General features: G+C 40.8%; 31 protein-coding genes. 14 read left to right on the top strand and 17 right to left on the bottom strand.

Going from position 1 to position 43,057, the window contains the following annotated elements; all coding sequences use genetic code 11:
- Window positions 1-79 precede the first annotated feature (79 nt).
- The gene (locus tag WJR50_RS30385; RefSeq protein ID WP_341297100.1) at window positions 80-1,276 is read right to left on the bottom strand and encodes a bactofilin family protein; all 1,197 of its coding nucleotides are present in this window, start codon (window positions 1,274-1,276) and stop codon (window positions 80-82) included.
- Window positions 1,277-1,493: 217 nt separating this feature from the next.
- Here WJR50_RS30385 and WJR50_RS30380 point away from each other — a divergent pair, with 217 nt between their 5' ends.
- The 4 genes from WJR50_RS30380 to WJR50_RS30365 all read left to right on the top strand — a co-directional run bounded on the left by WJR50_RS30380 (window position 1,494) and on the right by WJR50_RS30365 (window position 7,728).
- Window positions 1,494-2,501, top strand: coding sequence for a zinc-dependent alcohol dehydrogenase family protein (locus tag WJR50_RS30380; protein ID WP_341297099.1), 1,008 nt, complete (start codon window positions 1,494-1,496; stop codon window positions 2,499-2,501).
- Between the two features lie 154 nt (window positions 2,502-2,655).
- Window positions 2,656-3,108 (top strand): pyridoxamine 5'-phosphate oxidase family protein, encoded by a 453-nt coding sequence (locus WJR50_RS30375; RefSeq protein ID WP_341297098.1) that lies wholly within the window; start codon window positions 2,656-2,658, stop codon window positions 3,106-3,108.
- Between the two features lie 248 nt (window positions 3,109-3,356).
- The gene (locus tag WJR50_RS30370; RefSeq protein ID WP_341297097.1) at window positions 3,357-3,791 is read left to right on the top strand and encodes an Hsp20/alpha crystallin family protein; all 435 of its coding nucleotides are present in this window, start codon (window positions 3,357-3,359) and stop codon (window positions 3,789-3,791) included.
- A gap of 154 nt (window positions 3,792-3,945) precedes the next feature.
- Window positions 3,946-7,728, top strand: a complete 3,783-nt coding sequence (locus WJR50_RS30365) for a T9SS type A sorting domain-containing protein (RefSeq protein ID WP_341297096.1) — start codon at window positions 3,946-3,948, stop codon at window positions 7,726-7,728.
- Between the two features lie 469 nt (window positions 7,729-8,197).
- Here the strand turns inward: WJR50_RS30365 and WJR50_RS30360 are convergent, their stop codons facing one another.
- Window positions 8,198-9,058 carry a COG4315 family predicted lipoprotein gene (locus tag WJR50_RS30360; protein WP_341297095.1) on the bottom strand — a complete coding sequence of 287 codons (861 nt, stop codon included), beginning with the start codon at window positions 9,056-9,058 and terminating at the stop codon, window positions 8,198-8,200.
- 277 nt (window positions 9,059-9,335) lie between these two features.
- Here WJR50_RS30360 and WJR50_RS30355 point away from each other — a divergent pair, with 277 nt between their 5' ends.
- Window positions 9,336-10,859: a sulfatase gene (locus WJR50_RS30355; RefSeq protein WP_341297094.1), complete on the top strand. Its 1,524-nt coding sequence runs from the start codon at window positions 9,336-9,338 to the stop codon at window positions 10,857-10,859.
- Window positions 10,860-10,967: 108 nt separating this feature from the next.
- On the opposite strand, the gene WJR50_RS30350 is transcribed toward WJR50_RS30355, so the two are convergent.
- The 4 genes from WJR50_RS30350 to WJR50_RS30335 all read right to left on the bottom strand — a co-directional run bounded on the left by WJR50_RS30350 (window position 10,968) and on the right by WJR50_RS30335 (window position 18,403).
- Window positions 10,968-13,442 carry a hypothetical protein gene (locus WJR50_RS30350; RefSeq protein ID WP_341297093.1) on the bottom strand — a complete coding sequence of 825 codons (2,475 nt, stop codon included), beginning with the start codon at window positions 13,440-13,442 and terminating at the stop codon, window positions 10,968-10,970.
- 413 nt (window positions 13,443-13,855) lie between these two features.
- Complete coding sequence (locus tag WJR50_RS30345; protein WP_341297092.1) at window positions 13,856-15,505, bottom strand: DUF1501 domain-containing protein; 1,650 nt, start codon at window positions 15,503-15,505, stop codon at window positions 13,856-13,858.
- A gap of 10 nt (window positions 15,506-15,515) precedes the next feature.
- The gene (locus WJR50_RS30340; protein ID WP_341297091.1) at window positions 15,516-17,171 is read right to left on the bottom strand and encodes a DUF1800 domain-containing protein; all 1,656 of its coding nucleotides are present in this window, start codon (window positions 17,169-17,171) and stop codon (window positions 15,516-15,518) included.
- 242 nt (window positions 17,172-17,413) lie between these two features.
- Window positions 17,414-18,403 carry an aldo/keto reductase gene (locus tag WJR50_RS30335; RefSeq protein ID WP_341297090.1) on the bottom strand — a complete coding sequence of 330 codons (990 nt, stop codon included), beginning with the start codon at window positions 18,401-18,403 and terminating at the stop codon, window positions 17,414-17,416.
- Window positions 18,404-18,475: 72 nt separating this feature from the next.
- Between WJR50_RS30335 and WJR50_RS30330 the strand changes: the two genes are divergently transcribed.
- Window positions 18,476-19,645: a serine hydrolase domain-containing protein gene (locus WJR50_RS30330; RefSeq protein WP_341297089.1), complete on the top strand. Its 1,170-nt coding sequence runs from the start codon at window positions 18,476-18,478 to the stop codon at window positions 19,643-19,645.
- Here the strand turns inward: WJR50_RS30330 and rimK are convergent.
- Window positions 19,642-20,514: a 30S ribosomal protein S6--L-glutamate ligase gene (gene rimK, locus WJR50_RS30325; RefSeq protein ID WP_341297088.1), complete on the bottom strand. Its 873-nt coding sequence runs from the start codon at window positions 20,512-20,514 to the stop codon at window positions 19,642-19,644. The genes WJR50_RS30330 and rimK overlap by 4 nt on opposite strands.
- Window positions 20,515-20,590: 76 nt before the next feature.
- On the opposite strand from rimK, the gene WJR50_RS30320 reads away from it, so the two are divergent.
- Entirely contained in the window at window positions 20,591-21,055 is a 465-nt protein-coding gene (locus tag WJR50_RS30320) for an ATP-dependent zinc protease family protein (RefSeq protein WP_341297087.1), read from the top strand.
- Here WJR50_RS30320 and WJR50_RS30315 read toward each other — a convergent pair.
- A complete protein-coding gene (locus tag WJR50_RS30315; RefSeq protein WP_341297086.1) occupies window positions 21,049-22,308 on the bottom strand; it encodes a replication-associated recombination protein A in 1,260 nt (419 codons plus the stop codon). The genes WJR50_RS30320 and WJR50_RS30315 overlap by 7 nt on opposite strands.
- Before the next feature lie 97 nt (window positions 22,309-22,405).
- Here WJR50_RS30315 and WJR50_RS30310 point away from each other — a divergent pair, with 97 nt between their 5' ends.
- Window positions 22,406-22,894, top strand: a complete 489-nt coding sequence (locus WJR50_RS30310; RefSeq protein ID WP_341297085.1) for a DUF2062 domain-containing protein — start codon at window positions 22,406-22,408, stop codon at window positions 22,892-22,894.
- A 12-nt stretch (window positions 22,895-22,906) separates the two neighbouring features.
- Here the strand turns inward: WJR50_RS30310 and WJR50_RS30305 are convergent, their stop codons facing one another.
- Window positions 22,907-23,362 carry a DUF2452 domain-containing protein gene (locus WJR50_RS30305; RefSeq protein ID WP_341297084.1) on the bottom strand — a complete coding sequence of 152 codons (456 nt, stop codon included), beginning with the start codon at window positions 23,360-23,362 and terminating at the stop codon, window positions 22,907-22,909.
- Between the two features lie 236 nt (window positions 23,363-23,598).
- Here WJR50_RS30305 and dinB point away from each other — a divergent pair, with 236 nt between their 5' ends.
- From dinB to WJR50_RS30290, 3 genes are all read left to right on the top strand, one after another.
- Window positions 23,599-24,684: a DNA polymerase IV gene (gene dinB / locus WJR50_RS30300; RefSeq protein WP_341297083.1), complete on the top strand. Its 1,086-nt coding sequence runs from the start codon at window positions 23,599-23,601 to the stop codon at window positions 24,682-24,684.
- Window positions 24,685-25,065: 381 nt separating this feature from the next.
- The gene (locus WJR50_RS30295) at window positions 25,066-29,274 is read left to right on the top strand and encodes a PKD domain-containing protein (RefSeq protein ID WP_341297082.1); all 4,209 of its coding nucleotides are present in this window, start codon (window positions 25,066-25,068) and stop codon (window positions 29,272-29,274) included.
- An 11-nt stretch (window positions 29,275-29,285) separates the two neighbouring features.
- Entirely contained in the window at window positions 29,286-30,341 is a 1,056-nt protein-coding gene (locus tag WJR50_RS30290) for a PorP/SprF family type IX secretion system membrane protein (RefSeq protein WP_341297081.1), read from the top strand.
- Between the two features lie 49 nt (window positions 30,342-30,390).
- On the opposite strand, the gene WJR50_RS30285 is transcribed toward WJR50_RS30290, so the two are convergent.
- The 3 genes from WJR50_RS30285 to WJR50_RS30275 are packed head-to-tail and all read right to left on the bottom strand — an operon-like array spanning window position 30,391 to window position 32,829.
- Entirely contained in the window at window positions 30,391-31,485 is a 1,095-nt protein-coding gene (locus WJR50_RS30285; protein WP_341297080.1) for a hypothetical protein, read from the bottom strand.
- 12 nt (window positions 31,486-31,497) lie between these two features.
- The gene (locus tag WJR50_RS30280) at window positions 31,498-32,280 is read right to left on the bottom strand and encodes a hypothetical protein (protein ID WP_341297079.1); all 783 of its coding nucleotides are present in this window, start codon (window positions 32,278-32,280) and stop codon (window positions 31,498-31,500) included.
- A 6-nt stretch (window positions 32,281-32,286) separates the two neighbouring features.
- On the bottom strand, window positions 32,287-32,829 hold the full coding sequence (locus WJR50_RS30275; RefSeq protein ID WP_341297078.1) for an RNA polymerase sigma factor: 543 nt from the start codon (window positions 32,827-32,829) through the stop codon (window positions 32,287-32,289).
- Window positions 32,830-32,998: 169 nt separating this feature from the next.
- Here WJR50_RS30275 and WJR50_RS30270 point away from each other — a divergent pair, with 169 nt between their 5' ends.
- The gene (locus tag WJR50_RS30270; RefSeq protein ID WP_341297077.1) at window positions 32,999-34,024 is read left to right on the top strand and encodes a threonine aldolase family protein; all 1,026 of its coding nucleotides are present in this window, start codon (window positions 32,999-33,001) and stop codon (window positions 34,022-34,024) included.
- 95 nt (window positions 34,025-34,119) lie between these two features.
- On the opposite strand, the gene WJR50_RS30265 is transcribed toward WJR50_RS30270, so the two are convergent.
- From WJR50_RS30265 to WJR50_RS30250, 4 genes are all read right to left on the bottom strand, one after another.
- On the bottom strand, window positions 34,120-35,706 hold the full coding sequence (locus tag WJR50_RS30265; RefSeq protein ID WP_341297076.1) for a polyamine aminopropyltransferase: 1,587 nt from the start codon (window positions 35,704-35,706) through the stop codon (window positions 34,120-34,122).
- On the bottom strand, window positions 35,697-36,545 hold the full coding sequence (locus WJR50_RS30260) for a DUF350 domain-containing protein (protein WP_341297075.1): 849 nt from the start codon (window positions 36,543-36,545) through the stop codon (window positions 35,697-35,699). Before WJR50_RS30260 ends, WJR50_RS30265 begins: the two co-directional genes overlap by 10 nt.
- 36 nt (window positions 36,546-36,581) lie before the next feature.
- Entirely contained in the window at window positions 36,582-37,322 is a 741-nt protein-coding gene (locus WJR50_RS30255) for a hypothetical protein (RefSeq protein WP_341297074.1), read from the bottom strand.
- A gap of 111 nt (window positions 37,323-37,433) precedes the next feature.
- Window positions 37,434-38,330, bottom strand: a complete 897-nt coding sequence (locus WJR50_RS30250) for a cupin-like domain-containing protein (RefSeq protein WP_341297073.1) — start codon at window positions 38,328-38,330, stop codon at window positions 37,434-37,436.
- A gap of 431 nt (window positions 38,331-38,761) precedes the next feature.
- On the opposite strand from WJR50_RS30250, the gene WJR50_RS30245 reads away from it, so the two are divergent.
- Window positions 38,762-40,189, top strand: coding sequence for a BamA/TamA family outer membrane protein (locus tag WJR50_RS30245; RefSeq protein ID WP_341297072.1), 1,428 nt, complete (start codon window positions 38,762-38,764; stop codon window positions 40,187-40,189).
- Window positions 40,190-40,261: 72 nt separating this feature from the next.
- Window positions 40,262-42,328 carry a methionine--tRNA ligase gene (gene metG, locus WJR50_RS30240; RefSeq protein ID WP_445223503.1) on the top strand — a complete coding sequence of 689 codons (2,067 nt, stop codon included), beginning with the start codon at window positions 40,262-40,264 and terminating at the stop codon, window positions 42,326-42,328.
- An 82-nt stretch (window positions 42,329-42,410) separates the two neighbouring features.
- Here metG and WJR50_RS30235 read toward each other — a convergent pair whose 3' ends face one another.
- Window positions 42,411-42,941: a DinB family protein gene (locus tag WJR50_RS30235; protein WP_341297070.1), complete on the bottom strand. Its 531-nt coding sequence runs from the start codon at window positions 42,939-42,941 to the stop codon at window positions 42,411-42,413.
- Window positions 42,942-43,057 lie beyond the last annotated feature (116 nt).

The following is a 43,057-nucleotide window of genomic DNA, read 5'->3' as shown; positions in this document are numbered from 1 at the left end:
GCATAAACTTTTGAGTTTTGGTTGACCCAAAGTTTACGTCCTGACCTGCTCTTTTCAAAATTTAAACATGCTCTAAGTATTAAACAATTTGTGTATGTATTGTTTTTTCTTTCTGAAAAAAGGAAAGGATTAAAGCCCCTATAGCGGCTCCCACCATCAAGCCTACCAGCATGAACCCTAAGAAGGGAATCATAGAAAGTAATCTGAGTAATATGAATATGACAAATGATACTGCTATCATCAAACCTTTTCCCCAATCGTAGTGGTAATGCTTTTTGACTAAATAAGTAATCACAACTGAGCTGAAGGTTAGACCAAAAAGTACACTAAAGATGTAAAGAAACAAAGAAAAAAGGCCTAAAGGAATACCTATGACAGTCATTAGCATCAATACAATGATTAATGGAGCGCCTACATAATACAGCACCCCATACCCAAAGCTTCTTGCTGTATCTTCATAAAGAATGGTGCTTCCCTTTTCCATAATTTTGGGAAGAAATGTATGGATTAGAAAAATGAGCAGCAGTACAGAGCCAAGGTAAATGAGTACAAGGGGTATCCAACTCCAAGGTTGATCTGTCCAAAAAGATTCTTCTCCCGGCTTAAGCCCTACATCGTACTGAGCCTGTACACCATCCATAAGGCTTTCTCCAAAATTCACATCATCATCATCTGTCCAGTAGTGTACGGTACTGTAAAATTGAGCATTATTGCCAATGCTGATAGTTTCGGCAGCTAGTTTTGTCTCTCCTCTTACTGTTCCATTGATATCCACCTTTCCGCCCTGCACATCCAGCATTTTTTCACAGCTGCCACCGAAATACAAAGTCCCACCACGAGCAAGCACTTCTCCTTCTACCAAAGCTTGACTATGAACCTGACCACCCATCAATACCAAATCCTGCCCGATACTCACATTTTCATCAATCGTAATATCTCCTCCCATCACGATCAGGTCACCTCTCACTGACTGCATTACTTTTATTTCACCACCCATGACTAACAAATCCTCTCCTATCACCCCGTCAATACTTATCTCACCACCCGCCAATACCAGGTCATCAGCAATACTGTCCCGGATCAAAATTATTCCACCTCCAGCCATTACGTCTCCATCCACCGGTGCATTGATGGTAATTTGATTTCCAGCCAGATACAGGTCATGGGATACTCTGCTATTGATGAGTACTTCTTCGTTTGCCTGAAACTTTTCCATCAAGGGGTTGTCTGCCCAGGGAAGGACCAGCATCAAACTTGTCAGAAATAAAGCTTTCATGCTTGGAGATTTTAGTAATGGTATAAATTTCCAATATTGGCTACTCAGAACCAATGATATAGATCATCGTGAGAGATGACATTTATGGGTAATTTACTAAACTGCTTTTTCTCTATTTTGCACTTTAAGTGAAGATATAAAGTATCAATATCTGTTTGCTTAGGATGAAAGTATGTACTGCTGTGCTTTACATCATATCATATAAATTAACAGCCTTATGGACAAAATTCCTTCTCAGATGCAGGCTATGGTGCTTGAAAAAGCCGGAGAAGCACTTAGGCTCCAGACACTTCCAACTCCACATCCGCAAGCAGGCCAGCTGCTGATCAAAGTACATTCCTGTGGTGTGTGTCGTACTGACCTGCATATCCTGGACGGGGAACTAGACCAACCTAAACTACCTCTTATTCCGGGTCATGAAATTATAGGAACAGTAGTGGCAGTAGGTAAAGAAGTTGAACACTTTGCAATCGGAGATAGGGTAGGTATTCCCTGGCTGGGGTTTAGCTGTGGACATTGTCGCTATTGCCTTAGGGATAAAGAAAACCTGTGCGAAAACGCGCTGTTTACCGGTTACACTATCAACGGTGGATATGCAGAATATACGGTGGCAAACGAACAGTACTGTTTCCATATATCGGAGGTGTATGACGATTTACATGCCGCACCATTGATGTGTGCCGGCCTGATTGGTTACCGTTCCTATCGTATGTGTGGTGATCATTTTATTAGGCTTGGCATTTATGGCTTTGGTGCTGCCGCCCACCTGATCACTCAACTTGCAGTTTCACAAGGCAAAGAGGTATATGCTTTTACCCGAGCCGGTGATACTGAAGGACAGGCTTTTGCCAGAAAGCTAGGAGCAGTATGGGCAGGCTCTTCGGAGTTGCTTCCTCCCGAGCCCCTTGATGCAGCTATACTTTTTGCCCCGGTCGGTACCCTGCTGGTAGAAGCCTTGAAAGCCAGTGATAAAGGTGGAATCGTAGTGAGCGGTGGTATTCATATGAGTGATATACCATCTTTTCCTTATAAGCTGTTATGGGAAGAGCGACAAATACGTTCGGTAGCCAACTTGAGCAGAAAAGACGGGCAGGAGTATCTCCGATTAGCACCCCAGGTACCTATCCGTACAGAAATTCAAATCTATACATTGGCCCAGGCGAATGAAGCGCTCAGTGATTTACGCACCGGCAATGTACAGGGAGCGGCTGTTCTGAAAATATAGAGGATGGTGATTAACTTATTTCGCTCTGCCGTACTTCGGGAGAATAATGTATCAGGTATATTTTTCTTATGATAAAAATCATTGTATACTAAGCGCACAAATCCCATATTGAAATGCTTAAGCTTAACTTTCAATTTTGCTAAATACTTTTGCCATGACTGGACAATTAACGAACAATCAGATTGACACACTACTGATCAGCAATCTTTCCGGCAGGCTTGGCTGTTGTGCTGACGGCATACCTTATGTAGTTCCCATCGCTTATGCCTACCATCAATCTTACATTTACAGTCATACCCGGGAGGGCACCAAAGTAGAGATGATGCGCCGCAATCCTAACGTCTGCTTTGAGGTGGATCAGATTGATAACCTGGCCAACTGGCGGAGCGTAATCGTACAGGGTACTTTTGAAGAATTGCAAGGTGAAGAAGCAGAGGAAGCTATGCAGATATTAAAAAACCGCCTCACTCCTTTCCAGATAAGTGTATACAGCCTTTTTCTTTGGGATATACAGACCAAACGACTCTCTACCAAACCACAGAGCGCGGAGGTGATATTCAGGATCAAAATTACTGAGAAAAGCGGGAGATTTGAAAAAAGCGAATAGACATAAAAACATAAACGAAACCAATTGATTTAACAGTAGTACCGAGACTTTTTGTCAGCTTGAAATTTATTCTTTTGTGTGGAAAATATGCAGCTTTGGAAGCTGTAAGTAGCCCATTAAGCTTCTATTTTATCAAAATTGTCAATGATATAAGTCATCACCCAGTCTAATCTAGATCATTGAAAAGTAAAATTCAGCGAATTACTTTCGATACATATTTTTTGTTACACACAAAATCTAAAAAAGTCATGAACCTGATCACAAAACCCAAAAGAATCCTGAGCGATTTCCCTGCTTTGTTTTCCAGTTTTTTTGATGATGACTGGTTTGATGCTGATAGCCAGTGGCTTTCTCGTGTACCCGCCACCAACATTAAAGAAGAGCAGGATGCATTCTCCATTGAAATGGCTGTACCGGGAATGAGCAAAAAAGATTTTCATATCAAGGTGGAAAACGGTATGCTCACTGTAAGTTCAGAAAAAGAAGATGAAAGCAAGGAAGATAAAAAGCATTATCGCAGAAGAGAATATAACTACCGATCATTCTCTCGTTCATTTTCTTTGCCCGAAACTGTAAAAGCTGAGGATATAAAAGCGAAATACGAAGATGGGCTGCTCAAGCTTAGCATCCCTAAAAAGGAAGAAGTCAAAAAGGCACCCAAAAAGGAAATTAGCATACAGTAATCTAAAAATAAATAGCAGGTAAATTATCCTGAAGTTCATTATCTTCAGGGTGTACCTGCTTTTTATTTACTATCAACCCTTATCAGAAAAGATGAATTTGTAATGCTCACCAAATTACTTTCATCTTTTCTCTTATAAAACCGACCAACCAATCATGAAAAATCACATCTACCCCGCTTTCATTACACTCAGTCTTTTCTTGAGTTTATGCACCTTTTCAGTCTATGCCCAACTTATTCTGCAATGGGATAAAACGCTTGGTGGAGGAAGTTCCGATGAACTCAGTAGTGTAGTATCTACCGCTAATGGAGGTTATCTTCTTGCGGGCACATCTTATTCCAGTCCTAGTGGTGACAAAGATGCTGAAAGCCTGGGAGGGCCTGACTACTGGATTATCAGAGTGGATGCATCTGGCAACAAGCTTTGGGATCAGTCATATGGTCATATTCCTGCTGACTACAGGGACAGTGACTGGGATTTTTTACATACAGCAATAGCCCTGGATGATGGAGGCTTCTTATTTGGAGGCTTTAGCCAATTTAGTTTAAAGATTATTAGAACTGATGAAGCTGGCAATACCTTATGGCAGACAGGTTTTGTTTCTCAAGCTGAAGTTTTGAATAAGTTGATAGCATTATCGGATGGTAGCTTCATAGCGTTTGCAGAAACTCCTGAATACGGTAGAGTAATATTTAAATTAGATAGCGGAGGTCATATTGTATGGTATAAAACATTTGCTTCAACTAATAACGAAATGGGTAGTGCTGTGCAAACCGAGGATGGTGAATTTATGGTCGCTTTATACTCTAATGCTGATGCCTCAATATATAAAAGTGAAGACAGTAAAGGAGGCTATGACTACTGGCTCATCAAACTAGACGCTGAAGGCAATGTCCTCTGGGACAAGACCATCGGTGGTAATGGGGATGATGAACTACACAGCATCCTGCCTACTCCTGACGGTGGTTACCTCCTGGGGGGGTACTCCAACTCTGATGCCTCCAGCGATAAATCTGAGAACAGCAAAGGGGATACTGACTTCTGGATCGTCAAAACAGATGATGAGGGAAATGTGCTCTGGGACAAGACCATTGGTGGGAGTGCTAGTGATCAGCTCTACGATATGATGCCTTTCAATAGTGATAGCTACCTGCTGGGTGGTTCTTCTGATTCTGATGCTTCAGGGGATAAAAGTGAGGACAGCAAAGGAGAGATGGATTACTGGGCAGTCATTGTGGATAGTGAAGGCAATCCTACCTGGGATAAGACCATCGGCAGTGAAGGTGCTGACCTCTTTGAGAGCATGACCCAAAGTCCGGATGGTAGCTTTGTCCTGGCAGGCACCTCTAACGCCAATGCTTCAGGAGATAAAAGTGAGGATAGCCGGGGCGGTAATGACTTCTGGGCCGTCAAAGCCATTGCTGAGGATAATACTTTCATTGAACAACTGAGCTGGGTAGATGCCCAGTCAGATACTGAAGTTCAAGCCTTCAAAGAGGGTGATGTCATCAACCTGGCGGAACTTAGCACTAATGCATTCAGCATAGAAGCGCATACCCAACCTGAAACTGTGGACAGTGTGGTATTTGAACTCACTGGCCCTATCAACCATCAGCAGACCGAACGCAGATTACCTTATGCCCTCTTCGGGGATGACAATGGGAATCTCAATGGGAGGGAATGGCCAGTGGGAGAATATACCATTACTGCTACGCCCTACCTCTTGGGTAAAGCTAGTATTGCTACCACGCTTTCTTTCCAACTCATACAGAACACTGCTATCGCCCGGCCTGATGTGGAATGGGACAAAACCCTGGGTGGTATGATGGAGGATATCCCTGCCAATGCCATCCCTACCCCTGATGGAGGCTATCTGATCGCGGGGACTTCAGACTCCAACAGCTCAGCAGAGAAAAGTGAGGACAGTAAGGGAGACTCTGACTACTGGGTAGTCAAAACCGATGCCCGGGGTAATAAACTGTGGGATAAAACCTTTGGAGGGACTGAGGGAGAAACACTCATTGAAGCTTTCCTTACTGAGGATGGAGGCTTCTTACTTGCCGGTCATTCTGCTTCCGGCGCTTCAGGAAATAAAACCGCTACCCAAACCGGCAACTGGCTGGTCAAATTAGACTCCCAGGGTAATAAAATCTGGGATAAAATCATTGAAGGTGACCCCTTCCTGGTCATTAGCCCCGCTGATGATGGTGAGTTTTTACTGCTGGAAGGATATTTTACATATATACTTACCAAAATTGACAAGGATGGTGATGTGCTCTGGACTAAAGCATTAGAATTTACTGAATTCAACTCATTTATCCATATGGGGCTGGAAAGTATCATACTTACTGCTGATAGAGGTTTTGCTCTGGGAGGGTTTGTTACTAATTTTCCTGACGACTTATGGCTGGCAAAAATTGATGCCGAGGGAAATAAACTATGGAGTAATGTATATAGTGTCGGAAACTGGGATTATGGCAAGATCAATATTAGTGTCTCTTTAGATGGTAAGTACTTACTGGGAGCTGAAGAGTGGTTTTATGGCTATGATGTTCCCGTAAAGCCCTCCGCTGAATATTTTGTCATTAAGGCAGATGAGCTTGGCAATGAACTCTGGAGAAAAGAGTATGGAGGAAGAGGGCCTGATAATTTAAGCAGTACTATTGCTACTGATGATGGTGGGTTTATTTTGGCAGGACATTCCGGCTCCGCGGATGGCGATAAAACTGAGCCTAGTGTAGGTGCAAATGATTACTGGCTGATCAAGATTGATGCGGAGGGTAACATCCTGTGGGACAAAACCATAGGAGGAACTGACCATGATGAACCTCATCATATCACCATGACCCAGGATGGGGGCTTGATTATCTCAGGTTCCTCTAATTCTGATGCCTCCGGTGATAAGTCCGAAGACAGCCGTGGTGGCTCTGACTTCTGGATAGTGAAGCTGGAAGGTAACCGATCTCCTCTCTCTGTCAGTAATATTACCCTTATCAATGCTGATGCCAATCAGGAAATTCAGGTCATCAACCATGGGGATATCATCAACCTCAATGATTTGTCTACTACTCTCTTCAATTTTGAAGCCCATACCTACCCTCCCACTGTCGGTAGTGTCCAATTGGCTTTATCTGGTCCACTTTTTCATCAACAAACTGAGAACTTCGCGCCCTATGCTCTCTTCGGTGATGACCCCAGGGGAGACTATAATGGACAGGAACTGCTGCCCGGTCAGTACCAGATCACCGCTACGCCCTATTCCGATAAATTACTTAAAGGTGTTGCCGGTACACCCAAAACTGTCAGCTTTACTCTTATTGACAGTGAGCAGCCGCTCTATGCTATCAGCCTGGACCTTTATGACGCCGTCACCGATACCTGGCTGTTTACCCTGGAGAATGGCGCTACAGTTGAGCTCAACAGCATCGCCAATCACCAGCTCACTGTGCTGATGAATACCATGCCTGAAGTGGTGGGCAGTGTCAAAGTGGTTCTCAGTGGACCTATCAATTACTCCTATATTGAGAATACTGCTCCTTATGCCCTTTTCAGAAACAGTGGAGAGGACTACTTTGGCAGAAGTTTCCCTCCCGGAGCGTATATGCTTTCGGCTACTGCTTATGCTGAACCCAATGCCCAGGGAGAGGCATGGGTAACCAAAACCGTAGGTTTCTATGTCACCGATGTGGGGACTAATACGGCAAGCAGCTTAAGGGTCTTTCCTGTGCCTGCTACCTCAACACTCAACATCAGGATAGAATCTTTGCAGGGCAGGTCGGAAATCAAACTCCTTGATAAACTGGGAAATACCTTGCTTCAACAAGTGTCTGATCAGCCACTCCAACAGTTGGACCTAAGCAGCTTACCCAAAGGAATTTACTTTATTAAGATTAGTGACCACAAGGATACCCAGACCTTCAGAATCGTCAAAGAATAAATGATGTATTCACTTATGACTAATCTATAGCTTCATAACTGCTATAGATTAGTCAAATCTTAAACCATTTAAGAGATGAAAAATTTATTTCCCATATTTTTGATAAGCACCTTGCCAGCATTTGTATGCTCCATTACATCTTTTGCGCAAGAGGCACCCTTATTCCATTCAGCAGACAAAAGCGGCAATCCAACCTCAAACATTAACGCAACGCTGAATGAAGTAAGTGATAGTGAATTTACATACCCAATTGTTTGAGTCACTTATCTGATTCCATCCAAACGCAGTCCACATGGAAAGGGGGTAAAGCACTTCACAACACCCTAAGAACAGGACAGCAGTACTATAAAGATCAGTTGCAAAATTAAATGGTTTCGGTTCTAAAACATTTAAAATGGAGACCCAAGCCGATGGAGTAACGCCACTAATACATGTAGTTTCACTGGACGTAACTGATGATTAGCTTAGATCACTCTTCCGCTTCAGGAGTGTCCAGGTTAGCAATGGGCCAGATACCTGGTCTGGGGAAACTTATTCCTTTGTTTTCCCCTCTTTCTGCATCCTGACCAAAATAATACAATGGCCATCCTCTGTAGGTAAGCTGATCACGTCCAAAAACAGTGATTACACCGAAGTCAGCCTCATTCAAGCTACTGGGAAGTGCTTCAATACCCACATAGAAAATGGGCCATACAGCATCATTACTAAAGTCTTCATTGGTGAAATTATTGGTATTACGTGTATCGTTTACAAAAATGTAAAGCGTACGCCCATCGGCATCAGTTAAATATTGAGTCACTTCATCTCCTTCTGTATACTCACTGGTGTAGTTTATGCCGTCATGACCCACCAATTGTGCATTGGCCAACATCAGAGAGTAATCAGGCTTGACCACAAACCACACGTTATTGCGTCCTTCACCACTGGTTTCCCCGGCAGCTTCTATGTTTCCGTCGGAGGTAGGAGAATAGTAATATAGCGGCCATCCGTTGTAAGTGGTTTGCATACTACCATCTGTCCTGCTTAGGGTACCAAAATCAGCCTGCTCTAGGCCTGAGCCTGCTTCCAGATTTTCTGAATAATAGATAGGCCATGCGTCAAGACAACCTCCAGTGCAGGCACTTTCTCCACCGACATCCCTGGTAAAGTAATATAGTGTGTTTCCGTTTCCATCTACCAAAAATTCTCCCAGAGAAGCATTGGAACCCAGATTAATTTCTCCGGACGCATCGGGGCTAGGATCTTCCCCATCGTCATCGTCACAGACTGTCAAAAGGAATAAGGAAGACAGTAAAATAAAGAGGTTGAGTAGTTTCATTTGAGTTTTCATGGTGGTATTAGTTTAGTAAAAAATCATCTCTCTGATATTTTTGAATTGGAAACTGTTTGAATGATTTATTGAGCAACAGTATGATCAATACAGGGATACCAGCCGGAAGGGTTGCTTGAAGAACATTTCAAAAGCAAATATTTATTAGACTGCAATTAATTATGCTACAGGTATTGGAAAAATGGTCTGCATTCAGTAAAGGCTCAGCCCCTGCTTTGGAAAAAAGGTCATTTTCAGATACTTTTCCGAGGAAATATTTTTAACAACAACCTATACCATGACTTTCAAAACCGCTTGTTCACCACTATTCAAGTTATCAGAAATACGTATCACTGCTTTTTTGTTATTGATTATCAGCCTGAATGCCTACGCTCAAACTCCCAACATACTTTTTATCATTTCCGATGACTTAAACACTCGTATTGGTCCCTACCTGGATATCAATCAGCATACGCCTAATCTGGATCGTCTGGCCAGAGAGGGTGTGCGCTTTGAAAGGGCTTACTGCCAATACCCTATCTGTGGACCTTCCCGAGCATCATTAATGAGTGGTCTGTATCCAGAAACCAATGGTGTATTAGGAAATAATGACCAGCTCGGTAGCTATAGTGCGGAAACTCCTGCGCTGGCAGACCATCCTTCTATGGCAGGCTTTTTTCGTGAAAATGGTTATTATACCGCCAGGGTATCCAAAATATTTCATATGGGTGTGCCAGGTGGGATAGAGCGTGGCGACGCAGGAGGAGACGACCCGGAATCATGGGATTATGCTTACAATGTAATGGGCCCTGAAACCTTAAGCTCCGGCACACTTGAATTGCTCTCTCCTAAAAACCTTCATTACGGCTCTAACTTTGCCAGGATGATCCTGCCGGATGAACTCGCACCTACACAAACTGATTATCTCGCTACCAGCCAGGCGATAGCCATTCTGGAAAACCGTGCGACCAAACCGGCTGAAAATGGTACCAACAAACAGAAATTAAAACCAGAGTCTCCCCTTTTCCTGGCAGTGGGATTGGTACGGCCTCATGTTCCTTTAATTGCACCGGAACGCTGCTTTGAACATTACCCTGAGGGCGATGTAAAACTCCCCCCTGGCATAGTGGCTGATAATGTGCCACCTTCAGCCCTCAGAAGGCAAAATGATAAAATATGGGGAATGAATGAGACTCAACAGAAACAAACCATCAGTGCTTATATGGCGAGCGTACGTTTTATGGACGAACAGGTCGGCAGGCTACTAAATACCCTTGATCGCTTAGGAATTCGTGATGAAACTATCGTTGTCTTCATATCTGACCACGGTTATAATCTGGGCGAACATGAATGCTGGTCAAAAATAAGCCTTTGGGAAGGAAGTGTACGTGTGCCCATGATTATTTCAGCTCCGGGCTACGAAGACTATTATGGCAATACTTCTCAGTCTATTGTGGAGTTGATAGACCTGTATCCCACTCTGGCTGATCTTTGTGATTTATCTGATCAAAAACCTGATATACTCCAGGGTAAGAGTCTCTTGCCTGTACTTAGGGGTAGTGATACCCAGACTCAAGATACAACTGCTTATACGGTGAGCTACGGTGGTACTGCTGGAGCAATCACGACTGAAAGATGGAAATACACACGATGGGATAAGCAAATCAATACAGGAAATGAAGAATTGTATGATCATCAAAATGATCCTGAAGAATACCACAACCTGGCAGGTGAACCTGCATACCAAAAGATACTTGAAGCGCTAAGGATGGAGTTTGACGAACTTAGTAATTTGGCAAATACAGCCTTAGAAAATAATTGATTGCACTTTAACTTAGATTAGAAAAAACATAAGTTGATAAAAATCCATAATGGTTTTAAATCAGTAGTATCAAGCTAAATCTATAATCAAAAATTTTGTCCTTAAACGTTATCTATACTCCAACCAGGCAGTAGCTGTCACATTTTTATCACTTCTGAATCTTATCCAGCGGGATTGAAAATTATCTGGAAAAGTATGTTCAAAAGTCTCTCCCGGAGCAACACTTACCTCTTGGTAAATCATCCAAGGTCCGTGTCCAATAGGCTCTACCTCAATGGTAAAAGTCACAGCTTTATCCCCATCATGAGAAAGGGACAAAGTACGCTCATCATAAAAACCAATGAGATAGGGATCTGAAGGCTGATCGGTTTTGACAACAGTATCTTTCCAGGGACCACCTTTTCCAACAGGCTTGCCCATTTTCCACAAGTCGTCAATCACGCCTGCCCATATAGCAGCGTTACCATCAGCTGAAACTATCATATGTGGGTTGTCTTTCCCTTTATCAGGATCAATTCCACTCATGATCAGCATACCTCTGTAACTTGCATAGTCGTGAATTCTGAAATTGTGTGAGCTTACCGGACGAATCTTGGCAAATCCATCAGCATTCTCAGCAGGTAATTCATAAAAAGTACCGTGGCAGTTGAAAAGGTCACGTTCAGTAGCCACTTCCCGGGCAATCCGAAGTACTCCTGCATCAGTCAATTGTGTAAATGACTCATCTCTTTTAGGCAATCGCCATCTTCTCCCCTGATCATCTACAATCAATACTGAAGATTCTTCAACGGTGATTACATTTTGCGGAATGGCAAATTTCTCTTTGATAAAATCTTGGGTCTCAGCATCATCCTTTGCCTGCAACTCCATATTAGCATTGAGCTCATAATAGCCTGATTCAGTAGCCTTATTTCCTTCTATCCCAAATGCGCTGACACCTAATGCCCGACGATTATCCCCAAGTCCATATAGTAAACCTCCTATAGAGTTTGCCTGGTTTACTTCAGATAAGCCATCAAACATAGCATTGGCCCTAGTAGATCTATTTTCCTGATCGGCATAATAAAAGTGAACTGTGGCTGTAGTAGGTTTATCGGTTACTATACGTATCCATTCTCCAGCCTCATTAGAATCAAAATCCAGGTGGACCGTTGCTCCTGCCTCAATATTGATATTCTCTAAAGTAGACCAATCGTTATTTCCTTGCTTGTCCACTTCCAAAGTAAATTTTACACTTTGCTCTCCATCATTCTTGATCCAGGCGGAGCGATGAGGCCATCCGGCAAAAAGAAATGGCTCAGAGGGTGTATCGGCTGGTACTTCTTCACTCAGCCACACTGCTCCTTCTGCAGTAGTTGGTCCCAGTTGATCAGGAAGCTCTGCAGAGGTAAACCATAAGTTGGAATTGGACTGGCCGGGACCTTCAATATTACCTTTTACTTTGCGTTTGTTCAAAAACTCTTTCTGGGCGGAATCGTCACAACCAAAGACTAACTGATTATTCCAACGCGTAAAGTCTCCTATAACCTTCAGGTAAGCAGAGCGGGGGCGAATACCTGCGGCATTCTCTGAAGAAAAGGTTTTAGGAAAACGCCAGAACATGCCATGCATGGTCATTAAATAATCTGGGTTTTCAGAAGTACCAATATCACGAATCCGTGGCCATTCGGTATTCCAGCCATGTGCGCCATCATAAGAATGACTGGCTTTGGGTAGACGATAAAAACTCCACTTGTTATTATCTCTCACTCCCAAGATGACTGACTTATGATCCCAACCCGTAGCCCAGATAGGATCGGTCTCAGGATTAGGATTACCATAAATTCCTCCCGGACCACTTACTTCAACAAACTGATTGCGGCGCACGATTTTCCATTCCTCCCCATCCCACTCTGCCAGCGAACCTGCTTTGATGTCAAACTCTCTGAGGGCTTCCGGTACATCTTCACCATTATTAGAATACACCAAAACGCCCTGACCTGAATAGAGGCCTTTCCCGTGAGCACCCGGCAAGAGTGGACCGTACTGGGCAGCGTTTGCTTCCTTTCTTACTACATTTCCATCCACAAAAAGCGTATGGGTTGCCAGAGTATTGACATCTACTTCATAAAAACCTTCTTCCATAGTTCCCATATACACCATCTCAGCGGGCTTGCTAAGATGACGCGCCGTACCCGTATACCGTCCAGGAGCATCTTCATATGAAATAACTTTTACATTTCTGGCAGTATCAATAGCGTATGGACCAATAAAAAGTTGCTGACTTTCTTTATGGATCAAGCGGTTGGCAGGGGTTCCTCCCACACTTTCGGGGCGAATGATTTGCTGCAGGTCAGGTGTAATTTCATAGAGCTTGTCAGATGAACCAAAAGGTAGATGAGGTCCATAGGTCACTACCCAGAGCCTGCCTGCCCAGGGTACTACCGCACCCGTTCCGCATTCTCCCTCATCATTATAATAAGCCAGATGCGGATAGATACCACTGATTTGAAAAGGTTGTGTTTTGTCAATCTTCAGTTCCTGAGCTAAAATTACTGGGGAAATCAAGATAAAAGCTATTAAAGAAAATGTAATTTTTCTCATATTGGTCTTTCTGGCAATCTTCTCAGAAACTCATTCACATTAACTGTAAGTCTCCTACAAAGTGAGTTTTCAAAGCAAGTGTAGATGCTGAGTATTTCAGCTATTACTATCGTAATTAATCTTTATCAGAATATATGGCTGCAATGTCACAGTCTTAAATATAGAATAAACACACTGACTGTCAGTGAAAAAAAGTATGTTGAATGTAAATATGCAAAAAATATGAGAGGTAGAATGAATAAAGCCAAAAATCTCAACTACTACTTGACTAGAAGCTTTAGCAGGTCAAATTTTAAAGCACCACTTTTTACTTTGGGAAAAGGGATAAAGGAAGATAAAAAAATATAGAACTACTGCATTTCAGAATTAAAAAGCATACTATAATCTTTAATCTAGAAATTGTAAATCAGTGTTTACATCACCATCAGTTTTTCGGTACTTTTAAAACTGCCTGCCTGTAAAATCAAATGAAATACTCCTTTTGGCAAAGTCGAAACATCAAGATGCAATTGGTGTTCACCAGGAGCTTTTCTCTCTCTCAAAACCTTTTTTACAAGTTTACCTTGCTGATCCAGTAACTTAAGTTCAACCAAACTCGGTGTGTTAATTCTGAACTTTATGAGTGTAAGTGAAGATGCAGGGTTTGGCGAACAGGGTTCCAGATAAAAGCGCTCCTTGATAAAGTCGTTCTCCACTCCTAATACAGGATTGCCGATAAGAGATAGTTTTTGATCATTCCATACGAAGTCTTCAAAACGCGTCTTTTGGATAGCCTCTGGAGAAGCTTCAAACCAGTCTTGTACGATTGCTCCAAATACCTGACGGTAATCATGTTGCATACGGAGGTTATTTCTGTCCAGATCATATAGGTCAGGGTTAGTTCCGGTAATACCGGGTTTCACATGATTTCCAAATATGAGCATGGGAGCTGAAGTACCATGGTCTGTTCCCCAACTTCCGTTGGAAGCTGCCCGTCTGCCAAATTCTGACATGGTCAGGGTAAGCACCCTGTCTTCCAGTCCCAAGCCTTTTAGGTCATTTTGGAAAGCTTTTACTGCCTCGGATAAGTGATAAAGCAGAGCTGCATGCACCCCCATAGTAGCATCATAGCTCTCTACCTGAGAAGCATGGGTATCAAAACCACCGATACGAGCAAGGAAAATTTTGGTCTTACATCCTCCACTGAGTAGTCGGGCAATCATTTTCAGCTGAGGAGCCAGAGCGTTTCTAAGTGAATTTTTGGGGGCATTGTAGGGATAAGTTTCTGGGTATTGTACCGAAGGGCTATTGTTTCCTTTTTCAAAAACTTCCTTCAATCTACCCGCATATTGATTGGATTTCTTCTCAATATCCATAATCCACTGAAGTTCATGTCCGTAGTGCGTATTGGCTACGGATTCGGGAGGCTCCCCTCCTACACTATTGATCAGATTATAAAACTGCTCAGGATTGCTTACCGATACAGCGGTTGGAATCCCATTGGCTCTATGAAAAGCCAGTGATACCGCATTACCAATTTCAAGCCCCAGAGGATCTTGCATATCAGCCGTTGGATATGACTCAGGATAACCAGGATAAATATGATCCAGGTATCTCCCCATCCAGCCCGAACCAATGTATTCATCATAATCACCACCCATAAACCAGATATCCCGACTCCTGAAGTGTGAAGCATTCAGGTTTTCGTAAGAAACTCCCTGAACAATACCAACTTTACCCTGATCATAAAGCTCTTTTACACCAATCATATCAGGATGTATTCCCGCCTGCTTTTCCTCACTCAGTGTACTATCCAAAGTTACATAGCGTCGTTTTCCATGGTCAGGAATGGCAATGTTTGGCCTGATATTGTAATACTGACTATATTGACTGATGGGAATAATAGTATTCAGCCCATCATTACCACCGTGCATCTGAATGATGACCAGCACCCTGTCATTATTACCACTGGAGGCAAGTCTTTGCATCTCTCCACTCTGGCCCATCACGCTTAGTGGCAAGCCATTCAACATCAGGGCTCCACCAGCGGCAGACATATTTTTAAGGAAATTTCTTCTTCTCATGATTTGATGCTTATGATAATTGGTATTCTGGTGATTGGATAATTGTGTGAATAAGGCTTTCCAACTGAACCCTTACCGCTGTGTCATCTCCTGTACTTTGAAATTTTTCCCACTCTTTTCTCCAGTTGATCTCAGACAACTCATCCAGAAGTATTGTCTTACGAAAATATTGGAAGCGCTCCTCAGTGATTTCCTCAGGAAGCATATAATCTACCAGCTCCCTCACTAATTTTTCTGCATCAGTTGGGTCAGTGATATTGGCTGTATCATCAACATAGGCCACGATATCCAATTGATATAGCAGCTGATCTTCATCATTTTTTATTCCTTCAATAAGAAGGCGTGAAAACTCATACCTTCTGGCCAGATAGTTCGTACTGATCCAGTTTCTGTGAAATGCCGGTGCCTGATGATAGGCCGCATAACCAGCCACTTCATAAGGTTCATAAAAATCCAGCCCCTGATCACTCAATACTTTGAGTACCCCTTTCCCATAAGCTTCATAGAAAAGATTCAAATCGGTATTCTGAGAAGGCATATCCACTTTGAAAAAGCGGAAAGCTCCTATCATTAATTCTAATGGTGATTTAATAATCCCGCCAGTGTTATTATCTTCTTTTTCCTGATTATCCAGATCGTAGAAATGCTGACTGCTGAAAAGTGTGGTAAGTACAGGTTTAAGCTCGTAATTTGAGGCTTTGAGCTCCTGCGCCAGTGGCAGAATCACATTTTGCTCTACCTCATCGGTGATTTCGTAGTAGACAAAGTAGCGATAGAGTTTTCTGCAAATGTGTTGGGCTGTGGCTTCTTTGGCAAAAACCATTTCTACCAGCTGATCAATTTCGTCAATGGCAGCTTCAGGAGTAGCTTTTCCATCAATTACTTCAGCAGGGCTGATTGTCTGATTTCCAAATACGTGACTAAACTGCTTAACTGTAGCATCATGTCTGATAGCTAAACCTGCGTCATTGGTCTGAACAATGACCTGCGCCAGTCCAGTTTCAGGATCAAAAGTTGAGAATTCTTTATCTTCTTTAAATCCCGAAAAAATCTTGGAAGCGGCTATAACATCATCTTCTGTGTAATTAGTGTAGTCCGTTGGGCCCACCTGTGGACCTTTGCCAATAGTATAAAGTTCTAAAAATTCCCGTGCAAAATTTTCATTGGGTTTACCTATTTCATTGAGATAACCATCCAGAAAACGGAGCATGGCATGATCCAGACATATTTTTTTGGCAACAGTTTTAAAATTACCCAGTGAATATTCTCGGAATAGCTGAATCTGATAATATAATGCAGGGGCGTAGCGCATACGCGACTCCATGGTGGTAAAATGCGTATGCATGAAAAAGCTCATTTTCTCCACTGCTGATAATGGGGCTTTTACCATCTGATCCAGCCACCAACACTTTACATGCTGCATGAGTGCCTCATTTCCACTGTTGACATCGGTGGGCGCAGGGCTCAGCCAGCTTTGTCCTGTAGCAGGATCAATTGGAGAGGGAAAATCTTCCGGATCTTTGAGCAGTTTTTCAACCGCTTGCTGAGTAGTATACTGGGCGAAGGTATCGATTTCCTTTTTGCTTGCTCCAAAGGTTAGCCTTCGCAACAGATGAGCCGCCTTTTTCCGGCCTAGAGTATCTTGATATGAAGTAAGTGAAGCCATAAAAAATCGTTAAAAACAAATGCTATGGCTTCAATAATAGTACGAATCAGCAGTGATATTCTTGATAAAGAGATGAGTATGTTACACAAATAAAGATTTCAAAGAGTTAATACAATAATATAACTAATCCTATGCTAAAGCTTATTTTAGCAACTTTGGAGCGGTATAAATTTAAATATTTCTAATAATAACTTTTATTTATACAATTTTTTGATAGGAATATCCTAATAGCTAGCTAAATATTACCATTGTGCATGTACTTCTTTACGGAAGTAATGATCGTAAACTGCTTTTACTTTTTGCATTTCCGTTTCACTTAAAGGAGCCATATCACTGGCTTTTACATTTTCCAAAGCTTGTTCGGGGCGAGAGGCACCGGCAATCACTGTGCTTACTTCAGGATACATGAGCACCCATTTTAACGCGATATCAGTAAGCGACTCTTTTCTGTCTGCAAATATTTGCTGTATTTCATCTACTGCTTGCAAACCTTTTTCATAATCTACGCCGGAGAAAGTCTCACCTTTGTCAAAGGCTTCTCCATTTCTGTTGAAATTGCGATGATCACCTTTTTCAAAACTGGTGTTTTTACTAAACTTACCGGTAAGCAAACCGCTAGCCAGCGGAACTCTTACGATTATCCCCACATTATTCTTAGCGGCTTTCTCAAAAAATTCCTCTGCAGGCTTCAGGCGGAAAATGTTAAAAATTATTTGTACGCTAGTGACATTGGGATATTCTATAGCCTTGAGGGCTTCCTCTACTTTTTCTACACTTACGCCCAGATTGCGAATTTTCCCTTGCTGTTTTAGCTTGTCAAATGTCTCAAAATACTCCGGACGGTCATAAATTTCAGATGGAGGACAGTGAAATTGAATAAGGTCCAGCGTTTCTAAGCCGGTATTTCTTAAGCTATCTTCTACAAATCCCACCAGTTTTTCAGGAGAATAGGCATCTGCAGTATGCGGCTGAGTTCTGCGACCACATTTGGTAGCAATATAAACTTCTTCAGCTCTTGCTTTTACTACCTGGGCTACAGCCTTTTCACTCAGTCCATCAGAGTAGACATCTGCAGTATCAATAAAATTTACTCCCTGATCAATTGCGTTATTGATGATAGCTTCAGCATTGGCCTGATCAAAAGTTTCTCCCCACTTTCCTCCAACTTGCCAGGTACCTAATGAAACTTCTGATATATCAAATCCTGTTTTACCAAGTCTTCTATACTTCATAAAATTGTTATTATTGAGTTTTAGTAATAATATTTAAAAAAATAAGTTCCAGAAGAAAACTACGAGCTTTCTATGAGATTAACAGCATACTACCTGCTCTTGTTGACTTGCCTTATGATATGGCTTCAGGCATGCCAGGTAGAAAAGACTGAACAGAGTAAGATCCAAGCTAAAGCTGAAGTTGAGACTGAGGTAGACAGTATCAACTGTGAAAGCCTATATGATACCGCTTATGCCCAATGGATGTCTGATAAAGCCAGGCAGATAGATAATTATTTTTCAGCCAAACATAAAGTTGGTTTGTTTAATGGAACTATTCTATTTGCCGATGGTGGTAATGTGATCATCAAAAAAGCTTACGGTTTTGCTAATTTCCGGGAAGATGACTCATTAACCGTTAATTCAGCTTTTCAGTTAGCTTCAGTGACCAAACCACTGACTGCACTGGCAGTAATCTGGCTCAAGGAAAGAGGCTTAATTTCTTATGATGACTCTGTCCAGCATTTTTTCCCTGACTTTCCTTACGAAGGTATAACGGTGCGTATGCTGCTGACACACCGCTCAGGATTGCCCAATTATATGTATTTCGCGGATGAACATTGGCTTGATAGGCAAGTGCCTATCTCAAATGATGATGTACTTTGCCTGATGAAGACTTATGAACCTAATATCTACTACATTCCTGATTACCGTTACAATTATTGTAATACGAATTACAGCTTGCTGGCTTCCATCATAGAGAAAGTGACTGATATGAGCTTCGGAGATTTTATGAAAGCTCACATATTTGACCCTATTGGTATGGATGACAGCTACGTTTATTCAAAAGCACGTAATCCTGACATGGAGCATAGCACCACAGGTTACGATAGACGAAGGGTGGCCGAAGACACTTATCTGAATGGGGTAACCGGAGACAAAGGGATATATGCAAGTGTGGAAGATCTCTTTAAACTTGATCAAGCGCTTTACAAAGATTCTTTTCTTTCTCAGCAAAGTCTGACTGAAGCCTATCTGGCTGCCCATCCGGAACTGTATGCTCACGATAATTATGGCCTGGGCTGGAGAATTAATGAACAGCCTGATTGCAGCAAGATAGTCTTTCACAGTGGCTGGTGGAAAGGGTATCGGACTCACTTTATCCGTTTACTGGATAAGAAGCAAACCATTATAGTATTATCCAATACCAACAGAAGCAGATTTGTAAGCACCCGAGATTTATTAAACCTGATGGATGCCTAAACATTTCTTTCCAGGTACTCAATAATTTTACCTGCCACATCCACACCCGTAGCCTTTTCAATGCCTTCCAGACCGGGAGAAGAGTTTACTTCTATGATCAAGGGACCACGATTGGATTGTAAAATATCCACCCCTGCTACCCCAAGGCCTAATTTACGAGCTGATACTACAGCTGCATGTTCTTCTTCCTCCGTTAACTCAATTATTTCAGCTTTGCCTCCTCTATGCAAGTTAGATCTGAACTCTCCTTCTTTGGCCGTTCTTTTCATAGCTCCTACAACCTCACCATCTACCACAAAAGCCCTGATATCTGATCCTTTGGACTCTCCAATAAATTCCTGAACGATAATCCTTGCTTTTAATCCGTTAAATGCTTCAATAACCGATTTTGCAGCTTTTTTATTTTCTGCAAGTACTACCCCCAGGCCCTGAGTACCTTCCAATAGCTTAATAATAACCGGAGCGCCACCAACTTCACTCAAAATTTCGTCGGTTTCTTTGGCATAATTGGTAAAAACTGTTTTAGGAAGGCCTATACCTGCACGGGAGAGAACCTGTAAGCTACGTAATTTATCACGGGATCGGATAAGAGCCTGAGACTCCACAGCACTGAATACCTTCATCATCTCAAATTGCCGTACTACCGCGCTTCCGTAAAAGGTAACTGAAGCACCTATGCGAGGAATAATTGCATCAACATCATCAAGGTAATGCCCTTTATAGAAAACTGTTGGTTTTTTCTGTTCAATGATAATATTACACTTGAGATGATCCACAACTACTATTTCATGCCCACGTGCCTCCCCTGCTTTGAGCAGACTTTGAGTAGAATACAAATGTTCATCTCTTGATAGTACAGCAATTTTCATAAATTGGATATATTTTTAAAAAATATTGTCAGAAATAATTCTTCAAATTTAACAGTATTGATTTCATTTTTTCTCTATGAAAAAGAAAATTAAAAAAGTTATAGGCACACGCGACCGTATTGATTTACCTGAATTTAATTTATTTGAGCTTCCCTGTAAAATTGACACCGGAGCTGAATCTTCTGCTATTCACTGCCACAGAGTACGTTTAGTTGAGGTTGATGGCAAAGAGAGCATCTCGTTTCGTTTGCTGGACCCTTCTCATGAAGCATATAACAATCATGAATACCATACCTCAAACTTTAAAGAAAAAAAGATTACCAATTCATTCGGAAAATCTGAATACAGATTCTCAATCAAATGTAAGGTAGTTTTGTTTGGTGAAACATTTACTACTGATTTTACATTGGCAGATAGAGTAAGGATGCGTTATCCAATACTATTAGGTAAAAAGCTATTAAAAAACCGGTTTCTCGTTGATGTAAGTAAAATAGACCTATCCTATAAATTAAAGACGGAAAATGAAGAAAACAATCAGTAACCATACTTCTCCTTCCAATATGCCTTAAGCCGTTTTCTAAGCTCATTTTCTCTTGGATTATCTCCAGGATCATAAAATTTGGTGTTCCCGATTTCATCCGGCAAAAACTCCTGCTGCACAAAATTTCCTGGATAATCATGGGCATATTGGTACCCTTTTCCATAGCCCTCTTCTTTCATCATTTGAGTTGGGGCATTTCGGATATGCATAGGGATAGCAAGATCACCGGTATTTTTTACTAAAGACTTTGCCTGCTTGATCGCCATATAGCTGGCATTACTTTTAGGGCTGGAGGCCAGATAAGTAGTACATTGCGATAGTATTATCTCAGCTTCAGGATATCCCACCATATTGACTGCCTGAAAACAATTGGTAGCCAATACCAAAGCGGTAGGATTTGCATTACCTACATCTTCAGAAGCCAGGATTAATAATCTACGGGCGATAAATTTGGCATCCTCTCCACCTTCTATCATACGGGCCAGATAGTAAACCGCGGCATTGGGATCGCTACCTCTTATAGATTTGATAAATGCAGAAATAATATCGTAATGCTGCTCACCTTTTTTATCGTATAATGCAACTTTCTGCTGAGCTAGCTTTGTTACCAGTTCATTATTTACAATTACTTTATCTCCGGATTGCCTGATGACCAGTTCCATTAAGTTGAGTAAACGCCTAGCGTCTCCTCCTGATAACCTGAAGAGAGCATCATACTCCTCTATCAAGATCTCTTTATTTAGAGAAGACTCATTCTTCACGCGATCAATCAGTTGCTTAAGCTCATCTTTGGAAAGAGGCTCTAAATGATACACCTGACAGCGAGACAGCAAAGCTGCATTTACCTCAAAGGAGGGATTTTCGGTAGTGGCTCCAATCAGGGTTATTTGCCCTTTTTCTACCGCTCCGAGCAGAGCATCCTGCTGAGATTTGCTAAAACGGTGAATCTCATCAATAAAAAGTATGGTCTGAATCAGTCCGCCCGCCCGGTTTATTACATCTCTAACTTCTTTTACACCGGCACTAATGGCACTTAGGAAGAATATTTGCGCTTTGGATTCGTGGGCAAGGATTTGTGCCAAAGTAGTTTTACCAACTCCCGGAGGTCCCCAGAAAATGATGGATGGCAGACGACCGCTTTCCAGCATTTTTCTTAAGACACCTTGAGGCCCTGCGATATGTCGCTGACCAATGACTTCATCAAGTGTCGTTGGCCGTAATGTTTCTGCAAGTGGTTGTGTAAATAAACTCAAGTTTTTATGACTAATTGATGAATAAATAAAAAATAATTAATTTAAAATATTGAAATAAAAATAAAAATTTGTATTTTTATTACATATTTAATGAAAAATGAAGATATCTAACTTAAGAAGCAAACTGGTCAAATATCGTGAAGATATTTTAAAGAGTAATGGAAGTCCGGAGTCTATTGCAATGGGTTTTTCACTAGCCACCCTTATTGCAATTTTACCTACTCCTGGATTCGGAATTTTCCTGGCACTCTTTATTGCCTTATTTTTCAAAAAAATAAATAAGATAGCCATTGTAGCTTCTTTTGCTTTCTGGAATCCGCTGGTATTGGCCCCGATCTACTGGCTAAGTTATATAGTGGGCGGTACTTTTTATCAACCTGATCCTTCTATGCATTTTGATCTTGCTATCTTTGATCAGCTATACCATTATTCAGGAAAATTCATTTTAGGAAATGCAACCCTGGCTATCAGTTTTGCAATATTGGGCTACTTATTCGCCTACATGCTTGCTCAATATTTCATCAGAAAGAGAGAAATCCAGCAAGTCGTTGAAGTAGTACCACCCAGAAAAGATACCACTGTTTAAAAATTGTATGAGCTATTCTTTAAGCTCCCAGGTATGATCTGCCAATAGAGTTGCTTTACTTATTAGTTTTTTGAAAGGAGCACTTCTTCCCCACTCTTCTGGAGCTATCATAGACAAAACATCTGTACCATCTTTTTTCTCGTAGAGATAATACGTATGCCCTACGAGTGGTTCAAAACTCATCTGCGCTAAGTAAATCCTCTCTGATATTTCTACTCTTTGCTTAAGCTGATTGGCCTGATCTACCAAAACCTGCATCTGATCATATAGTTGTTTCATTTGCCGATCAGTTTGCTGATGCATAGCAGATACTGCCCTTCCTTTGATTTTACCTCTGTCTTCTGGTTTTATTAGAGCACCACCCACAGTATGAGGAAATGCTAAAGTCCCTGGATTCTCAGTAATTTTTTCTCTTTCTTTTTCAAGATCAATGTGTTCTAAATTTACTTTTTGGCCCTTTTTACTCAACGTTACTAGAATTTATATTTTAAAATAATCTGAACCTTATTGTGAAGGTGCTATTCTCTCTTTTAAATTAGGTTTAGACCCTGGAAATGTAGTTCGGGTAGCAATATCATAGCTGAAATATATCATTACCAATAAGAAAATGATTGCGATCAGCAGAAAGATTTTTTTGGATCTTTTCATTTTGTTTAACTTCAATCAAAAAACGTCTCCACACAAAAATAGTTCTTATTAGTAAGGTGTCAAATCAAGAAAACCTCAGGAAGATCATTCATATTGATATGGATGCATTTTATGCTTCTGTGGAGCAAAGGGACTTTCCTGCCTTGAGAAATAAAGCCGTAGCCGTGGGAGGAAGCAGTTTGAGAGGAGTCGTTGCCGCCGCCAGTTACGAAGCGCGTAAATATGGTGTGCATTCTGCCATGCCCTCCTCTCAAGCCAAAAAACTCTGTCCTCATCTGATATTTGTAAAGGGAAGAATGGAGGTGTACAAAGAAGTATCAAATCAAATCAGGGAAATATTTTTTGAATTTACTGACCTAGTGGAGCCATTATCCCTGGATGAAGCTTATCTGGATGTAAGTACGAACAAAAAAAATATCGGCTCAGCTATGAAAGTGGCTTTGCAGATCAAACGAGAGATCAAAGAAAGGACCTTTCTCACTGCCTCAGCAGGTATTTCTTTCAACAAATTTCTGGCAAAGACAGCCTCCGGTATGAATAAACCTGATGGTTTTACGGTCATACTTCCTGAAGAGGCTGAACAGTTTCTGGAAACCCTTCCCATTGAAAAATTTTATGGTATTGGTAAAGTCACTGCCAGAAAAATGCATGAGGCTGGCATCAAGAATGGGCTTGATTTAAAAAATAGAAGCTTAACAGAATTGATCAAAAGATTTGGCAAAAGCGGTAAGTTTTATCACGATATTGTGCGTGCCAAAGATGAACGCATTGTAAACCCCTCCAGAATCAGAAAATCAATCAGTGTAGAGAGAACTTTTGCCAGCAACCTTAAAACTAAGGAAGATCTTCAGGAATCAATCACTGATCTTTCTGAGAAACTGTTTCTCAGAATGCAGAAAAGTCAGGCTTACGGCCAGACTCTCACCCTCAAAATTAAATACGAAGATTTTAGTATACATACCCGCAATTCTACTTCTCCCCTGCTTTTTCGTTCTCTGGAACAAATTATTTTATATGCTCAAAGTTTGTTGGTCCATGTAGATTTAGAGCATCATCAGGTAAGGCTATTGGGCATTGGTATTTCTGCATTAAATGGTCAGGAAAAACAAAAAATTGGCAACCAACTCTCATTTGATTTCTGAAAACTCTAAAAAAAATTGAAACTACTTTTTTGCACTTAATCTTACTCTTCTCCTCCATAAAGCTGTCCAATAATGATTGTTATTCCTCTTGAAAATTACACCCTTATTACTATGTTATCTATATAGAATTCTAATAATCAGTTACTTACAACTTTACCTTCCATAATTATTCTTTATCAATCTCTTACAAACTCACTACCATACAACTTATATCAAAGGTTCAATTTTTGTATTATTCATATAAACTATTAGAAATAATAAGCGCATTAGAGGTTTAGAAGATAGTTTATCATTATGAAATACATTTTTACGGTAAACAAGTGTTCAGAAAGAGTGAATAAGTCGTTGGAGAGGCTATTTTGTGTCTTTATTGCGTGCTTGATGGTTGTACTAAGCTATGATAATACCATTGCCCAATGCTCACTGACTTATAAATCTGGCAATGATGTTTTGAGCAGACCTATATTATGCGCGACTGAAAATTATGAATGGAAAGTATGGTACACCATTGACGGAACCCCCACAAATGTTGAGTTTGAGTTTATATGGGGTGATGAAGCTACGCCGGGTACCAGTCAGATTGTAACCCCTACTTTTGTTGGTGTTGTAGCGGGTGGTAACAGATATGAAGCAACCGTACCTCATAGTTACGATAGAGACGCAGGTGAATGCAATTATACTCCTACCGTATTTTTAAGGATGGATGGTGCACGCTGTACAAGTTCTGATCAGACTCAAAATGTAACTGTATGGGATATTGATAATAGAAATGGTGGAGAACTGATCATCAACCCTGAAGTGTACAGAATCTGTGTTGGTGAAGGTGCAAGCATTAACTTTACGGATAATACAATATTTAACTGCGTTCCTGCATCTGGAGAAAATGACCATATCAATAATCTTGTTAGATGGATACAGTGGGTGTATGGTACCGGTCCAACTTCTCTTACTGGCGTACATGTTAATGGCACCTCACCTGCATATCCTCATGAAGGTAATGTAAAAGACCTTCCTGGTCCTGTAATTAATTCAGGAGAAACCAGTGATTTGATTACAGTGGCTCCAACTACAGCAGCGCAACTTGGACAGCAGTTTGAAGTTACCTTGAGAAACTGGAATTACTGCAACCCTTATGATGCAGATACTACTGATGGTTATCTAAACCCTGCTACTGTGGGGGGCGATAATCCTTTTATTTCTCGCACCGCACGGATTATTGTGGTTGAAAAATCTAATCCATCATTCCAGACCCGCCTTAATAATAATAGTGGACCATTACAAACAGATTTTTGTATTGATGACCAGATTTATTTCCAGAATCTTACTGCTGGTATTGACGATGATGGAGATGGCACAGATGATTCAAATTATGAATGGGTATGGGAATTCTATGACGATGATACACAAACGACTCTTCTAGCAACTAAAAGTGGTAAAAACCCAACTTTCAGTTACAACTCAGCTGGAGCAAAATCTATCAGGCTAATCGCAAAAGACTTAAATTCTGTCGGACAATGTGGAGGAGAAACCATTATAGATGTCAATATCCTCTCAACGCCTTCCGCAGATATTGATGTAACGGATACCAACGATACTCCCCTATCAAATCTGTGTTTTGACCCGGCTAACCCACAAAACATTGACGTCCGCTTTCATGATATTTCAACAAATTTTGATGCTAACTCCACATGGGAATGGAACATCTATGATCCTGCAAATGCACTTTTAGACAATCAGTCAGGAAGTGGTAGTCAGGGATATATTGATCAGACTTTCACTGCTCCCGGTACTTATATGGCCGAATTAATTTCTTCCGCAACTGGGGTTGACTGCGAAACAAGAGACACTGCTTATGTTCATATCTATGATGTGCCAACAGCAGATTTTAGTGTGGATGAAGTTTGTGCTTCAGACAGTACCACATTTCAATCTTTGGCAAGCATAGGCACAGTGGTCAATGGTGACCTGATTGACACTTACGAGTGGGATTTTGACTTTGATGGGGTTAGTTTTGATGTTGATGCCACTACAACTGCTGATCCGTTCAAACATAAATTCAGCGGTAGCGGCACTTATCAAGTCGCACACCGGGTTAGCACTCAAAAAGGTGGATGCTCGGCAATTATTAGCAAATTTGTAACCGTTAGACCATTACCGGATGCCAGCTTTAACGCCAGCCTGATTGAAGGCTGCTCTCCTATGGAAGTTGACTTTACCCCCAACACATTAATTGCCAATCAGCTAACAGGTATCAATAGTTATGTCTGGTATATCAAAGATTTAAAAACCAATGTAGTAAATAATACCATTGTCAGCCCAGCAGAAGATACTTTTAGCTATACTTTCATCAATACTCAATCATCCTTTATTGATCATGAATACGAAATATGGATGGAGGCAAAAGCCAGCAACAGTTGTGATGAAATCAGTGATACGCTAACGATTAAAGTATACGCAGGTCCACCGTCTGAATTTAGCGTAACCAATCTGAGCGGGTTAGATGCCAACTGTGCTCCCAGAACATACAATTTTAGGGTTGATGCAGATACGCGTGCTCTAAATCCTGACTTGTATCATTGGGAAATCATAGATTTATCAGATAGCAGCATAGTACATCAAACTACTGAAACCGGTACTAAACCTACTTTTTCCTATATACTTCTCAACGAAACCAGAATCAGGAAAAAGTATAGTGTTTCTTTACTGGCTGAGAAAAGTGGGTTATGTTTCTCCGGAATTGAAAAAATTGTTGACGTAAATCCTGTCCCCAATGCTGATTTTAGTTGGGAAATCATTGAGTCAGATTGTGAAACTGTAATTTATAAAGTCACTGCTGAAGAAGAAGGACTTTTCTATGACTGGCTCATTTCTCCTAGCCCGCTGAATAGCCCTGACTTATCAGCAAGTAGCTTTGAAGTACATTATCAGAAAGGAAGTGCTTCTGCCTATAATGTAAAAGTTACTTTACAGACAGAAAATATCGTAGGTTGTGTAAGTGAAGCGAACGTTCAAAACGTACAGGTTGATCCTAGAGAAAACATAGGAGCTTCATTTAATGTAAGCCCTACGATAATGGAAATTCCTGATAAATCTGTTTCTATCATCAATACTACCAACTCTGGTGACTGGACTTACTTCTGGGATTTTGGTGATGGCACTACTTCTACCCAAAAAGATCCTTTTAACCATACTTATGAAACTCATGGAGAGTATAAAATTAAGTTGCGTGCTGAAGGATTGTATTGCTACGAAGAAGATTCGGCAACTGTCATCATCAAGCAAACTCTGCCTCAAATAGACTTTAGCTTCACCAGTATTGAGGGGTGCTTACCCCTTGAAGTGACTTTCACCAATAAAACGTTGTATGCTGACACTTCTACCTTCCTCTGGGATATGGGAGATGGCACTGTTACCAATGAGCTTCATCCTGTTCATACCTATACCGAATCTGGCATCTATACTGTAAGTCTTCAGGCAAACAATGAGCTTGGCGTAGTAATGAAAAAAGAGATTGACTTAGTAGTTGACTTAGACCAAGGTCCTAAATCTGATTTTAGGATTAGGTTAGCACAGGCGTATTTACCAGGTCAGGATATCAACTTAGTCAATCAAAGCCAGAGGTCAGACTTCTTTTTCTGGGATTTTGGGGATGGCACTACAAGTACAGAAGCTAATCCAACCCATGTGTACGAAGAAGTAGGTCGTTATGAAATTATGCTGGTAGCTTCAAATGCCCTGGGCTGTGTAGATACTTTAACTCAGGATATTTTCATTGAGCCTTTCCATCCTCAGGTAGACTTCACTTATGAGCCTCCTACTGGTTGCAGGCCACTTACTGTTCAATTCAGGAATTTGTCAAGATTTGCTGAGGCAGGTACTTACCGCTGGAGCTTTGGGGAAGGAGAAGGCGTATCAACTGAAGAAAATCCCAGCTATACATACTATGAACCTGGCATGTACACTGTAACGCTTGAAGCCAGCAACAGTAATGGTATTACCATTCAGGCTATCAAAGAATTTAGTGTGGAAGTTTATGAAACACCAAGAGCAGCTTTCAACCTGCGGCCTCAAGAGGCTTTTCTGAGTGAACCAATCTATTTCGTAAACCTAAGTGTGGGTGCCACAAATTATTACTGGGATTTTGGTGATGGAAACACCTCTACTGAATTTGAACCCTCACATGTATACGAAACCACTGGCGTATACGATGTAACCCTAGTAGCCGAAAGTGAAAAAGGCTGCACTGATACTCTTACCATGCTAAGTGCGGTTATCATCAAAAATGGTGGAAAGGTCAATGTGCCTAATGCGTTCACTCCCAATACCATGGGTCCTGGAGGTTCGGATGCCGGCTCCGCCAGTAAGAATGATGTCTTTTTACCGGTCTTTGAAGGTATTACCAACTTTCATATGATGATTTATAACCGCTGGGGAGAACTTTTATTTGAAAGCAGGGATAAAACTTTTGGCTGGGATGGCTACTACAAAGGGAAACTATGCCCCAAGGATGTGTATGTCTACAAGCTGGAATTGGAATTTAGCAATGGTAAGTCCAATACTATTGTAGGTGATGTAACGCTGGTGAGATAAATAGAAAAACCATGAAGAAAGGAATACTGAAGAAAGTTATTTGCACAATACTACTGTTTTGTGCCTTGCAGTATGATGTACAAGCACAAGACCCACAGTTTACTCAGTATTATGCAGCACCTCTTTACCTTAACCCTGCTTTTGCAGGAACAACCGGCCAACATCGGGCCAGTGTCAACTACCGCAATCACTGGTCAAGTCTGCCACGCGCTTTCGTTACCTATGCCTTTGCTTATGACTACAATTTACCAGCGAGTAACAGTAATGTGGGAGTCATCATTTCAACTGACAGAGCAGGAACAGCAAATCTTAGTTCTACCAATGTTGGAGCCATTTATTCTTATACGATTCCACTGAACGATAAACTGAGAGCAGTGCCTGCCTTTCAAGTAGGATACACTTCTCAGAGTATGGATTTTTCTAAATTGATCTTCGGAGATCAGTTAGCTTTTGGCAATGCTGATGCCCCGACCACTGATCCGGATGTCCGTAGCCTTGACAATAATAACCACTTTGATTTCGGAAGTGGACTGGTCGTTTACAGCAATAAATTTTGGTCTGGGTTTGCACTCCATCATATAAATCAGCCCAATCAATCGGCACTAGATGGAGAGAGTAGGCTTCCTATGAGAATTACTGTTCATGGCGGCATGAAGATTCCGATGAAACTCGGCCCTATGAAAAGCGGGATTGAATCCAGTATTAACCCTTCATTCAATTATCGTAAACAAGGGCGATTTGATCAGTTAGATTTAGGTTTCAATTATTATTACCGTATGCTCATGTTGGGGCTTTGGTATAAAGGCATCCCACTTCAACAAGATATGCCCCGCACTATCAACCACGATGCTCTGGCAGTATCTTTTGGCTTGTCTTTTAGCAATATGAATTTCGGCTATAGCTACGATATGACAGTATCCAAACTTGGTCCGGCTTCTTCAGGAGGTTCTCATGAAATATCTTTGGTAATGGAACTTCAATTTTCTAAAAGACCAGGGAAAGTGAGTCGTAAAGATAAGTACAACCCTTGCCCTGCTTTTATGCCCAATTATTTATGGAAACCATAAAAAAAGTGGACAGCAAAACTGACCACTTTTTAAATCATATGAGGTTGAATTATAAAATAATTCCGAAGCTAAAAGCGTTAAGTTGTGGACCTCTACCTTCAACGAACAGATCGTTAAGATCATAATTTGCAAACAGATCTACACTTTTAAATCCCATCTGTAACCTAGTACCATACCGCCAGCTATTCAAGTAAAAGCTATTCCACTCTTTGTCTCTTCTTCTATCCCCATCATCTTTGAATACAGCTTTGGAGTGTGGCCCTAGACGGTAACCAGCATAAACTCCCAAACCTATTCTAAATCCATCATTTTCATGGTAAGAAAAAGGCTCCCAGTCGCTGCTTTTTCTCTTACCGAAGATAAACATCGGGACCAGACTTACATTTAGATACGGAACTACAAGTTTACTTTTTATCGGAGAAATATCTGGTGTGGGATCTTCATAAAACAGCACACCATCATCCAGCTTTTCAATTCGTGCTCTTTCATTTTCAAACTTAAAGTTATACCAGCTTATATTCGCTCCCCAATCCAGGGATAAAGGACCGGCAATATGAGTAGAGTTCATCCCCCCCAGTGCCACATACCAGGAGACAATCGGATTTACAGCATACAAAGCATTTTCGTCACTGGGAAACTTTCCATCATTAAGGTAATTGTTTAAGCCAAACTCAAAAATGAATGTGCTACTGGTACCATGATATTGTTTATTCTTATTGAATCTGACTTCACGTTCTTCATAAGTTTTTTCCTTCACCGATTCACTTAACCTGTCAATTTCTCTTTCCAGCCTTTCAACTTTTTCTTCCAGTTCGTGCTCCTGATCCTCCTCAGATTCATAGACATCATTTTCTACGTCTTCTAATTCTCTTTCCAGTATATACTGTGTACCAGTACTATCCTTCATAGTAATGGTTACATTTTCATTATCCTCATCAGCTTTTTCGTTTAACTCTCTGATGATTTTATTGATGTCAAACTGGCTTAGCTGTTGAAGTTCATTACCACTACTGGAAATGATCTTGATTTCTTCACGATCCGAAAGTCTGATGATTATGGTATCAGGAGAAGTGTTGGCACATAGCTCACTCATGGTACTGCCCAATATCATTGACAGTACAATTAAATATTTGATACTTTTCATGGGTAAATGTTGTTAAGGACTTACTTCATTTTCTTTCTTGCTGAAAACCTTGGCTAACAATTCAGCTTTGGCATTTCTGATTTCGGAGAAAGAGATATTAGTGTTTTTCAGCTCACTTAATAGCTCCATAGCAAGATTTTTGTCATCATCGTCAGGTACGTTTCCAGGCTTATAAATAATGGTAACTGGCGTACTAACTTTGGTCTTCATTGGCTCCAGGGCAAGAAGCTCATCTTTAGCTAGAATCAGCGGCTCTACGGCCAAGGCTTCTACAGCCTGAACTTCCTCCAGTGGCTGAACTTCCGGAACATCAGCTTTTTCTTCCTCAGCAGAGGCTAGCAAAGATTCTGTTTGCGGCAAAGCATCATGCTGTGGCTTTTCTTTCTTAGCACTTGATTTGGCTGCTTTTTCATCAGTCTTTTGTGGTTCTGTCTCTTCCACTTTCATCTTATTTTGAGGCACGTCTTGTTCTTGAGCCTGGAGACTTGCCGCATTTTCTTCTTCAAAGGCTAATGGAGCGGATGGTTGCTCTTGCTCATCTACCTGTGGTAACGTAGTTCCTACTGAGTTTTCATCTGCAATAGATGACTCTCCTGACTGTGGCTGTATACCCCACCAGCTTACACCTGCAACGAATAAAAGCAAAACTGCCGCGGCGGCTCTCCAGAAAACTATCTTTCTTTTAGCCTTTTTTTTGTCGTCTAGAGCTGCATTCAACTGATCCCATCCATTGGTAGGGGGTGGAGTCTTGTAATTATGCAGTTTATCAGAAAATATTTTTTCAAAATCGTTCATAGCTAACTAACCTAATTGATTTTTGTCGTTTACTGACTGTTCCTGTTTAAGGATGCGATTGCGCAAGAGTTGTTTTGCCCGGCTTAGCTGGGATTTACTGGTGCCTTCACTGATATTTAGCATGTCAGCAATCTCTTGATGAGAATAGCCTTCAATTACATAAAGATTGAAGACTGTACTGTAACCCAATGGCAGAGATTGTACCAAACGCATCAGATCTTCCTCAACTAAATGATCCACTCTAACTGTTTTAGCCTCATTTGCTTCTTCAATGTCTACTTCCAGGTACATGGTTTTGTTCCTTCGGATGTACATCAGCGCCTCGTTTACCATTATTCTTCTTATCCATCCTTCAATACTTCCCTCCTGCCTGAAATTTTTTATATTTTGAAAAACTTTCATAAAACCTTTGAGCAAGACATCTTCAGCTTCACCGGTATCTTTTACATAACGCAGGCATACCGTATGCATCACCGGTGCAAAACGCTCATACAAAGCATGCTGTGCTTTTCTGTCCTGTTTAATACAAGCTGTAACTAGCTGGTCCAAAGTTTTACTATTGCGAAGTTTAAGGCTCATGTCAGTTTCAAAGTATTCATATTAATGATGTGCACTGAAGCCTAGAGGTTGCATGCCTGATAATTTTTTTTTGAATTTTATTTAACTAAGCTTAAAATTCGCGAAAATCCCCAAATGATAATAATCTTAAACAGATAATATGATTGATTTAAGAAGTGATACCGTGACCAAACCTACTACGGCAATGCTGGAAGCTATGATGCAGGCTAAAGTAGGTGATGATGTGTTTGGAGAGGATCCTACTGTGAAAGCTCTTGAAGATAAGACAGCAGAAATTTTTGCCATGGAAGCCGGAATTTTTTGCCCCTCAGGTACGATGACTAACCAGATTGCTATCAAAATACTGACACAGCCCCAGCAGGAAGTTGTTTGTGACAAACGCTCTCACATTTACAATTACGAAGGAGGAGGTATAGCATTTAATTCACTGTGTTCTGTCAGGTTGTTAGATGGACCTCGGGGGGTACTTTCTTCAGAAGATGTAGCTTCAGCCATCAATTCTGATGACATCCATTATCCTCAAACTGCATTGATAGCACTGGAAAATACCGTAAACAAGGGCGGCGGAGCATATTACACGCTAAATCAAATTAAGTCTATAAAAGAGTTGTGTCAGAAGCATCAGTTACCACTTCACCTGGATGGAGCACGTGTTTTTAACGCTTTAACAGCCTCTGGCGACAACGCTAAGGAATATGGAAAGTATTTTGATACGATTTCAGTTTGCCTTTCCAAAGGGCTGGGGGCACCTGTAGGATCAGTATTGGTGGGTAGTGAAGCTTTGGTAAAAAAAGCAAAGCGTGTAAGGAAAGTGTTTGGTGGGGGTATGCGACAGGCCGGCTACCTGGCAGCAGCAGGTATTTATGCTCTGGATCATCACGTGCAGAGGCTTACTGATGATCACAAAAGGGCTAAAATACTGGAAGAAGAACTACGTGGAAAAAGTTTTGTAGATGAAGTGCTTCCCGTTGATACGAACATCATCATTTTCTCATTACGGAATATGAGTACTGACACTTTTCTGAATGCGTTTAAAGAAAATGGTATTCTGGCAATACCTTTTGGAAAGAACGAAATCAGAATGGTAACGCATCTGGAATTTGATGATGATGGACTGGAAAAAGTAGTAGGTGTCTTAAAAAAAATGGACCGAAAGCCAGTCTAAAAGCCGGCTATCGGTCACACATCCTCCAATAAATTTACCCTGTACTGTCTTAGACAGCATGCCTGTGCAAATGGTTGGAAGGGTGTGAAATTTTTCTAATAAATATCCCAGTTACCATCAAGATAATACTTATACAAAACCGGATTATGCACCGTATTGACTTCTACTGAGTCATTTTCAGAAAGAAAAAAATTTTTCCCGAAAGAAGTCATGAGTTGCATAGCTTCCTGATTTAGCCAGGCAGTTTCTATATCGGTAAAACTGAGTTGCTGTAATTTTTCTTTCAGGTTCAGGCTAGATTGCTCAGTTTTTACCCCTATCACCCAGCCCCATTCGCCAAGTGTAACTACCTGATTATGCATAGGTTGAGTCTTAAACCCTGCCGCTGACATGGTTTTATCAATACAGTAAAATGCTTTGGTAGCAAAATAAGGACTACCCGCCTGGGTAATCATCACAGCATTGGGTCGCATCTGCCGTGAAGCCAAAGTGTAAAATTCCATAGAATAGAGCCTGCCCAATTCAACTGTTTTGGGATCTGGCAGGTCAACAATGACAACATCAAAGTATTGATTTGTATTTTCTAAAAAGTGAAAAGCATCTTCATTGACAATTTCTACTTTTTCATTCAACAAAGCCCCATTGTTCAAATCTTTCAATATTGGATGATTTTTCCCCAGCTCAGTCATGGCCGGATCAAGATCAACCAGCGTGATATTTTCTACCCCTGGATATTTTAGTATTTCTCTTACCCCACAGCCATCCCCTCCTCCCAAGATCAGCACATCTTTCACAGAAGGTAAAAGTTGCATAGCAGGATGTACCAGTGGCTCATGATACATCTGCTCATCCAATGTGCTTAATTGTTGATTTCCATTAATATACAGCCAGAAGTGATCTTTCCATTGAGTGATGACTATTCTCTGATACCGGCTTTGTTCCTGATATATGATTTTGTCCCTATATCGCTGTTGCTCTCCATACAAAATGATAGGCTCTGCCAGCATTAAGCCCCCTATTAACACAACAGCCACACCTGATGCGGTAAGACTGAGCCTTCTCTTAACTTTTGTTTCTAGAACAGACCATAGAACATAGATCAAGAGCAGTGCAACTAAAAAATTGGTTATGCCCAAGATAAAAGGTGTATAGGTGAGCCCCAGATAGGGCAGACCAATAAAAGCGAAGAAGATACCTCCCAGCAAACTTCCGTAATAATCTTTTTCCATCACTGATGAAATATTCACTTTCAGCTCTTCAAATTCATCGTTCAAACGAATTACCAGGGGAATTTCCAGGCCAATTAACAAACCGATAAGTATACTAAACCCATAAATAATGAATCCGGTGTACATGGTATATGCTGCAGCAGTATAGGCCAGCAATGCGGCAAAAGCAGAGAGGATGGACAAAGTGAATTCTACATAAATAAACTTTTGGAGGAGATCTTTCTCAAAAAGTTTGGATAAACGACTTCCCAGGCCCATAGAAAAAAGCATCATGGAGACGATCATGGTCCACTGAAAAACGGAGTCTCCTAAAAAATAAGTGGCTAAAGTAGAAAGAACATATTCGGCAACAATCCCGGCCAGGCCGGTTGCAAAAAGCGCAATTTTAAGAACATTAGATCTCAGCTTTTTGCTGATGTTATTTTCCAGGTTTTTGGGAGAGGCTACAGACATAAAGTAATCAACACTGAGCCGCCAATATAGGCAAAGGCTTCAATCAAACCTGCTCCGATATTGGGTTTATCCTGGTTTATCAGTTCATCTGTCAGGCTACGACCGGGAAGCAGTATTTTGTCAGTAAGCGTCCTTGCAAGAGGAAGAAATATCAACCCAATCAGTACATCTATGCCTACATTGATAAACGATTCCTGCCAGGAGACAAAGTCAATCATTAGCCCGTAGCGTATAAGATTACCAATGGCTACTAATGCACCAGCAAAACCTAATCCTACCGCTACATTATCTTTTTCAATTTGATCATGTACATCAAAGGGAGTAAGCCAGCTGTAGAAATACGCTGTGATGATGAGGATAAGCTGTCCCACGACCCAAAAAACCAAGGCAGTATCTATTCCCCCTCCTTCTCCGGAGACAGAACCCAAAATAATCAGGCCAGTAGCAACCGCATTAGCTCCTTCTATTACTCCTGTACCTACGTTTCTGTCCTCAATGATTTCTTTATACACCACAAATTTGCGGAGAATGATTTTATCATTGATAATGATAGATAGGTTAAGCAAGACGATGGCGAGCAAACCATAAATCGCTATATCCATCACATCTATCCAAATTCCATTACTAGGACCAATAACCGCGCTGCTAATCGCCAGCAATAAACCTATGAAGTAACCTACATGGGCTACTGCAAAGGCAAAGTTATCTTTCTCTACGAGCTCCTCTCCTACTTTGATTTTGGACTGAAAAAGTTTGTATACGAATTTTCCTATCAGGAATAAAAGAAAACATTCTGCCAGGTATATTAATGCCGTAAGGGCAGCATCAAGAGTGATCATGTTTGGTTAGTTAAGCTATTTTGAATGGTTTTAGACTTATTTACCGAACCCTCCACCACGAGATCGCATACTGGATGAGCTATTGTACCTGCTCCCCGAACGTGATGTTCTATTTCCAGAGCGGAATGCAGAACTGCTGCTGCGGCTTGAACTCCAACGGGTATTAGGCTTGGCAGCGGTGGTATAGGCACTGCCCGTTCCATAGGCTCTTCTACCGTTATTGACTACCGGCCCATAATACGGTCTTCCACTACGGCGATAGCCCCGATAATCATCGTAATAAGACTGCCTGATCGGAAAGGTAGCCAAATTGAGCATGCTGCTCAGAAAGGCATATTGTCCGTAAAAAGCCCAAAAGCTATTGCCTCCTGAACCTTGTTGCCAATACCCATATTGAGGATTGCCCACATAATTTGAATAACCCGGAGGACTAACATTTTTGGTCACTTCTCCTTCGGCTGTCTTTGCGGCTATTTCCATTCCCATATCATTGACATGGCTATTAAAAAAGCTTTCGCTCACATCATACCAGTCGGTAATCACTTCTTCTGGCTCAGCTTCAGTGGATGATTGCTTGAGTATACGATACTGATGCTGATAATCTTTGAAAAAAGTACCTTCCACATTCATATCATAGAGCATGATAGAATATATGGGCGTATCAGTCATCTGCTTGATCATCTGATCCACCGGATTTTTTTGGAAATCGTTACTTGAACATGCGCTTAGCATTAGCATGAACAAGACTATCCAGGATTTATTGATTCTATGTTTCATTTCTACTATTCTACTCGTTTCTCTTGTCCTAAGTTATTTTAATAATAAGCTTAAAACAAAAAAATCGCACCCAAATGAGTGCGATTCATATATTATGAAGCAGATAACATTCTAGTAAACTAGCTGCTTGTCATTATTCTTTTCAATTTTACGAATCTCTGAGTTGGCTCTGCGATCAGCGATTTGCTGTTTCATCTTGAACCACTTCTTGCCCAAAGCCTTTCTCATGGTCCAGTCTGCTCCCTGACGAACGCTGATATTCATCAAACCTTTGAAACGTTTGGAAAGATGCGGATTTAGAGAGCGTAGACTCATGCCGAAGCCGCCCTCAGTGTATTCAATATAATGCCAATACTCACCAGGCATAAATAATGTATCACCATGCTTGATCTCACACTCAAATCCTTTTACATACTGAAGACCTGGGAACCTCTCATAATCAGGTTTTACTACATTTACACCAGTATGCACATTAAGTGGATAGCGGTAAAGCAGTTTAGAATAGTCAGGTGAGAACAAGACTACCCTTCTCTTTCCCTGGAACTGAGTAAGAAAAACGTTTGACATGTCAATATCCTGATGCATGCGTGCTACTGAACCCTCGCCCCCAAAGAACATATAAGGAAAACCTTTCAGAAATTTGGTATTGATATCGGGAAATTCAAAATCATCCATCAGTTCAGGACAATCTTTAAAGATGTTCCAAAGGTGCATCCTGAGATCAGTAGGCGTTGAAGCAATCAGATCAAGATATTCTGAGAATTTCATTTTGTGGTGAGGAACCTTCATGGTTTTATCAAGATCCGACTCGCGGTTTTCAAAAACTCCAATGGTCTTATCTCCGGCTACTTTTTTGAAGTAACCAAAATCCCATTCCTCATAAGCTTTCGTACCTTTTAATAAACCTCTAAGAATTACAGGTTTCTGAGGTAGAAGATAATTTTGCTCAAATTCTCTTAAGTCAATATCTTCAATAATGTCAACAGGATGATTAAAGTCTATCGCCATGTCAAAAAATAGATTATCCGTTATTAAAATTATTGTTACACAAATCTATAATAATTATGAAAACCTTACGCTATTTTTTAAACTTTGTACATAAAATTTTCAAAAAACTGACAACTGATGCCACATATTATTCAATCTATGGCTTTGTTTATACCAATCTCTAACTCTTGACAAGGATAAATGTTACATCATGCATAATCGTTCATTCTTCAAATACTCAAAGAAAATCATACAGTTCATTAACTTACTCTTGATTGAGGAAGTGAAGAAAGAAAAAGTGTTTTTAGAGGATTAATTACCCAAAATGAACTATATACGGATTTCTCATTCTTTATATAGTAATTTGGGTCAGTTTGAATGTAGATCTTATTACTTTGTTTATAGGCTTGTCAAAAAATCAATATAAAAATTTCTGGTCTTGGCTGTACCTTGTGTTCCTGTTAGGTTGCACATTTCCCGCAAATGCTCAGTCTACTAACTGGTCAGAATCTACTTCTGAGGTAAGTACTAAACAAAAAGCTCAGGTTGAAAATCAGCTTTTGACAATTGATAAGATTTTTATCATTGGTAATCGCCGCACCAAGGAGCGCATAATTCTCCGTGAGCTGAGCATCCGTGAAGGTGAGACCATTATGTATGATGAGCTACGCGAGATTCTAAAAATGGATCGGAGAAAGCTTATGAATACACAGCTTTTCCTGGATGTCAATCTAAACCTGATCCAGTTGAATGAAAATGTAGCGGATATTATTGTAAGGGTAGCTGAACGCTGGTATACCGTACCTTCTCCTTACTTTAAACTCGCTGACAGAAACTTTAACGTTTGGATCTCAAATCAGAACCGGGACTGGAGCAGAGTGGAATATGGATTGAAATTCTATAAGTACAATTTCAGAGGACTGAATGAGCAGATTTATTTTGCTTTTCAACTGGGCTTTACCAGACAGCTCGCCTTAAGGTACCGAATACCTTATATTGACAAGGCTCAGAAAAATGGACTTGACTTTGGATTTAGCTTTTCTGAAACCGCCAATATCAGCTATACTACTTATGATCACCGTGAGGTATTTACAGACTCTCTAGAAAATGCTTCTCAAACGACTCTGGGGCTGATTGGTTGGCGCTATCGCCCTTCATTTTATAAAAATCACTATGTAGAACTCCGGTACAATGACACCAGAATTGCTGATACCATTAGAACTCTCAATCCTCAATATTTTCTGAATGAGGGCAATCGCCAGCAGTATATGACGCTTACTTACAGTTTTGAAAGCGATCATCGTGATTTTGTGGGCTTTCCTTTAAATGGCTATCGCTGGGAAGCTCAGGTTTCAAAACTGGGATTGGGCATATTTGACGACTTAAATTTGTTCAGACTGTATGGTGAGGTAGCTAAATATCAGCCCCTGGGCAAAGGTTTTTATTATGCAGGCATTGGTCGTGGCTACTTTAGCTCCCCCAAAATTCAGCCCTACGCTAACCTTACTGGTTTAGGCTTTAATCAAATATGGATCAGAGGCTACGAACTGGATGCTATTGAAGGCCAGGCTTATCTTTTGCAGCAAAATACGCTACGAAAAAAAATATTCTCAAAAGAGTTTGACCTCAGCCAGTTCATGCCGGTAGATCAGTTCAATAATATTCCCCTTGCTGTCTATGTTAAAGGATATTTTGACCACGGCTACCTGTGGAACGATATTCCATATCTTGAAAACAAACCGCTTGCAAATCAATATCTGTTTGGCTATGGTTTGGGGATAGACATAGTGTCTTTTTATGATTTTGTATTTAGGGTTGAGCATTCCTGGAAACAAGACGGTTCCTCTGGAATATTCTTGCACTTCAACAGTGCATTTTGATAAGCTTTTCTTAATATTGCCTCTTTTCAGGTACCAAATTGATTTGACTTTCCATAATAAGCTTTTATGTCAGTGACTAACAATAAGCCCAAAAGATATACTATTACTGCTGCACTTCCGTATGCCAACGGTCCCCTTCACCTCGGCCACATAGCCGGTGCATATCTGCCTGCCGACATTTATGTGAGATACCTCCGGCTGACGAATAAAGATGTAGTATTTATTGGTGGTAGTGATGAGCACGGAGTAGCTATCACATTGAGAGCTAAAAAAGAAGGAATTACTCCTCAGGAAATAATAGATAAGTACCACTACCTCAACAAAGAGACATTTGAGAAATTCGGAATCTCTTTTGACATGTACCACCGAACATCTGAAAAGATACATCACGAGACTTCTCAGGAATTTTTCACTACGCTATATGACAAAGGTGAATTCATAGAAAAGGACAGCGAACAGTTTTATGACGAAGAATACAATCAGTTTCTAGCCGACCGCTATATCGTCGGAACCTGCCCGATTTGCAAATATGAAAATGCTTATGGTGACCAATGTGAAAACTGTGGCTCATCTTTGAACCCTACTGATCTTATCAACCCCAAATCTACTCTGAGTGGAAAGGCTCCGGTCTTAAGAGAAACCAAGCATTGGTATCTTCCTTTAGATAAATACCAGCCCTGGTTAGAGGAATGGCTTCTGGAAGGTAAAAAAGGTAAATGGAAAAGCAATGTATACGGACAATGTAGTGCATGGCTACAGGCAGGCCTTCAGCCTCGTGCCATGACCAGAGATCTGGACTGGGGTGTAGATGTTCCTTTACCCAATACCGAAGGGAAAAAGCTTTATGTATGGTTAGATGCTCCTATTGGATACATTTCCTCTACCAAACAATGGGCAAAAGAGAAAAACAAGGACTGGGAACTTTACTGGAAACAACAACCTGGAGAAGAGGATAACAGTACCCTGATTCATTTTATCGGTAAAGACAATATCGTTTTTCATTGTATTATCTTTCCTTCCATTCTTCATGCTAATGGTCAGTATATCTTGCCAGAAAATGTGCCTGCCAATGAATTCTTAAACCTGGAAGGTAAGAAAATCTCTACCAGCAGGAACTGGGCAGTCTGGTTGCATGAGTACCTGGAAGACTTTCCCAATAAACAGGATATTCTCCGATATGTACTTTGCAGCATTTTACCTGAAACTAAAGACAGTGAATTCACCTGGAAGGATTTTCAGGCTAAGAATAACAATGAACTGGTTGCTATTTATGGCAATTTTATTAATCGTACGCTGGTACTTACGCACAAATATTTTAATGGAAATGTACCTGAAGCACATGATCTTCAGGACATAGATAAGGAAGCACTAAATAAGATTAAGACATTAGCCAGAGACCTTTCTGAGGCTATTGAGAACTTTAAATTCCGGGAAGCAAATGCGCTTATGATGGACCTGGCGCGTGTAGGTAATAAATATCTGGCTGACACTGAACCCTGGAAGGCAATTAAAGAAGATGAGAACCGAGTTAAAACAATTCTGAATGTAGCGCTCCAAATTGCCAGCGGCTTATCTATATTATCGGAGCCATTCCTGCCTTTCACAGCACAAAAACTAAGAGATATGCTGAATATTGAGGCAATTTCATGGGATAAGGCTGCCAACGATGTACTCATCCAGTCTGGCCATCAAATTGGCAAAGCAAGTCTGTTATTTGAGAAGGTTGAGGATGATGTGGTAGAAAAACAAGTCCAAAAGCTCTTGGATGCCAGAAATGAAGCGGCAGACGAGCATAAAGCTGCACCCTCCAAAGCGGAAATCGCTTTTCCTGATTTTGAAAAAATTGATATCAGAGTAGCTAAAATCCTGGAGGCTGAAAAGGTTAAAAAATCCAAAAAGCTTCTTAAGCTGATTGTGGATACAGGTATTGATCAACGAACTGTACTAAGTGGAATAGCGCAGTATTACAAACCAGAAGATATTATTGGAAAGCAGGTATGCATACTGGTAAACCTGGCTCCCAGAAAAATGATGGGAACCGAATCGCAGGGCATGATCTTGATGGCAGAAGATCATGATGGCAAGCTAACTTTTGTCAAACCAGAAGATACTGTTCAAAATGGAAGTCAGATTAGTTAACTTTTGATTAGGAAAGATTAATTGTCATATTTTGAACTCTCACAGCCCTTTACAAAAAGATGAAGGGCTTTTTCTTTACCCTTTATGTATTACCTTTTTTCGCATTCAAATTTATATTTCCGTAATACTTGGTATCTATATTTTTAAGACTTTTAGTCAGAAAGGTAATCTGGCCGGTATGATAAGAAAAGTGCTCAATCACATGCACCAGCATGGATAAAACTGATTCGTCAAAAGCCTGCACAGGTCGTTTTTCCAGGAGCATTTCCGGTTCAAGATTTCCTAAAACTCTTCTTATTTCTACTGCCAGCTCATCCATTTGCACCACCAGCTGATGTTTTGTATGTGGGCCGGTTTCAGCAAATTCAGCATCCCTGTTACGATGATCAAGCTGCTCACCTACACCACATAATATCCATTGCCGGGCGTTACCACATAAATGCAGAATCAGATTGCCTACACTTACAATATTTTCATTTGGACGATACCATACTTCTTCTTCGTTGAGTAAACTCAGGCATTTTTTGATACGTGGAATGGATTCGCCCATTACCCTACGTTCAAATTCCTTTGCCATCGCCTGACTAATTTGTACTGCAAGCTTATTTTCCATCTAAATTTTTTGTTTAAAGAATAGCCTTGGTATCCAAGAATAAGAGCATGTTTAAATTTTGAAAAGAGCGGGTCAATGAATAAACTTTAGGTTGACCAAAACTTAAAGATTTATGC

The organism is Catalinimonas locisalis, assembly GCF_038039535.1.
Classification (GTDB): Bacteria; Bacteroidota; Bacteroidia; order Cytophagales; family Cyclobacteriaceae; genus Catalinimonas.
This window is presented reverse-complemented; position numbering and strand designations above follow the sequence as displayed.

Bases quoted from the DNA above. Each gene is read 5' to 3' on its own strand.
- WJR50_RS30385 (WP_341297100.1), bottom strand. From the start codon at position 1,276: ATGAAAGCTTTATTTCTGACAAGTTTGATGCTGGTCCTTCCCTGGGCA.
- WJR50_RS30380 (WP_341297099.1), top strand. From the start codon at position 1,494: ATGGACAAAATTCCTTCTCAGATGCAGGCTATGGTGCTTGAAAAAGCC.
- WJR50_RS30375 (WP_341297098.1), top strand. From the start codon at position 2,656: ATGACTGGACAATTAACGAACAATCAGATTGACACACTACTGATCAGC.
- WJR50_RS30370 (WP_341297097.1), top strand. From the start codon at position 3,357: ATGAACCTGATCACAAAACCCAAAAGAATCCTGAGCGATTTCCCTGCT.
- WJR50_RS30365 (WP_341297096.1), top strand. From the start codon at position 3,946: ATGAAAAATCACATCTACCCCGCTTTCATTACACTCAGTCTTTTCTTG.
- WJR50_RS30360 (WP_341297095.1), bottom strand. From the start codon at position 9,058: ATGAAAACTCAAATGAAACTACTCAACCTCTTTATTTTACTGTCTTCC.
- WJR50_RS30355 (WP_341297094.1), top strand. From the start codon at position 9,336: ATGACTTTCAAAACCGCTTGTTCACCACTATTCAAGTTATCAGAAATA.
- WJR50_RS30350 (WP_341297093.1), bottom strand. From the start codon at position 13,442: ATGAGAAAAATTACATTTTCTTTAATAGCTTTTATCTTGATTTCCCCA.
- WJR50_RS30345 (WP_341297092.1), bottom strand. From the start codon at position 15,505: ATGAGAAGAAGAAATTTCCTTAAAAATATGTCTGCCGCTGGTGGAGCC.
- WJR50_RS30340 (WP_341297091.1), bottom strand. From the start codon at position 17,171: ATGGCTTCACTTACTTCATATCAAGATACTCTAGGCCGGAAAAAGGCG.
- WJR50_RS30335 (WP_341297090.1), bottom strand. From the start codon at position 18,403: ATGAAGTATAGAAGACTTGGTAAAACAGGATTTGATATATCAGAAGTT.
- WJR50_RS30330 (WP_341297089.1), top strand. From the start codon at position 18,476: ATGAGATTAACAGCATACTACCTGCTCTTGTTGACTTGCCTTATGATA.
- rimK (WP_341297088.1), bottom strand. From the start codon at position 20,514: ATGAAAATTGCTGTACTATCAAGAGATGAACATTTGTATTCTACTCAA.
- WJR50_RS30320 (WP_341297087.1), top strand. From the start codon at position 20,591: ATGAAAAAGAAAATTAAAAAAGTTATAGGCACACGCGACCGTATTGAT.
- WJR50_RS30310 (WP_341297085.1), top strand. From the start codon at position 22,406: ATGAAGATATCTAACTTAAGAAGCAAACTGGTCAAATATCGTGAAGAT.
- WJR50_RS30295 (WP_341297082.1), top strand. From the start codon at position 25,066: ATGGTTGTACTAAGCTATGATAATACCATTGCCCAATGCTCACTGACT.
- WJR50_RS30290 (WP_341297081.1), top strand. From the start codon at position 29,286: ATGAAGAAAGGAATACTGAAGAAAGTTATTTGCACAATACTACTGTTT.
- WJR50_RS30285 (WP_341297080.1), bottom strand. From the start codon at position 31,485: ATGAAAAGTATCAAATATTTAATTGTACTGTCAATGATATTGGGCAGT.
- WJR50_RS30280 (WP_341297079.1), bottom strand. From the start codon at position 32,280: ATGAACGATTTTGAAAAAATATTTTCTGATAAACTGCATAATTACAAG.
- WJR50_RS30270 (WP_341297077.1), top strand. From the start codon at position 32,999: ATGATTGATTTAAGAAGTGATACCGTGACCAAACCTACTACGGCAATG.
- WJR50_RS30265 (WP_341297076.1), bottom strand. From the start codon at position 35,706: ATGTCTGTAGCCTCTCCCAAAAACCTGGAAAATAACATCAGCAAAAAG.
- WJR50_RS30260 (WP_341297075.1), bottom strand. From the start codon at position 36,545: ATGATCACTCTTGATGCTGCCCTTACGGCATTAATATACCTGGCAGAA.
- WJR50_RS30255 (WP_341297074.1), bottom strand. From the start codon at position 37,322: ATGAAACATAGAATCAATAAATCCTGGATAGTCTTGTTCATGCTAATG.
- WJR50_RS30250 (WP_341297073.1), bottom strand. From the start codon at position 38,330: ATGGCGATAGACTTTAATCATCCTGTTGACATTATTGAAGATATTGAC.
- WJR50_RS30235 (WP_341297070.1), bottom strand. From the start codon at position 42,941: ATGGAAAATAAGCTTGCAGTACAAATTAGTCAGGCGATGGCAAAGGAA.